General features: G+C 40.8%; 52 protein-coding genes (2 of these 52 running past the window's edge). 21 read left to right on the forward strand and 31 right to left on the reverse strand.

The window, feature by feature from the left end; translation table 11 throughout:
* Positions 1–209 carry the final stretch of an ABC transporter permease gene (locus K7X70_RS03585; RefSeq protein ID WP_222535760.1) on the forward strand. 850 nt of this gene lie to the left of the window's left edge, so 209 of the gene's 1,059 nt are visible here — the last part of the coding sequence; the start codon falls outside the window, past its left edge; the stop codon is at positions 207–209.
* Between the two features lie 2 nt (positions 210–211).
* Positions 212–718 (forward strand): shikimate kinase, encoded by a 507-nt coding sequence (locus tag K7X70_RS03590; protein ID WP_222535761.1) that lies wholly within the window; start codon positions 212–214, stop codon positions 716–718.
* 7 nt (positions 719–725) lie between these two features.
* Here the strand turns inward: K7X70_RS03590 and K7X70_RS03595 are convergent, their stop codons facing one another.
* Positions 726–1,124 (reverse strand): acyl-CoA thioesterase, encoded by a 399-nt coding sequence (locus K7X70_RS03595; RefSeq protein WP_222535762.1) that lies wholly within the window; start codon positions 1,122–1,124, stop codon positions 726–728.
* A 92-nt stretch (positions 1,125–1,216) separates the two neighbouring features.
* Positions 1,217–1,663, reverse strand: a complete 447-nt coding sequence (locus tag K7X70_RS03600; protein ID WP_222535763.1) for a DoxX family protein — start codon at positions 1,661–1,663, stop codon at positions 1,217–1,219.
* A gap of 814 nt (positions 1,664–2,477) precedes the next feature.
* On the opposite strand from K7X70_RS03600, the gene K7X70_RS03605 reads away from it, so the two are divergent.
* On the forward strand, positions 2,478–3,137 hold the full coding sequence (locus tag K7X70_RS03605; RefSeq protein ID WP_222535764.1) for a TetR/AcrR family transcriptional regulator: 660 nt from the start codon (positions 2,478–2,480) through the stop codon (positions 3,135–3,137).
* Here the strand turns inward: K7X70_RS03605 and K7X70_RS03610 are convergent.
* From K7X70_RS03610 to K7X70_RS03675, 14 genes are all read right to left on the reverse strand, one after another.
* Positions 3,130–3,930 carry a tRNA pseudouridine synthase A gene (locus tag K7X70_RS03610; protein WP_222535765.1) on the reverse strand — a complete coding sequence of 267 codons (801 nt, stop codon included), beginning with the start codon at positions 3,928–3,930 and terminating at the stop codon, positions 3,130–3,132. The two genes, K7X70_RS03605 and K7X70_RS03610, sit on opposite strands and share 8 nt — an antisense overlap.
* A gap of 4 nt (positions 3,931–3,934) precedes the next feature.
* A complete protein-coding gene (locus tag K7X70_RS03615) occupies positions 3,935–5,899 on the reverse strand; it encodes a beta-N-acetylhexosaminidase (protein WP_222535766.1) in 1,965 nt (654 codons plus the stop codon).
* Positions 5,900–5,978: 79 nt separating this feature from the next.
* Entirely contained in the window at positions 5,979–7,394 is a 1,416-nt protein-coding gene (dacB, locus tag K7X70_RS03620; protein ID WP_222535767.1) for a D-alanyl-D-alanine carboxypeptidase/D-alanyl-D-alanine endopeptidase, read from the reverse strand.
* A gap of 91 nt (positions 7,395–7,485) precedes the next feature.
* The gene (locus K7X70_RS03625) at positions 7,486–8,478 is read right to left on the reverse strand and encodes an aspartate-semialdehyde dehydrogenase (protein ID WP_222535768.1); all 993 of its coding nucleotides are present in this window, start codon (positions 8,476–8,478) and stop codon (positions 7,486–7,488) included.
* Positions 8,479–8,769: 291 nt separating this feature from the next.
* Positions 8,770–9,642, reverse strand: coding sequence for a sugar phosphate isomerase/epimerase family protein (locus tag K7X70_RS03630; protein WP_222535769.1), 873 nt, complete (start codon positions 9,640–9,642; stop codon positions 8,770–8,772).
* Between the two features lie 10 nt (positions 9,643–9,652).
* The gene (locus K7X70_RS03635) at positions 9,653–10,534 is read right to left on the reverse strand and encodes a hydroxypyruvate isomerase family protein (RefSeq protein ID WP_222535770.1); all 882 of its coding nucleotides are present in this window, start codon (positions 10,532–10,534) and stop codon (positions 9,653–9,655) included.
* Complete coding sequence (locus K7X70_RS03640; protein ID WP_222535771.1) at positions 10,534–11,772, reverse strand: nucleoside permease; 1,239 nt, start codon at positions 11,770–11,772, stop codon at positions 10,534–10,536. Before K7X70_RS03640 ends, K7X70_RS03635 begins: the two co-directional genes overlap by 1 nt.
* A gap of 56 nt (positions 11,773–11,828) precedes the next feature.
* Entirely contained in the window at positions 11,829–12,524 is a 696-nt protein-coding gene (locus K7X70_RS03645) for a 3-keto-disaccharide hydrolase (protein ID WP_222535772.1), read from the reverse strand.
* Positions 12,525–12,559: 35 nt separating this feature from the next.
* On the reverse strand, positions 12,560–14,005 hold the full coding sequence (locus K7X70_RS03650; RefSeq protein WP_222535773.1) for a Gfo/Idh/MocA family protein: 1,446 nt from the start codon (positions 14,003–14,005) through the stop codon (positions 12,560–12,562).
* Positions 14,006–14,032: 27 nt separating this feature from the next.
* Entirely contained in the window at positions 14,033–14,422 is a 390-nt protein-coding gene (locus K7X70_RS03655) for a c-type cytochrome (protein ID WP_222535774.1), read from the reverse strand.
* 20 nt (positions 14,423–14,442) lie between these two features.
* A complete protein-coding gene (locus tag K7X70_RS03660; protein WP_222535775.1) occupies positions 14,443–15,495 on the reverse strand; it encodes a sugar phosphate isomerase/epimerase family protein in 1,053 nt (350 codons plus the stop codon).
* A gap of 5 nt (positions 15,496–15,500) precedes the next feature.
* Positions 15,501–16,661, reverse strand: coding sequence for a Gfo/Idh/MocA family protein (locus K7X70_RS03665; protein ID WP_222535776.1), 1,161 nt, complete (start codon positions 16,659–16,661; stop codon positions 15,501–15,503).
* A gap of 102 nt (positions 16,662–16,763) precedes the next feature.
* Positions 16,764–18,467, reverse strand: a complete 1,704-nt coding sequence (locus tag K7X70_RS03670) for a GMC oxidoreductase (RefSeq protein WP_222535777.1) — start codon at positions 18,465–18,467, stop codon at positions 16,764–16,766.
* A 19-nt stretch (positions 18,468–18,486) separates the two neighbouring features.
* Positions 18,487–19,146 (reverse strand): gluconate 2-dehydrogenase subunit 3 family protein, encoded by a 660-nt coding sequence (locus K7X70_RS03675; protein ID WP_222535778.1) that lies wholly within the window; start codon positions 19,144–19,146, stop codon positions 18,487–18,489.
* Positions 19,147–19,562: 416 nt separating this feature from the next.
* Here K7X70_RS03675 and K7X70_RS03680 point away from each other — a divergent pair, with 416 nt between their 5' ends.
* Both K7X70_RS03680 and K7X70_RS03685 read left to right on the forward strand, forming a co-directional pair.
* Positions 19,563–20,513 carry an NAD-dependent epimerase/dehydratase family protein gene (locus K7X70_RS03680; RefSeq protein WP_222535779.1) on the forward strand — a complete coding sequence of 317 codons (951 nt, stop codon included), beginning with the start codon at positions 19,563–19,565 and terminating at the stop codon, positions 20,511–20,513.
* Positions 20,514–20,541: 28 nt separating this feature from the next.
* A complete protein-coding gene (locus tag K7X70_RS03685) occupies positions 20,542–21,267 on the forward strand; it encodes a YebC/PmpR family DNA-binding transcriptional regulator (protein ID WP_062546875.1) in 726 nt (241 codons plus the stop codon).
* A gap of 6 nt (positions 21,268–21,273) precedes the next feature.
* Here K7X70_RS03685 and K7X70_RS03690 read toward each other — a convergent pair whose 3' ends face one another.
* From K7X70_RS03690 to K7X70_RS03740, 11 genes are all read right to left on the reverse strand, one after another.
* A complete protein-coding gene (locus K7X70_RS03690) occupies positions 21,274–22,065 on the reverse strand; it encodes a carboxylesterase family protein (protein ID WP_222535780.1) in 792 nt (263 codons plus the stop codon).
* Positions 22,066–22,145: 80 nt separating this feature from the next.
* On the reverse strand, positions 22,146–24,443 hold the full coding sequence (gene bglX / locus K7X70_RS03695) for a beta-glucosidase BglX (RefSeq protein ID WP_222535781.1): 2,298 nt from the start codon (positions 24,441–24,443) through the stop codon (positions 22,146–22,148).
* A gap of 24 nt (positions 24,444–24,467) precedes the next feature.
* Entirely contained in the window at positions 24,468–25,127 is a 660-nt protein-coding gene (locus K7X70_RS03700; protein WP_222535782.1) for a GDSL-type esterase/lipase family protein, read from the reverse strand.
* Positions 25,128–25,237: 110 nt separating this feature from the next.
* The gene (locus K7X70_RS03705; protein WP_222535783.1) at positions 25,238–26,587 is read right to left on the reverse strand and encodes a glucoamylase family protein; all 1,350 of its coding nucleotides are present in this window, start codon (positions 26,585–26,587) and stop codon (positions 25,238–25,240) included.
* Between the two features lie 12 nt (positions 26,588–26,599).
* Positions 26,600–28,228, reverse strand: a complete 1,629-nt coding sequence (locus K7X70_RS03710) for a glucoamylase family protein (protein ID WP_222535784.1) — start codon at positions 28,226–28,228, stop codon at positions 26,600–26,602.
* Between the two features lie 76 nt (positions 28,229–28,304).
* The gene (locus K7X70_RS03715; protein WP_222535785.1) at positions 28,305–29,132 is read right to left on the reverse strand and encodes a LamG domain-containing protein; all 828 of its coding nucleotides are present in this window, start codon (positions 29,130–29,132) and stop codon (positions 28,305–28,307) included.
* Positions 29,133–29,151: 19 nt separating this feature from the next.
* Complete coding sequence (locus tag K7X70_RS03720) at positions 29,152–30,639, reverse strand: RagB/SusD family nutrient uptake outer membrane protein (protein ID WP_222535786.1); 1,488 nt, start codon at positions 30,637–30,639, stop codon at positions 29,152–29,154.
* Positions 30,640–30,650: 11 nt separating this feature from the next.
* Complete coding sequence (locus K7X70_RS03725; protein WP_222535787.1) at positions 30,651–33,683, reverse strand: SusC/RagA family TonB-linked outer membrane protein; 3,033 nt, start codon at positions 33,681–33,683, stop codon at positions 30,651–30,653.
* A 249-nt stretch (positions 33,684–33,932) separates the two neighbouring features.
* The gene (locus tag K7X70_RS03730; RefSeq protein WP_222535788.1) at positions 33,933–36,836 is read right to left on the reverse strand and encodes a ligand-binding sensor domain-containing protein; all 2,904 of its coding nucleotides are present in this window, start codon (positions 36,834–36,836) and stop codon (positions 33,933–33,935) included.
* A 15-nt stretch (positions 36,837–36,851) separates the two neighbouring features.
* The gene (gene trhO, locus K7X70_RS03735) at positions 36,852–37,790 is read right to left on the reverse strand and encodes an oxygen-dependent tRNA uridine(34) hydroxylase TrhO (protein WP_222535789.1); all 939 of its coding nucleotides are present in this window, start codon (positions 37,788–37,790) and stop codon (positions 36,852–36,854) included.
* Between the two features lie 73 nt (positions 37,791–37,863).
* Positions 37,864–38,649, reverse strand: a complete 786-nt coding sequence (locus tag K7X70_RS03740; RefSeq protein WP_222535790.1) for an SDR family oxidoreductase — start codon at positions 38,647–38,649, stop codon at positions 37,864–37,866.
* 149 nt (positions 38,650–38,798) lie between these two features.
* Between K7X70_RS03740 and K7X70_RS03745 the strand changes: the two genes are divergently transcribed.
* A complete protein-coding gene (locus K7X70_RS03745) occupies positions 38,799–39,995 on the forward strand; it encodes a C1 family peptidase (protein WP_255606887.1) in 1,197 nt (398 codons plus the stop codon).
* 107 nt (positions 39,996–40,102) lie between these two features.
* Positions 40,103–41,074: a 2-hydroxyacid dehydrogenase gene (locus K7X70_RS03750; protein ID WP_222535791.1), complete on the forward strand. Its 972-nt coding sequence runs from the start codon at positions 40,103–40,105 to the stop codon at positions 41,072–41,074.
* Here K7X70_RS03750 and K7X70_RS03755 read toward each other — a convergent pair.
* Positions 41,065–41,751: a S24 family peptidase gene (locus K7X70_RS03755; protein WP_222535792.1), complete on the reverse strand. Its 687-nt coding sequence runs from the start codon at positions 41,749–41,751 to the stop codon at positions 41,065–41,067. The genes K7X70_RS03750 and K7X70_RS03755 overlap by 10 nt on opposite strands.
* 123 nt (positions 41,752–41,874) lie before the next feature.
* Here K7X70_RS03755 and K7X70_RS03760 point away from each other — a divergent pair, with 123 nt between their 5' ends.
* Positions 41,875–42,609, forward strand: coding sequence for a hypothetical protein (locus K7X70_RS03760; protein ID WP_222535793.1), 735 nt, complete (start codon positions 41,875–41,877; stop codon positions 42,607–42,609).
* A gap of 59 nt (positions 42,610–42,668) precedes the next feature.
* On the opposite strand, the gene K7X70_RS03765 is transcribed toward K7X70_RS03760, so the two are convergent.
* Complete coding sequence (locus K7X70_RS03765) at positions 42,669–45,119, reverse strand: DUF5686 and carboxypeptidase regulatory-like domain-containing protein (RefSeq protein WP_222535794.1); 2,451 nt, start codon at positions 45,117–45,119, stop codon at positions 42,669–42,671.
* A gap of 141 nt (positions 45,120–45,260) precedes the next feature.
* Between K7X70_RS03765 and kbl the strand changes: the two genes are divergently transcribed.
* The 7 genes from kbl to K7X70_RS03800 all read left to right on the forward strand — a co-directional run bounded on the left by kbl (position 45,261) and on the right by K7X70_RS03800 (position 51,147).
* Positions 45,261–46,448, forward strand: coding sequence for a glycine C-acetyltransferase (kbl, locus tag K7X70_RS03770; RefSeq protein ID WP_222535795.1), 1,188 nt, complete (start codon positions 45,261–45,263; stop codon positions 46,446–46,448).
* Between the two features lie 104 nt (positions 46,449–46,552).
* Positions 46,553–47,590, forward strand: a complete 1,038-nt coding sequence (gene pheS, locus K7X70_RS03775; protein ID WP_222535796.1) for a phenylalanine--tRNA ligase subunit alpha — start codon at positions 46,553–46,555, stop codon at positions 47,588–47,590.
* 5 nt (positions 47,591–47,595) lie between these two features.
* Entirely contained in the window at positions 47,596–48,009 is a 414-nt protein-coding gene (locus K7X70_RS03780; protein ID WP_222535797.1) for a Rieske (2Fe-2S) protein, read from the forward strand.
* Positions 48,009–48,584 (forward strand): TetR/AcrR family transcriptional regulator, encoded by a 576-nt coding sequence (locus tag K7X70_RS03785; protein ID WP_062546894.1) that lies wholly within the window; start codon positions 48,009–48,011, stop codon positions 48,582–48,584. Before K7X70_RS03780 ends, K7X70_RS03785 begins: the two co-directional genes overlap by 1 nt.
* Positions 48,585–48,863: 279 nt before the next feature.
* Positions 48,864–49,046 (forward strand): hypothetical protein, encoded by a 183-nt coding sequence (locus K7X70_RS24370; RefSeq protein ID WP_255606889.1) that lies wholly within the window; start codon positions 48,864–48,866, stop codon positions 49,044–49,046.
* Between the two features lie 178 nt (positions 49,047–49,224).
* Entirely contained in the window at positions 49,225–50,733 is a 1,509-nt protein-coding gene (gene rlmD / locus K7X70_RS03795) for a 23S rRNA (uracil(1939)-C(5))-methyltransferase RlmD (RefSeq protein ID WP_222535798.1), read from the forward strand.
* Positions 50,734–50,739: 6 nt separating this feature from the next.
* Positions 50,740–51,147: a hypothetical protein gene (locus K7X70_RS03800; protein WP_062546896.1), complete on the forward strand. Its 408-nt coding sequence runs from the start codon at positions 50,740–50,742 to the stop codon at positions 51,145–51,147.
* Between the two features lie 66 nt (positions 51,148–51,213).
* Here the strand turns inward: K7X70_RS03800 and K7X70_RS03805 are convergent, their stop codons facing one another.
* Positions 51,214–51,930, reverse strand: a complete 717-nt coding sequence (locus tag K7X70_RS03805; protein ID WP_222535799.1) for a head GIN domain-containing protein — start codon at positions 51,928–51,930, stop codon at positions 51,214–51,216.
* Between the two features lie 134 nt (positions 51,931–52,064).
* Here K7X70_RS03805 and K7X70_RS03810 point away from each other — a divergent pair, with 134 nt between their 5' ends.
* The 5 genes from K7X70_RS03810 (at position 52,065) to hemH (ending at position 56,227) form a co-directional block, all read left to right on the forward strand.
* Positions 52,065–52,574, forward strand: coding sequence for a phosphoribosyltransferase family protein (locus K7X70_RS03810; protein ID WP_062546897.1), 510 nt, complete (start codon positions 52,065–52,067; stop codon positions 52,572–52,574).
* Positions 52,575–52,611: 37 nt separating this feature from the next.
* Entirely contained in the window at positions 52,612–53,235 is a 624-nt protein-coding gene (locus K7X70_RS03815; protein ID WP_222535800.1) for a 1-acyl-sn-glycerol-3-phosphate acyltransferase, read from the forward strand.
* On the forward strand, positions 53,232–54,191 hold the full coding sequence (locus K7X70_RS03820) for a glycosyltransferase family 2 protein (protein ID WP_222535801.1): 960 nt from the start codon (positions 53,232–53,234) through the stop codon (positions 54,189–54,191). Before K7X70_RS03815 ends, K7X70_RS03820 begins: the two co-directional genes overlap by 4 nt.
* An 80-nt stretch (positions 54,192–54,271) precedes the next feature.
* Positions 54,272–55,120: a 4-hydroxy-3-methylbut-2-enyl diphosphate reductase gene (locus K7X70_RS03825; RefSeq protein WP_222535802.1), complete on the forward strand. Its 849-nt coding sequence runs from the start codon at positions 54,272–54,274 to the stop codon at positions 55,118–55,120.
* A 90-nt stretch (positions 55,121–55,210) separates the two neighbouring features.
* Positions 55,211–56,227, forward strand: a complete 1,017-nt coding sequence (hemH, locus tag K7X70_RS03830) for a ferrochelatase (protein WP_222535803.1) — start codon at positions 55,211–55,213, stop codon at positions 56,225–56,227.
* A gap of 44 nt (positions 56,228–56,271) precedes the next feature.
* On the opposite strand, the gene K7X70_RS03835 is transcribed toward hemH, so the two are convergent.
* Positions 56,272–57,489 carry a 3-deoxy-D-manno-octulosonic acid transferase gene (locus K7X70_RS03835; RefSeq protein WP_222535804.1) on the reverse strand — a complete coding sequence of 406 codons (1,218 nt, stop codon included), beginning with the start codon at positions 57,487–57,489 and terminating at the stop codon, positions 56,272–56,274.
* Positions 57,490–57,552: 63 nt separating this feature from the next.
* Between K7X70_RS03835 and K7X70_RS03840 the strand changes: the two genes are divergently transcribed.
* On the forward strand, positions 57,553–57,671 hold the beginning of the coding sequence (locus K7X70_RS03840; RefSeq protein WP_222535805.1) for a UDP-glucose dehydrogenase family protein. 1,192 nt of this gene lie beyond the right edge of the window; 119 of the gene's 1,311 nt are visible here — the first part of the coding sequence; its start codon is at positions 57,553–57,555; its stop codon lies off the right edge, out of view.

Consider the following 57,671-nt stretch of genomic DNA (forward strand, 5'->3'; position numbering starts at 1 on the left):
TTGCAGGATTATTGGCGGGTTCTTTTTTTGTAGAATATATTTTTGGATACAATGGCTTGGGAAGAACCACCGTTACCGCCCTGGAAATGTCAGATTTTCCGGTAGTAATGGGCTCAATTCTTTTTATTGCTTTTATATTTGTGGTGATCAATATTCTGGTAGACTTATTGTATGCCGCTGTTGATCCCAGAGTTAAACTTGCTGAATAAAAATGAAGATATTCCTGATAGGATTTATGGGTTGTGGCAAAAGTACGCTAGGTAAAAAACTGGCAACTAAACTAGGATATGATTTTATTGATCTGGACCATCAGATTGAAAAACTCGTAGGGATGTCTATTGGCGCTTATTTTGCCGCAAATGGAGAATCTGCCTTCAGGATCTTTGAAAGTAAAACGCTAAAAGAATTAATTTACCCGGACAACTGTGTGGTGGCCACAGGTGGGGGAGCGCCTTGCTATTTTGACAATATGCAATGGATCAATGAAAATGGGCTTTCCATTTATATAGAAATGCCTCCTGCGGCATTAGCGAAAAGATTGGAAAGTGGAAAAGATAAGCGTCCTTTACTAAAAGACATGAATGAAGAAGAATTGATTGCTTTTATTGCCAGTAAACTGGAAGAACGTAATCCTTTCTATCAGCAAGCGAGTCAGATTGTAAACGGGATCAGCCTTACGCCCGATGCCTTAAGAGTATTGGTGCTATCGTATGTTTAAAGGCCTTCTAAAGGTCTTCTTTCTCAAATTGTTCTTCTATAAATTTAATGTGGGTTTTGCCATGCGGCGCAGGATTACCATCTTCGTCTACATTCACAAATACCATTTTATCAATGGTCAGGATGCTTTTTCTGGTGATCTTGTTTCTAACTTCGCAGCGCATCGTTAAAGAGGTGTTTCCGAAATCGGTTGCAGTGATGCCCATTTCTATGATGTCGCCCTGTTTTGCTGAGCTGACAAAATTGATTTCCGAGATGTATTTGGTAACTACCCTTGGATTGCTGAGCTGTACAATTGCATAAATCGCCGCTTCTTCATCGATCCAGCGGAGCAAGCTACCGCCAAACAGCGTCCCGTTAGGATTCAGATCTTCTGGTTTTACCCATTTTCTAGTGTGAAAATTCATAAGCCTTATTTTATTCAAAATTAATCATTTAAGGCTTTATGAATCTCAGATCGGTGTAAAGAATCAATTATCGTAAAGGAATGATTCTTTTACTACCTTGGCTTTTTCTTCATTTGATAGTCTACGGAATAAGGACCTGAACCTACCACCCAGAATAGAATCAGCAGCATCAATACGATGATGGAAAGCCATAATTCTGAATTTAGAAAGGAAAATCCCCTGGATAAGTTAACAAATAGTATTGCACAGACCAGAATTGGAATTTGAATCACCACAGCAAACCTGGTCAGCAGGCCAAGTACAATCAGTAAGCCACCTACCAGATGGACAAACCCAATCACATGTACCGCTACACTCGCCATCATCCCTGAAAAACTAAACACATTATTTTGCAGCAGTAAATCCTGTAAGGCTGCTGTGTTGCTCACGATCGCAATGCCCTTACCAAAAATGAGTAAACCTAAAACAATCCGTACCGCATCCAGCCATTTGGCATGGTGCAGGTCTCCCCAGTGTTCAATCCTTTGAATAACAGTCATGATATACCTCCTTGTTTTAAAAAATGCTACTTGAAGTTAAGGAGAATAAACAAGATTATCAAGGGCTTTTTAGTGGTTAATTTACTGCTGTTCAGTCGCTTATTTGGTCTTTGGATTGGGGATTCCAGGGGCTGAAGGACAAATGATAATTTCTGTTCAAAAATGGTTTTTTTACACAAATTCTGTTTTACTACTGCTTTGATATTGCTTAAAACCCTGTTTTTCAGCGGATAGCGATCCTTAAAATAATTTTCCATGTCACCACTTCGATAGGTTTTGTAGTTTATATTTGCCATGTATGAATTAAAATATAATCCCCTATTATCTTGAAATTCTAATACATTGATCAACGTTCTCATTTTTTTGTTGATTCCCCGCTTGCATTTAGGCGTTATTGCAAGACGGATTTATAAAACGCATTAATAATATTCAATATGTCCCCCCTATATTGAATTATCCCGCTTCATGGCATTCGGTAGGAATGCCATGAAGTTTGTTTTTTTTCAGTATTTTCTTATTTTGTATCTATATATGATCACTCAATAAATTATTTAAAAATAAATATACCCTAATGAAAATCAGCCAATTGATGCTTCAGACTGTGTTTTCGAGGAATTTTACTTCCAGTTTTAACTAAAAAAATAATTAATTATTGTTATTTTTCCAGGAAATTCAAAGTGATTTTAAATAAATTCCTTTTTATTGCATGGTTTTTGTAATTAAACCTAAAATTTATTTATTGTATTAAAATTTTCTTCCAAACCATTCGTTAGCACTATTGTCCAGTTGTCCTTTATAAGAATCCAGTATTGATATGGTTAAAAAAGAACCCACAGAAGCCATTAAAAGCCGTTTATTAACGGAACGTAAGTTGATAGATGCAGTAGGTACGATTATTAAGGCTAAAGGTTACCGTGCATTGGGCGTGAATGAAATCGCCCGGGAGGCTAAGGTCAGTAAGAAACTGATTTACCGGTATTTTGAAAATGTAGACCGCCTGATTGAGACCTATGTAATTGAAAAAGATTACTGGTTATCCCATAAAAAACACATTTCCAACGACATTGAAGGCATCAATAAAAAAAGCGCCTTAATAGATACGATTTCCTCACTTCTTGAAAAGCAGTTTGAGTATTTCTGGAATGAAGAAGAAATGCAGAAGATCATTCTTTGGGAAATCTCAGAAAGAACCATCTTGCTGGACAGCGTCTGTAAAGTAAGGGCAGAGCAGGGAGATGTACTGCTGGAGATGTCAGATCCTTATTTCAAGAATTCTCCGGTGAGTTTAAGGGGGGTATCAGCGCTGCTGGTTTCTGGAATTTATTATATGGTACTTCATGCCAAGAAAAACGACAGCACCATCTGCGGATTGGATATTAACTCAGAAGCGGGAAGAGCCGAAGTGAAGAAATCCATCAAACACATTATCGAATGGGCATTTCAGGCAGGGAAAATTAAAAACAAGACTACTTAAATGTATCGAACTGTGGTTGTAGAATGGCCGAAAAGGTTGTTCTTGGCGGCAGATTCAGATAAGGGTAAGTCACCTTAGATAAATACAGCCCTTGCGGATGTGCAGGGGTAATCAGTCTAGGCGTTTCTTTACTGATCAGATGATGCTCAAATTCATCCACAGTCAATTCCCCTTTACCAATTTTCAGCAATTGTCCCATGATGATCCGGATCATTTTCCCTAGAAAGCGATTAGAAGAGATTTGGAAGCGTAAACGGTCTCCACTACTATCTACGGTCAGTTCTGCTGATTTTACATAACAGAGCGTATGCTCGTATTTATCAGGGCTGGTGCAGAAAGGACGGTAATCCTGGTATTGAGGCAGCAATGCTGCGGCTTGTTTCATTTGATCAAATTTTAGATCAGGTAAAAGATAGTACGCGCTATGTCCGTTAAGAAAAGGGCTTTTATAAGTGTGCAAAAAGTAATCATAGCTGCGCTGTACGGCGTCAAAACGGGCATGAGGTAAGCCTTCCATTGGAATGATGTCAAAAACGGCAATACTGGCCGGCAAGAGCTTGTTTAAGCGAAACATCAGGTCGAAATCCCATGGCTGTTCTATATCCATGTGAAAAAAGAACTGACTCGCATGAACATGAGCATCAGTACGGCCGCAGCCATTGATAAATATTGGGGTTTTCAGGATCTGTGTCAGTGCATTTTCTATTACGCCCTGCACATTCATCACTCCGGGTTGTTTCTGCCATCCATTAAAATGAAGGCCATGGTAGCCTATATGTACAAAATACCTCAATGTCTTATCTTCTTGCTCTCTTATTTAACTCTTCTATTGGCATATTCATCATTCTTCCAATCGGCTGTTTACCTCTGTAAGTGATCACTCTTAACATCGTTGCATCTTTTGGCGGTGTTAGTTTTTCCGTATACTTCGGATAAAAACGATCCGGGAAGGAGTTGTCGAAACTGTAATAGATGTCCAGTCCCGTAATTTCGGTATTCAATTCAATGATCAGCTGCTTATCCGCAGAGCGGCTCACTTTAAAAATCGGGTCGTACACACTCGGTGCATATTTCGTTTCTGCAACATCCAGGCGCTGAAAGTGCTGTTCAACTCTTCCAAAAAAGTTTTCCCAGTTTTTCTTTTCTTTGGGCGACCATACAGATTCTGCAATGGCCATTCCTCTTGGCCAAGTCATGTATTCGGCCTGACGGATATTGGTAACTTGCTCTGTCCATAAATTGGCTTGCCCGCCTTTAATGTATTTCGGGTCCACACCTGCAGGAATGGGGTCAAATTCGTAGGCTTTACTCAAACGCAGGGAAGCATATACTCTTGGTTCTGTAATTTGATCGGCCTGCATATAATCCAGGTAAGCATAAGTACTGGGACTCATGACCACTTCATGTTTTTTCATTGCGGCATCCAGCCCGTTTTTTACACCTCTCCAGCTCATCACTGCAGCGCTTGGAGAAAGATCCCCATCCATGATCTCATCCCAGCCCATGAACTTTTTGCCTTTGGATTCTACAATTGCCTGTACTCGTTTTTCAAAATATCCCTGTACCTGATGCATATTCTTTAATCCTTCTTTCTGCATCAATGCTTTGATGGCATCGCTCTTTTGCCAGAAGTTAAAAGGGGCTTCATCACCTCCCATGTGAATGTATTCGAAAGGGAACAATGCGGCTACCTGGGTAATCACGCTATCTAAAAAGCTGTATACTTTTTCATTCGCCGGACAAAGGGTATTGTCTACCAAGGCGGTTGGCGGCGCTCCTCTGGACCAGTCCATGATTCTTTCGCCAGAGCGAACACGGTAATTTTCTGCACCAGGAGTACAGGAAAGCTCCGGGTAAGAAGCAATGGCTGCTAAACTATGACCTGGAACGTCGATCTCCGGCATGATGTTCACAAACCGATCCTGTGCGTATTGAATGAGTTCTTTTAAATCTTCCTGGGTATAGAAACCGCCATAAGTACGGGGCTCATCTGGTGTAGGAGGGATGAAATTCCCGAATTCTCCGGTCTTTTTCACATTCCATGCACCAACTTCAGTTAATTTTGGGAAACCTTTGATTTCTATTCTCCAGCCTTCATCATCGGTGAGGTGTAAATGAAGGATGTTGTATTTGTAGCGAACCATCGCGTTGATGTATTGTTTTACTTCTTCTTTTGTGAAGAAATGGCGGGCTACATCCAGCATTAGGCCTCTCCAGCCTACACGCGGATAATCGGTAATGTCTACGCAGGGCGCAGACCAGGTTTGTGTAGCTACTGGTTCTTTACTTTCTATTTCTTTAGGGAAGAGCTGTATCAGGCTTTGCGCGCCATAGTATAAGCCGGCTGCTTTATTGGCCCTGATCAGAATTTGATTGGTTTTAACGGTCAGCTGATAACCTTCATTTCCTAACTGTGGATTTTGTTTATCATTTAGGATTAGCCTGATTTGCGCATGATCTCCAGCATGGCCGCTCAGTATGGAAACATACCTGCCAGTAGGAATAGACAATCTTTCCTGTAGGAAAGCAGTCACTTGTTTCAATTCCGGATTTGCCGGGGCATGGATGGATACATTTTCAGGTAGGATGAAATGACCAGCCTGCTTAATTACAGAAACAGGTTCTGGAATGATGGCAATTTCGGTAGGAAGCAGGTTTGATATTGCCGGCTCAGTCATCGTTGTGGTAGTTGGTAGAGGCCCCTGGCTATAACCAGCAGCGCTGATCATACCAGTCAATACCAACAGAAATAATCTCTTCATAGCAAAGGTTAACCGTATTTCTTATGTTTAAAAACTGTCGCAATTTATCAATAAAAAGGCAGATAATGAGCCGATTCCTTTATTTTAAAACATCCAGTACCTTGAATAACTTCTTGTTAATGCCCGATCCGTTATAGTTATTGATGTTGATTACGATGACGTATTTGTTGCCTGTTTTATCGGTATAGTATCCGGCATAAGCGGAAACATCGGCAATGCTGCCACTTTTTAGCTTCATGCCGTTGTTGTCGGGGATTGATTTATAGAAGTCTGGAAACCAGGTTTCTTTTTGTGATTGAAAAAGGATTTCGGCCATGGCCAATGGGGTTACCCTGGTGGCTGGTGATAGTCCGCTGCCATCTACAATGTTCAAAGCACGTCTGTCCATCCCTTTTTGCGCCCAGAAATTGATTTCTGTTTGTGCGCCATTGGCGGTGGTTGGTTGTTTACCGGATTTCCAGGCCAATGTTTTTAGCAGGTGTTCTCCGTATAAATTGACACTTTTTTTATTGAACCAATACACCATTTCCGATAAGGTAGGAGAGGAGATTGTGATCAGCTTCTGTTGAACAGCAGGTACGGATTGCTGGTCTGCAGCCAGCAGCCTGGCGGTAGTGGGTTGTAATGGTGTGGCAATGCCGATGCGTTTCAGGGTATCCTGTAAGCGAAATGCTGCATCATAAGCAGGGTTAGGTACTGCAGTAGAAACTCCTGGTTTGGAAATCCCCAAGGCCCAGGTTCCGCGAAGGTAGGCGAGGTTGCCATCAGGAGGCAGGTAGGAATACGCATGGTCTCCGCTGCCTTCAGCACCAGCTTTCAGCTCATTTACGATTTTTAGGTAAGGCATTTCCGGAACCACTTTTAAAATAGATACCGGTTGATCTTTGGAGTTACTGGCTTTCAGGTGGATGTCGAACTGGTTCTCGCGCCAGCTGAGTGCGGATGGACCGGCACCGTAATAATTGCCAATGTCTTGCCAGATCCAACCATCAGGTGTGCTTTGCGTTCCCCAGATGCTGTCGTCACCAATGATTTTACCTTCAATTTTTTTAATTCCTGCGCGCTGTATGGCCATTACCCATTGCTGCAGGATGTAATTTTCTTTAGTGTTTTCGTAGCGCCAGGAGCCTAAGGTAGGGTCTCCGCCGCCAACGATGATGAGGTCTCCTTGTAAAGTGCCATCTGAAGTAATCTGGCCGCTATAAGCAAGGGTAGTTTGGTATTGAAAGTCTTTGCCGAGCATACTGAATGCTGTCGCAGCAGTAATGGTTTTCAAAGTGGAAGCTGTAGCAAGGCCCAATTCTTCGTTTTTGCCCAGCAGTAGCTTTCCGGTATTGGCATCCAATACGCAAAGGCCAATGATCGCATGTTTTGCCTGACCATCATCTTTTAATACCTGATAAGCTTGTTCCAGTTTTTCCAGTGGAGTTTGAGCCTGGGCAAGCTGCTGTAAAAGGATCAGGGATAAAAAGGCAATGTTTCTGACAATATTCATAATTGGAGTCAATGTAGCTATTAACGAAAAATTGAGGTACAGATTGCCTTTTAGAGCGTTCCGTACCTCAATCATTTTTTATAGGTAATAATTAAACTAGTTCTTTACTTACCAGGTATTCTGCAATTTGTACCGCATTGGTTGCTGCACCTTTACGAAGGTTATCTGCAACGATCCAAAGGTTTACGGTGTTTGGCATAGATTCATCACGTCTGATTCTTCCAACAAATACTTCATCTTTCTCATGAGCATCTTTTGGCATTGGGTATTTCAGGTTGGCAATATCATCCACCACTACGATTCCTGGAGTTTTAGCTAATAATTCTCTCAATTCAATTACGTCAAATTCGTTGTCAAACTGGATATTTACTGACTCAGAGTGGCCACCCATTACTGGAATACGAACTGTAGTAGCCGTTAAACGAATGCTGTCGTCTCCCATAATTTTATTGGTTTCCTTGATCATTTTCATCTCCTCTTTGGTGTATCCGTTTTCTTCGAAAACATCAATCTGAGGGATTACATTTAAATCGATAGGGTAAGCATACGCCATTGGGCCATCCATGATGCCTTTACGCTCATTCATCATTTGTTCTACTGCTTTAACGCCAGTTCCTGTTACAGACTGGTAAGTAGAAACTACCACACGTTTGATTTTATATTTATCATGTAATGGTTTTAAAGCCACTACCATTTGAATAGTTGAGCAATTTGGATTGGCAATAATCTTATCATCAATAGATAATTCATGAGCATTCACTTCTGGTACCACTAATTTCTTAGATGGGTCCATGCGCCATGCCGATGAGTTGTCGATTACTGTGGTTCCTGCTTCAGCGAAACGTGGAGCATGTTCTAATGAGGTGCTGCCACCCGCAGAGAATAAAGCAATATCAGGTTTCATTGAAATTGCAGTATCTATGTTTACAATTGCGTACTTCTTACCCTTAAAAGTGATTTCTTTACCAACACTTTTTTCAGATGCAACCGGGATTAATTCGGTCAACGGGAAGTTACGCTCTTCTAACACTTTTAACATTACGGTACCTACCAGACCGGTGGCGCCTACAACTGCAATTTTCATTTCTTTAATTGGTTTTTTATAGTTCTTATTAATTTATAGTATTCAGTTTTTTGTAATAAGTTCTTTTTGTCAGTGGCTGATTCCGGCCATATTTTTCAAATATGGTGAAATTTTTGTGCTTTTTGATGCTAAAGTACTCAAAACTTGCATTTTAATGCGCTTTAAAGATCATCGGAGTGGTTTGTCTCCAGACACTGGATCTTTAGGATTAAGTTAAAGAATGATGGTCATAAAAAAAGGGAAGTAGTTTTCGTAAACCACTTCCCTTGATATTTTAAGATTTTATTCTTCTTAAATCAATTCGCGACTTACGTAATCAAAGCTTTGCTTAATGCTAATAAATGGATCCTTGGAGAAATTCTCTTGTTCCACGATGGCATACTTCAATCCTGCCTGTTTGGCATGTTTAAAAAATGGTTTGAAATCAATCGCACCTGTTCCTACTTCTGTATTTTTACCATGGTTAGCTTTGTCCATATCCTTCACGTGCCACATGGGGAAACGTCCAGGGTATTTGTTAAAGAAAGCAATAGGGTCATTACCCGATCTTACCACCCAGTATAAGTCCATCTCAAACTTTACTAAATTCTTGTCGGTTTCAGCAAGCATGACCTCATATCCGGTTTTGCCATCATATTTCTTGAATTCAAAATCATGGTTATGGTAAGCCAGTTTCAATCCTGCTTTCTTACAGATTAGTGCAGCCTCGTTTAGGCGTTCCGCAACTTTTTTGTAATCGTCAAGGCTTGATCTTAAGCTTTCGCCCATCCATGGAATGGTTAGGAAGTCCATCTTAAGTGCGTTTGCGCCTTCGATAGCAATTTTCAGGTCGTCCTGGTTGCCGTCTTTTAAGAAAGAATCCAAACCGAAGTGTCCGCTAGGGGCGATGAGGCCGTTGTTATCCAACAGGCTTTTGAAAGCTTTAGGGGCCATACCGAAATAACCGTCTTTTGCAGAGTATCCGTAAGTTTCTACTTGCTTATAGCCTGCTTTAGCCACTTGTTCAATCACGCCTTTAGGGTCTTTACCGATCACTTCTCTCAAAGTGTACAGTTGAAGTCCAACAGGTTTTACCTTAGCAAAGGCATGCGCAAATGAAGGAAACAACAGGGCTCCTGCTGCAGCCATACCTGCGTTTTTTATAAATGTTCTTCTAGAGTTCATAAGTTTTGATTTATACGTCACAAATATTTACGGCGTCTCTCAGAGATTTGATTTTATCTTTATACTTCGGAATGAATTCCTGAGCCAGATAACCTTTAAATCCCGTTGCTAATATAGCTTTTATAATTGCAGGATAAAACAACTCTTGAGTATCGTCTATTTCATTTCTTCCCGGAACGCCGGCAGTATGGTAATGAGAGATGTACGGATGGTATTTTTTGATATTGCTGATCACGTTGCCTTCATCGATCTGCATGTGATAAATGTCGTACAGCAATTTGAAGTTTTCTGAGCCCAGTCTTTTGGCAAGTTCAGCACCCCATTTAGTGGTATCGCATTGATAATCAGTGTGATCAACTTTGCTGTTCAGCAATTCCATTACTAAGACTACATTGTGTTTTTCGGCAATGCCGATTACTTGTTTCAAGCCTTCCACACAATTGTTCAGACCGGTTTCGTCATCTTTTCCGCGTCGGTTTCCACTGAAACAGATCAGTTGTTTATAACCTGCTGCGGCAACTTTCGGAATCATTTCCGAGTAATTTTTAATTAATGTTGCATGAAATTTAGGGTCATTCCATCCATCCACAAGGTTAATTTCTGCGCCATTACACATGGAAGAGTCCAAACCATGCTTCTTTAAGGTAGGCCAGCCGGCGGGACCAACAAGGTCGATCGCCTTAATTCCGATCTTTTTGGCTTCGATACACAGGGCATCTAATTCCATATCACCGAAACACCATTGACATACCGAATGGTTCACATTCCCTTTTAATGCGGTAGATTGATAAGGCTCCATAGCAAAACTTGGCAATGTTGCCGAAACACCTAAAGCGGCGGTTCCGGCAACTATGTTTTTCAATGCAGATCTCCTGCTTAATTCTTCGGCCATTATAGGTTTACTTGAGTTTCTACTTTTTTCTTGTCATTGAAGAAAACAGCAAACAATAAGAATACCACTAAGGCAATACCTGAAGGAATGATCCATACCATTTTCCAATCGAATGAGCCATCGGCAAGTTTATAAGTATCTGTGATGTATCCAGCTACTTCGAAACCGATCAGCATCCCTACACCATAAGTCGCTAAAGTGATCAGTCCCTGCGCAGAACTTTTGTATTTATCACCCGCAATAGAGTTTGTATAGATCTGTCCTGATACAAAGAAGAAGTCATAGCAAATCCCGTGAAGGGCAATACCAATGATCAGCATAAAGCCTAAATCACCAGCATTTCCGTACGCAAAAAGCGCGTAACGTAAGCACCATGCCAGCATACCTACCAGAATCGTTTTCTTAAAACCGAATTTGGTAAAGAATACCGGAAGCAATAACAAGAACAATACTTCAGAAATTTGTCCGATCGTCATTTTTCCTGTTGGATCTTCCACGCCTACATTAGATAGGAAAGGGTGTGCATTCTGGTAATAGAAAGCAAGAGGGATACAAATCAGGATAGAAGAGATAAAGAAAATCGCGAAGTTTTTATCTTTTAGTAGTTTTAACGCATCTAAACCCAGGATGTCTGAGATTTTTACTTTCTCACCAGCAACAGCTTTTGGCGGTGTTTTTGGTAAGGCAAAGCTAAACAGACCCATCACTAGGGAAGCGATACCTGCCATTAGGAAGGTATTTTTAAGCAAACCTGCTTTTGCACCTTCTGCAGTATCCCAGTGGAAGTAGAAACTGATCAATAAACCAGCAACAATCCATCCGATCGTTCCAAATACCCTGATGGTAGAGAATTCTTTTTCAGGATCTTTCATTTGATTGAAGGAAACGGAGTTGACTAAGGCCAGGGTAGGCATAAACAGAATCATATAAGCCAATACATACGGGTAGAATACACTGATGTCTGTAGCATTATACATTTGATACATGAGTACGGCACCGATTAAGTGCAGCACACCCAGGATCTTTTCTGCGTTAAAATAACGGTCAGCAATCAGTCCAATGATGAAAGGAGCAATGATTGCGCCCCAGCTTTGGGTAGAGAATACTGAAGCCGACTGGCCACCTGTAGCATTGAGGTTGTTCCCCAGGAAGGTACCTAGTGTCACAAACCATGCGCCCCAGATGAAAAACTCCAGGAACATCATGAATGACAGTTTGATGCGGTTGTTAAGGTTCATTGTTTATTTCGTTTTTTTATTTGGTGTAATATTTTAGCGTTTCCTACGCCTTTCTGTTAAAGCTCTTTAATCAGGATGTTGCGGAACCATACCTCATCCCCATGATCTTGCAAAGCAATTTTTCCGGTCTTGAATGTAGCGAAACCTTCCCAATTTGCAAACTTACTGCCGGCAACTAATGCTTTAAACTGGTCGTCCCAAAGGGTAGTTTGTACTACTTTTACGCCATTTAGTTTTAGCTCCAGTTTACCGTTTTTGCTGATAATCTCTGCAGTATTCCATTCTCCGACAGGTTTAACTGGCTCTGAACTGCTCTTAATCAGGTCATAAAGATCTCCTGAACGGTGTTTTGTAATTTTTCCATCCGGGTGACCGTCATTGTCTAATACCTGCATTTCTAAACCTGTGCGATAGGTAGCACCATATTTTGGCTTGTCTTCATGAACATAAAAAATAATTCCACTATTTGCTTTTGGTGCTACTTTCCAGTCGATTTTCAAGTGGAAATTGCTATATTCTTTATCGGTCACTAAATCGCCACCACCTTTATTTCCAGCTTTAGGGTTAAAATGAAGGGTACCATCTGTCACTTGCCATTTTTCGCCTGCGGTATCCTGGCCATAGGTATGCCATCCTTTAGTGGTTTTACCATCAAAAAGTTTGGTAAATCCTTTGCTTTTGGATTGCGCATCACTATTGCTTGCAGCGAATACTGCGGTAAGTAGTATCGCTGAGAAGATATATGGTTTCATAATTTTTCTTTTTAGATTAAAAAAAGGAGGGTAATTTACCATCCTTTACGGTAGTCGCGTTTCACGAACTGGTTCACGGCATCAAAATTGGTCACTTTCATGTTGTTATTGTCCCAAAGTAATTTGATGTCTCTTCCAGGGAAGGTTGCTCTTCCTTTATCATTTTTCACTTGAACATCCGTTCCTCTGATGGCTAGATTTGCCATCAATAAAGCTTCTGTAAGCGGGCCGGCAATATCGAACGGAGAACTCAGTTCTTTCTTGCCATATCCAGCGATACAACCTTCAACCCACTGGGCATAATGGCCTTCTGCACCACCAGGTACACGCGCAAACTTCGCAGGAACTTTGATGTCTTTATTTTTACTCAAGGGCAATAAACGAGGGTCTGCACTATAAGTACTGGCCATCATTTTTCCTTTGGTACCGATAAATAGCGTACCATTTCCACCATCACCGAAAACTTCATTTGCTTCCAGTTCTTCTGGTCTTTCCGGCTGAATACCGCCGTCCATCCAGTGCACTACAATGTCACCTTTAGTTTTATTGGTTTTAGGGAATTTCAAGGTCACGTGACTTGAAGGAGGACAACTATCAGGGAAATATCCACGTTTAAATTCATCCACATAGACAGAGCCTACACTAGCTTGAACTTCCGTTGCATATTTTAGGTTCAGTACGCTGAAAGGAGCTTCCAATAGGTGACAACCCATGTCGCCCAATGCACCTGTTCCATAATCCCACCAGCCTCTCCAGTTAAATGGAACCAGTTTATTTACGTAATCCTTATAAGGAGCAGTACCTAACCATAAATCCCAATCCAGGTCTGCAGGCACTTCTTCTTTATTTGCCGACCATGGAATACCCTGCGGCCATACCGGACGGTCTGTCCAGGCATAAACCGTATGAACATCACCAATTAAACCTGCATCATACCATTCTTTCATTTGTCTAGGGCCATCATTTGAAGCACCCTGGTTTCCCATTTGGGTTACCACTTTGTACTTCTGTGCTGCTGCAGTTAATGCACGGGCTTCGTAAATGTCGTGAGCCAATGGCTTTTGAACATACACATGTTTACCCAGCTGCATGGCGCCTAAAGCAATGATCGCATGACTATGATCGGGGGTTGAAACAGACACTGCATCGAAGTTCTTATGCTCTTTATCGAACAATTCACGGTAATCCCTATAGTATTTTGCTTTCGGGAATGCCTTTACACTGGCCGCAGCCCTTGAATCGTGTACATCGCAAAGAAAACCGATATCGGCTTTTCCGCTTTTGTAAAAGTTGGCAATATCTGATTGTCCTTTACCTCCTGCACCGATACCGGCGATAATCAGACGGTCACTAGGCGCTATAAATCCTGGTCCGCCTAAAACATGACGGGGAACAATCATAAATGCTGAAGCAGCAATTGCAGTGGTTTTAAGGAAACTTCGTCGGGACGAAGTCTCCTGGTTTTTTTTTGTTTCTTCCATGGTTTATATTTGGTTCTGTGGTTCAGGTTATTTTTTCAGGGATAGAATGTAGCGTACCATTTCTTTGGCATCGTCTTTTGATAAGTTGGCATGTGGAGTCATTGGGACTTCACCCCAAACACCTTTACCACCTTCAATAATTTTTGCAGACAATTTCTCAATTGTTGCATCATCATTTGCATATTTAGCCGCAATCTCTTCGTAAGTCGGACCGATTACTTTGGTTACTTTATTGTGACAGCCGATACAGTCAGAAGTCGCAATTAACTTTTCTCCTGGGTGTTTTTCTGTGGATGAACTCGTTGCTGCAGGTGCACTTTCAGTGGTTGCTGTAGTACTGGTAGAACTTGATTCCGGACTTCCGCAGGAAGCTAGAACAGAAATAAAGCAGGCAAGGATAAATAGTGTGTTTTTCATCTTAATAGTGTGTTAATATATTATAGTCCTAAAATTTTATTGTTGAAATCGTCATTTCCACCGGAAGCAGCGAAGTCATCGAATGCCCTGTCTGTTACCGGAATGATCAGCTTGCTGATCAGTTCTGCACCTTCTCTGGCACCCACTTGTGCGTCTTTAATCACGCATTCCCATTCCATTACTGCCCAGCCGCTATAATCGTACTGCGCCAATTTACTGAAAATGGTTTTGAAATCTACCTGTCCATCACCTGGAGAACGGTACCTTCCGGCACGGTTTGCCCAGCTTTGGTAACCACCAAAAGTTCCTTGTTTTCCCGTTGGGTTAAACTCTGAATCTTTTACGTGGAAAGCCTTGATGCGCTCATGATAGAAATCGATGTATTGGATGTAATCCAGTTGCTGCAATACGAAATGTGAAGGATCATACAGCAGACAGGCACGTGGGTGGTTGTTTACTTTTTCCAGGAACATTTCGTAAGTGATGCCGTCAAAAAGATCTTCACCAGGGTGAATCTCATAGCATACATCTACACCACAATTGTCGAATTCATTCAAAATCGGCGTCCATCTTTTAGCCAGCTCGGTAAAAGCGGCATCTACCAATCCTTCCGGGCGCTGTGGCCAGGGGTGGAACATGTGCCATAACAGCGATCCGCTAAAGGTAGCATGCGCATTTAAGCCCAGGTTTTGTGAAGCTTTCGCGGCATATTTCAACTGCTGAACGGCCCATTTGGTTCTTTCAGCAGGGTTATTCTTTAAATAATCTGGAGCAAAGGCGTCAAAAGCAAGGTCGTAAGCTGGGTTTACAGCTACGAGCTGCCCTTGCAGGTGTGTAGATAGTTCTGTAATTTCCAATCCATAAGACGCTACTTTGCCTTTTAGTTCATCTGCATAAGTTTTGCTTTCTGCTGCTTTTTGTAAATCAATGAAGCGTGGATCAAGGGTCGGCATTTGAATACCTTTAAATCCTAATCCTGCTGCCCATTCACAAATGGCATCCAAAGAATTGAATGGAGCTTCATCACCGATAAACTGAGCCAGAAAAACTCCAGGGCCTTTAATTGTTGTCATGATGTTTATATTTTAAAATCAAACCACTTTTGATCAGAGGCAGAAGAAGCGACTGCATTATCAATAAATGCCATCCCTCTCACGCCATCTTCCACTTTAGGGAAATCCAGCATAGCTTCTGTAGGTTCCTGTCCCTGACTAATTGCACCGATAGTTAAGACAAAGTTTCTGTAAATGTTAGCAAAGGCTTCCAGATACCCTTCAGGGTGACCACCAGGAACACGGGTATTGTGTTTTGCAGCGTCAGAAAGGTAAGCTTGTCCAGCGCGGTAAATTTGTGCCGGTTCGTTTAACCATTTTACGATTAAGGTATTTGGTTCCATCTGGTGCCATTCCAGGCCTCCTTTTTCACCGTATATTTTGATTTTTAATGCATTTTCTTCACCTGCAGCAATCTGTGAAGCGATTAAAACACCATTCGCACCATTGTCGAATTTTAACAATACGTTTCCGTCATCGTCTAATCCACGTCCTGGTACTACAATGTTTAAATCTGCGCAAAGTTTGCTGATTTTTAAGCCGGAGATATACTCTGCCAATTGTGCAGCGTGTGTACCGATATCGCCCATACAGCCGCTTTTTCCACTTTTAGCAGGGTCGGTGCGCCATGCAGCACCAGCATTGCCTTCACGTTCTGTTAAGGTACTCAGCCATCCCTGAGGATATTCTACCATTATTTTTCTAATGGCACCCAGTTTACCTTCTTTTACCATTGCTTTGGCTTGTTTCACCATCGGGTAACCAGAATAAGTATGGGTAAGGCACAAGATCAATCCTGTTTCTTTAACTTTTTCCTGTAATTGCTTTGCTTCTTCAAGTGATAAGGCAATTGGTTTCTCAATCACCACGTTAAAACCATGGTCTAATGCCATCATTGCAGGTGCAAAGTGGGCAAAATTAGGCGTTACAATGGTCACGAAATCAATGCGTTTATCAGCAGGCAACTGACTCTCTTTTTCAATCATTTCCTGATAATTCGCATAAATGCGGTCATCATCCAGGAAAAGCTCCTGTCCGGATTGTCTACCAACTTCAGGGTTGACGCTCAAGGCGCCACAGCAAAATTCAACCTGACCATCCATGTTTGCCGCAATGCGGTGAACGGCTCCGATGAAGGCATCTTTGCCACCACCGATCATCCCCATTCTCATCTTTCTGTTGTTCATCAGAATATTTTGTTTTTTGTTGTTTTTAATGTATCTAAACCGACTTAGCAGGGTTTAAACATAAAACCTGCATACCGGCTTTTACCAGTATGCAGGTTAATATTAAAGGTTTCCTTTTTTAAGTTCACTAACTGCAAAATCACAAGCCCTTGCGGTCAGTGCCATATACGTTAATGAAGGGTTCTGACAAGCTGCAGAAGGCATACAAGAACCATCAGTTACGAACACGTTTTTCACTTCGTGCATTTGGTTCCATTTGTTCAATACTGATGTTTTAGGATCTAATCCCATACGTGCAGTACCCATTTCATGGATTGCCATACCTGGAGTAGAACCGTTATCATAAGTCTTTACATCTTTGATTCCTGCGGCTTCCAGCATTTCAGCAGCATCGTTCATCATATCTACGCGCATTTTCTGCTCGTTTTCTTTGAATTCACAGTCAATTGCCAAAACAGGCTGTCCCCATTTGTCTTTTTTACTTTTGTCGATATACACACGGTTTTCATGGTAAGGAAGCGACTCTCCGAAACCACCTAAGCCCATGTTCCAGGTGCCTGGAACCGTTTGCAGATCTTTGAACTCACCGCCAAATGCCATTTCTGCCACATCAGCATGCCAGTTTCCGCGACTTGCACCACCCTGGTAGCCAAAGCCCCTTACGTAGTCACGTTTGTCGCTGCCAACATTTCTATATCTAGGTACGTAAATACCATTGGCTCTTCTGCCATAAGTGTATTTGTCGTCAAAACCTTCTGCTCTTCCTGAAGCACCGCAACGGAAATGGTGATCCATTAAGTTGTGTCCCAGTTCACCACTCGCATTACCTAATCCATTTGGATGTTCAGGCGATGTAGAGTTTAACAACAGGAAAGTAGAACCTAAAGTCGAACCGTTTACGAATACAATTTTTGCATAGTATTCGATGTGCTCATTCGTTTCAGAATCGATCACGACTACACCTTTCGCTTTTTGCGTTTCTTTATCATAGATGATCGTGTTCACCAATGAATAAGGACGAAGAGTTAAGTTACCGGTAGCTACCGCAGCAGGAAGGGTAGACGATTGCGTGCTGAAATAAGCACCAAACGGGCATCCTCTGCTACAAAGGTCACGGTATTGACATTTACCTCTACCACCATGTTCTACGGTTAAGTTGGCCGTACGGCCGATGGTCATGATTCTTGACTTGTTGTATTTACTTTCAATTCTTTTCTTTACATCTTTCTCCACACAGTTCATATCCATTGGCGGAAGGAACTGTCCGTCTGGGAAGTGAGGATAGTTTTCTGCCTGGCCGCTGATTCCTGCAAATTTCTCTACATAATCATACCATGGAGCGATGTCTTTATATCGGATTGGCCAATCTACGCCATGACCATCTTTTGCATTTTCTTCAAAATTCAGGTCACTTAAGCGGTAACTCTGGCGGCCCCACATCAGTGATTTACCACCTACATGGAAGCCTCTGTACCAATCAAAACGTTTTACTTCAGTATATGGGCATTCCAGGTCATTCACCCAAAAGCTCTCATTGAATTCCTGATAAGGATAATCTCTTTTTTGTACCGGATGGGTTTCTTTCTGTGCTTCGGTTAATCTGCCGCGGTGTTCAAATTCCCATGGCTTTTTCATAGCCGTCGTATAGTCTTTGATGTGCTCCACGTTCCTGCCTCTTTCCAGCAATAGAACTTTCAATCCTTTTTCGGTTAATTCTTTTGCAGCCCAGCCGCCACTGATTCCTGATCCTACAACGATGGCATCATAAGTATTTTGCGCCGCTGCTTTAGTATTTAAATTGCTCATGTTTAATTTTTAAAAAGGTTTATGCCCAAACTTTTTGACCTGGTTTTAAATCCACACAACCGTCGTAACGACCAGGGATCTGCACATAGGCTTTCGCCTGTGTTGCACCAATTTCCGAAGTGAAATAACCCAGTAAGGTTAAATCTCTAGCGATCGCGAAGAATTGAGGTTTTGTTTTAGGTTTATCCTTTGGCGTCATTGCATTGCCTGGAGCCTCCTTTTCAGATTTTTTCTGAGTAATGTTTTCTTGTTGTTTCTCTAATTCGTCTTTTTCCTTTTTGCTTGCTGCAATGGTCGCTTCTCTAACTTTGCCCAATAGCTCATTGCGCTGTGGTACAGAGATTTCCAGGAATGACTTTTTGTACGTGTCCTGACACTGTTTTTCAAGATCTTCCAGACCTTTCACGAATGCTTGCTGCGCGTCTTCCGGGTAGCATTCCTTAACCATCATTACGATGAAAGGACCCACACCAGCTGCTTTCGCTCCTGGCGTACTTGTGGTAGGGATGATGATATCAGCAACTTCCGTGATGACCTTTTCCTGATCGGCAGAAAATAAGTTGGCGGCTGTTTTATTAGATGGTGAAGTGCAACTATCTAAAAATACTCCGATAGTAGTTGCAGACAATGCGCCTCCCATTAAAAAGGCAACACTTTTCACTGCTTCTCTTCTATTCATACTAGGCTGTTTAGGTGTTTTTATATGGTTAAAGTGTGTTTTGTTTTGTAATAATAAGCAAAAAAAAACGGTTAGTGTGCGAAATACACAATAAATCTAATATATCATGTTTTTGTTACTTAACCAAGTTTTTACTGAGTAGGAGCAGGAAATGAACAGAAATTGTACAGGGTTTTAATTTGGTTTTAACTTGGTTTTCAGGCTTTGCCGTATTCCTAAAACGTTATTTCTCCGAAATTAGTCTGCGCTATTTTTTTGAGCAAAATTCTATCTGTTTATCTCCGGGTTTTAGTTGGTTTTTACCCATAAATAGGGGGCTGAAACAGGGACAGAAATCACAAAAACAGATAAATCATAAACATTTTATAGAGGTTTGTTTCGTTTTTTTAACTTTGTCAAAATCCATACAAAAATTCATGATTGAGAAAATATTAGTATTAGGTTCTAACGGTCAGATCGGCACTGAATTAGTAACCGCCTTACGTAAGACTTACGGTGAAAGTAATGTTGTCGCTTGTGACATTCGCAGACCAGATTATGACATCAAAAATTCAGGGCCATTTGAGTTCGTAAACGTACTTGAGAAAGACATTCTGAATAACATTTTTCAAAAGTATAAACCGACTCAGGTTTACTTATTAGCGGCATTATTATCCGCTACAGGCGAGCAGAATCCTAAATTAGCCTGGGACCTGAACATGAATGGCTTGTTGAACATCTTAGACCTAGCCCTTGTTTATAAAACAGCCAAAGTTTACTGGCCGAGTTCTATCGCTGTATTCGGACCAAATTCTCCGAAAGATATGACGCCGCAATACTGTGTAATGGACCCGAATACGGTTTATGGAATCAGTAAATTAGCAGGTGAACGCTGGTGCGAATATTATCACCAGAAATTTGGTTTGGATGTACGCAGTATCCGTTACCCGGGATTGATCAGCTGGAAAGCTGCTCCAGGTGGTGGAACTACAGACTATGCGATCCATATTTTCCATGATGCGTTAACAAAAGGCAGCTATGCTTCTTTCTTAAATGCAGAAACTGAATTGCCAATGATGTATATGGATGATGCCATCCGTGGTACAATTGAATTGATGGATGCGGAAGCGAGTAAAATCTCTATCCGTTCCAGCTATAACTTCGGTGGTGTACACTTTACGCCGGAAGTGCTAGCTTCAGAAATCAGAAAACATATTCCAGATTTTACATTAACTTACAAAGATAATGATCCACGTCAGGACATTGCCAACAGCTGGCCACGTTCGATCGATGATAGCTTTGCTCAGAAAGACTGGGGATGGAAGCCGGAGTTTGATTTGTCGAAGATGACAGTGGATATGTTAAAGAACTTACAGAATAATCATTAATAAGGGAATTCCTTAAATAAAATATACAATGGGTAGAGCATTTGAGTTCAGAAAAGAAAGGAAATTTAAACGTTGGGCCAAGATGGCCGTACAATTTACCAGGATAGGTAAAGAGATTGTAATGGCGGTTAAAGATAACGGCCCTTCGCCGGAGACCAACTCCCGTTTGCGTACAGCGATCCAGAATGCAAAGGCAGTAAACATGCCAAAGCATACGGTGGAAGCGGCAATTAAAAGAGCCTCCAACAAAGACGAAAACGGTTACGAAGAGTTTGTATATGAAGGATACGCACAACATGGTGTGGCCATCCTGATTGAAACCGCAACTGATAATACGAACAGGACAGTAGCTAACATCCGTAGTTATTTCAATAAAACTGGTGGTACATTGGGTAAAACAGGTTCCCTGGACTTTATCTTCAACCGCAAGTCGATCTTCCGTTTCTTACCTGGGGAAAAAGACCTAGAAGAATTGGAGTTTGAATTGATTGACGCAGGTTTGGAAGAATTATATCTGGAAGCTGATGAAGAAGGAAATGAGATTGCAGTGGTACAAACTGCTTTTGAAGATTTCGGAAAAATGCAGAAAGCACTGGAAGAGATTGGCGTAGAAATGAAAAGTGCGAAATTAGAGCGCATCTCGTTATCTACGATTCCAGTAACAGAAGAGCAGGCAGCAGATGTATTCAAACTGATTGACAAACTGGAAGAGGACGATGATGTTCAAGCCGTTTATCACAATATGGCAGAATAATCGCCGCTACCTTTTCTTTTGATTAGAAAATAACCATGGCAATAGTTTGGGCTCTGCAAAGGCAGCGTCCCAACTGTTGTGGTGGGCATCCGGATACAAAGTGAGCTTAGGTTCTTTTCCCAATACTTTGAGCTGATCCGAAATCATGGTAGAAAAAACGACAGGAACTACCTCATCTTTCTCTCCATGGAAGATCCATAAAGGCACATTTTTATATTTCTGGACGTTCGCTATATTGTCGCCGCCACAAATAGCAATCGCTGCAGCGAAAAGTTTAGGCTTGCGTCTTAACAATTCATAAGTTCCCATTCCACCCATTGAAAGTCCACCTACATAGACCTGGTCATGGTTGATGTAGGGTTTGTCCATAAAGTTGTCAATCATACCCAGTAAAGCTTTCATCGATTTTGTAGGTTTCCCTCTTTTTTGAAAATTAAAGGCTCTATTCCCATTTGCATCCTTATCGAAGGTCACATTTGCCCAGAAGCTGTCTTCTGTACATTGCGGGAAAACGATGATGGCCGGGAATTGTTTCCGGATTTCTGGCTTAAGGAATAGCTTTCCACCATGTGTCAATTGTTTCTCATTGTCATTGCCACGCTCTCCGCTTCCATGTAAAAAGAATAGGATCGGGTATTTTTTATCCGCGCTAAAATTTTCGGGAAATAAGATGCGGTAAGCAATACTGTCTTTGCCTTTGATAAAGCTTCCTCTATCATATTTTTTAAAGTCCTGCGCTTTTGAACTTAGGCTAAAAACCAGGAGTAGGATGGAGAGTGTTGACTGGATGCGGCTCATGATTCAAACTTAAACATTTTAAGAATCATTTAAAAATAAAGAACCCCTGTTGGTGATTTGCCAGCAGGGGTGAGACGATCTTATTTTGTCAGTTGAAATGGTATTTCCAGGTTATCTCTGGAATTGGTCCCTATAAATAATTTGAAATCGCCAGGTTCTGCCGCAAACTTCAGGTCTTCATTAAAGAATTTCAATTCTTCTTCGGAGATTTTAAAACTTACTTCTTTGCTTTCTCCAGCTTTCAGGTCGATCTTTTCAAATCCTTTCAATTCTTTAACAGGGCGGGTAATGCTGCCTACTAAATCGCGGATGTACATTTGCACCGTTTCTTTTCCTGCATAAGCACCAGTGTTTTTTACTCTAACTGTAGCCGTAATGGTTTCTCCAGGTTTAAAGCTGTTTTTGCTCAGCTTAAGGTTGGAATAATCGAAAGTAGTATAGCTTAATCCGTAACCAAAAGGATATAAGGGTTCGTTGCTTACATCCAGGTAATTAGACCTGAATTTGCTGAACCATTTGCCTTCTTCTAGCGGTCTGCCGGTATTTTTGTGACTGTAATACAATGGAATCTGTCCTACGTTTTGTGGGAAAGTCGCCGTTAATTTTCCTGATGGATTTACTTTTCCAAATAGCACATCAGAGATCGCATTCGCTGCTTCAGTACCACCAAACCAAACATTTAAGATGGCAGGAACATTTTCATCTTCCCATTTCAAGGTCAATGGACGGCCGGTAAATAATACCAGTACCACCGGTTTTCCGGTTTTTAACAATGCTTTTAACAGACGCTGCTGATTCTCTGGGATGTCCAGGTTGGTACGGCTTGAGCTTTCGCCTGTCATCTCTGAACTTTCACCAAGCGCAGCGATCACTACATCTGCATTTTTAGCGGTAGCTACTGCCTCAGCGATCATTTCTTCTTCAGAGCGGGAATCTCTTGGCAGATCTCTGCCGAACATCGTTGCTCTTTTCTGGTATTCAGGATCGGTTAGCAAGTTAGAACCCTCACTGTGTAAAATCTTAAGACCAGGTGCCGCATTGGCTTTTAATCCTTGTAACAGAGAAATGGTGTTTGCTAAATCGCTGTTTACGCTCCAGGTTCCAGGCATATTTGTTCCTGTATTAGCCAATGGACCGATTAAAGCAACTGTTCCTGTTTTTTTCAATGGCAGCAATTGACCTTGATTTTTTAGCAGGACAAAACTTTGTGCTGCAGTTTCTCTGGCCACTTTCAGGTGCTCTGGTTTAAGAATTTCCTTTTTTGCACGTGCTTCATTACAGTAGCGGAAAGGATCTTCAAACAGACCTAATTTGTATTTTGCTTCTAATACCAGTCTGCAGGAATTGGTCACCTGCGCTTCTGTTACTTTTCCTTCTGCTACTGATTTTTTTAGGGTGCTCAGAAATCCTTCACCTACCATATCCATATCTACACCGGCATTTAAGGCCAGTGCAGAAACGGTTTGCAGGTCTCCCAATCCATGGTCGATTAACTCATTTACCGCCGTGTAATCCGTCACCACAAGACCAGTAAAGCCCCATTGTTTGCGTAATAAATCAGTCATCAGCCATTTATTAGCTGTAGCTGGAACTCCGTTAATGTCGTTAAAAGAAGTCATGATACTGCCTGCACCTGCATCTAGGGCAGCTTTATAGGGTGGCAGGTATTCATTGTACATTCTGTTCAGACTCATGTCTGTGGTATTGTAATCTCTGCCGGATTCAGCAGCACCATATAAAGCAAAGTGTTTTACGCAAGCCATCATGGTATTGTATTTAGAAAGATCATCGCCCTGGTATCCTCTAACCATCGCTTTACCGATTTCAGCACCCAGATAAGTATCTTCTCCTGATCCTTCAGAAATACGACCCCATCTTGGGTCTCTTGAAATGTCCACCATAGGCGAGAAAGTCCAGTTTAATCCATCAGCAGTAGCTTCAACAGCTGCAATTCTTGCAGTTTTTTCGATCAATGGTAAATCCCATGTAGAAGATAAAGCGAGAGGAATTGGGAAAGTAGTTTTATAACCATGGATCACATCCTGGCCGAAAATAATGGGAATCTTTAAGCGGGTCTGCGTCACTGCAATTTCCTGTGCCTTGCGGATTCTGGCTGGCGTAGTTAAGCTAAACATACCGCCTACCTGACCTTTTTTAATTTTGCTTTCTACATCTGTGCTAACCACAGAACCTGTAGTGGCTTCACCACCGGTTAATAGGTTTAACTGGCCAATCTTCTCCTCCAAAGTCATTTTGGACAGCAGGTCTTTTATGAATATATTCATCTGCTGATCAGTGTTTGCTTTTTTCTGCTGCGCGGAACTGCTGCTAAAGCTAAAAATTGCAGCCAGGAAAAATAAGTACTTCGCTTTTCTCATTATTGTTTTGTTAATGGTGTGTATTTAGGGTTTAACCAGGAATGGTTTGATTTCTTTAATCCAGATGGCATAACCATCAGCGTTCATGTGCAGCATATCTTCCAGAAAAAGTTCTGGACGCAAGGCTTTTTTATTTAACATTTTGCTATTTACATCCAGGAATTTTGTGTTTGGATAATGCTGCAGGTATTCTTGAATCAGCAGATTGGTATGCGCATTTGTAGCGGAATGTTTAGTTCTGGAAGGGCTGTCTTTAATGGAAATGTATAAAACAGGAACTGCCGGATATTTCAATCTGATGTTATTGAAAAAAGTGGCAAACCGGTTTAGCGTTTCGAGTGCGTTTTGGCCGTCTGTAGCAATATCATTTTCGCCGCTATAAATTACCACCTGGCGCGGTTGATAAGGATAAATCAGGTCTGCGATATAGTAATTGGCTTGTGCAAGTGTAGAACCGCCGAAACCTCGGTTGATCGCCTGGTAATCTTTGAACACTGTTTCCAGCGCTTTCCATTTTTCAAAGGAGGAACTGCCAACAAATAAAATACCGTTTTTTGGCGGCATGGAGATGCTGTCCTTATGCTTGAATTCTTGTATTTCTTTCCAGAATGCTGGTTTTTGCTGCGCCTTAACGAATGCGGTGCTAAGGACGAATACCAGAAGGAAGTAGTAAAATCTTTTCATTTTTTGCTGTATTTATTTAAATCTGTTTTTTGCGAGTATAAAGGTTCTTTTGCGCTTTATACTCGTAAAACGGGTAAAAATAAGGATACACCTTCATCAGGTGTGACCAACTATTTAATTGCCGGGCTGCTGAATCCTAATTTCGTCAGGCCATTTTGTACCGCGGGGCTGCTCATGAAAAGCTTCCACAATAAACCGGTACGGTGGTTTTCTATCATCACGATAATCGGTCCCTGATCGATAGCCAGGTGAGATTTTGCCACCCAATTGTGCTGCTCACTAAAAGCATCGGCAAATCCATATTCCGTCCATAGCTGATCACCTTTGTCTTCATAAAAATGTCTTAAGGCCTGCATGGAATATTCCGGCGTATAAGGGAAGGCAGATAAAGCCGCGGTAGGGGTAATGACACCCAGGTCTTCTGTTGGAGAATGTGCCGCATAACCTTGCCAGCTATCGCTTGCCGTTAAGCCCCAGCTGTTGGCGCCATAACCTTTATAATTTTTCGGGTTTTCTATGCAATGTGCCCTGTTGATCAGGGTGTGATTTTTGTTTTGTTCCCAGTAGTCTGCATAACGGTCTTTCAATCCACGTGGATCTAATCCTAAATAGGAATATTGAGAGAAGAATAAAGGGCCGCCACCATCAAAACCTAATGGCAAAGTGATGTCATTGAACTTTTTGCCGTTTAAAAATGTATTGCTCATTGCCCATCCTTCATGATAAACTCTCGGGTCTATTGAAAATTTTGGGGAAGATGCCGCGAGCACATAAGTGATCAGACATTCATTGTAACCTCTGATCTGATGGTCCATACTCCAGCCATTGTTTGGGCTCCAATGCCAGTAAAGGACTTTCTGACCTTGGGTAAACCAGTTCCATTCAATCCCTTCCCACATCCATTGGATTTTGTTCCTAATGTCTCTTTCTGTGGCGTTATTGGCAGTATAATATTGTGCTGCGGTCAATAATCCCTGAAAAAGTAAAGAAGTTTCTACGATGTCAGCGCCATCATCTTTCGGGCTGAAGCGGATCACTTTACCGGTTTCTCCATTTAACCAATGCGGGAAAGCGCCATGAAACATATCTGCTTTCCATAAAAAGTCTACAATTTTTTTTGTCCTTAGGGCGGCTTGTTCGCGACTGATGAATTTTCTTTCCGAAGCTACGATGGTGGCCATCACGCCAAATCCTGTACCACCTGTGGTGACTACTTCATTGCCATATTCGAAAGCAATATTGCTGCGTTCTCTTGCCATCCCGCTTACCGGATGGGCGAAATCCCAGAAATAACGGAAGGTCTGTTTCTGAACCAGGTCCAGCAGCTGATCGTCTGTTAGGTTTTTCTTTATTTTCAGGTCAGCTTTAATGCTTTCTGTATTTTTTTGCTGGGCATTCAGCTGATGAGCTGAGCAAATCAGGCATAACAGTAAAAAGGTATGTCTTAAGTTTCTCTTCATTTTAGGGTGTGTTTATAAGTTGGGGCTGGTAAAGCCTAATTTTTTCATTCCTGTTTTTACTTCCGGGCTGCTCATGAAAAGTTTCCATAACAGCTGACTGCGGTGATTTTCGATCATGATCAGGATCGGGCCCTGGTCTATCGCCAGTGTAGAATTGGCGAACCAGGCATCATGCAGGGAAAAGGCATCGGTAAAACCATATTCTCCCCAGATTTTATCACCTAGTTTATAGTAATAGTATTTTAAGGCCTGCATTGATTCTTTTGGGGTATAAGGGAAAGAACCGAGTGCTGCGGTAGGGGAAATCACGCCGTTATCGTTGGCAGGTTCATGGGCAAGGTAGCCGTTGATGTCGTCGCTTGCGCTGAGTCCCCAGCAGTTCTCGCCATAGCCATAGAAGCCTTTCAGATTTGCTTTAGCATAGTTATAATGATTCTGAGCATGGGTTTTAGTTTGATTTTCATAATTGCCGTAGACATCGGATAGTCCGTTCGGATTGATACCCAGGAAGGAATAATGGGAGAAAAACAAAGGACCATTCCTACTGTTTTTCATGGCGCCGTTACTGGCCCAGCCAGTGTCATAAACCGTTTTTTGAATCGGGTGACTTTCAGAAGAAGCGGCCAGTACGTAAGTGATCAGAGCCTCATTCCAACCTTTGATGGGCAGGTTCATTTCCCAGCCTACTGTCGGACTCCAATGCCAGTACAGGCTGTTGTCTTTCACAAACCAATCCCATTCTACTTCCATATAAATACGGGTAATGTCCGTTCTTAAGGCCGTTTCTGCAGGGTTCGCTGCATCAAAAAATTGTCGGGCGGTTAACATGCCCTGCATCAATAAGGAAGTCTCCACCAGGTCGGCACCATTGTCTTTCGGACTGAATGGGACCACTGCTCCGGTATTGCCATTCATCCAATGTGGATAGGCACCATGAAAGCGCTGAGCCTTGTTTTTCAGGAAGGCAACGATCTTTTGCATGCGTTCCAAACCTTGGTCCCGGCTAATGAAATTCCGATGGATACCTGTCACCAGGGCCATCATTCCAAAACCCGATCCTCCGGAAGTGACGATGTCAGCAGAGGTATTGCGCTCTCTAGCCAGGCCGCTTTCTGGATGTGCGAAATCCCAGAAATATTTAAACGTTTGTTTTTGCACTAAATCCAGTAAGGCATCTTCCGCAATCACAGGGAATTTGTCGGCTTCATCTACCGCGGTGATGAGGTTTACGGTAATAGGGATATTTAAATTCTTCCCTTTATCGGAAGTTAAATTCGTTTGTACGTCTAAAAAGTATTTTGTGATGGCCTGGAGCGGCACTGCAGGCTTTATAACTAGTGTTTTGTCCTGATCTTCATAACTCAGCTCCAGTTTAACAGGGACACCATTTTTGTCTTTAATGACTACTGCTTTTGCTGCAGAACTTTTATCAATGACTGCGGAAAAGGAAATCTTGAACACCGGACTGGTATTGATGCCATAATAACTGAACCCGGCAGACGCTTCATTTACTTTTATTTTGCTAAAGGTAAATGAATCAGTAATGGGGGCTATAGGCTCAATAGGCGTAGCGGTATCCTGCTTTGAGCAAGAAAACAACAGCAATGAAATGAGTACTAGAAGACCATGTCTTAACTGCATGTGAGATAGGGGGATTTTAGCTTAAAAAGCGTTGCAGAGCTGTGTCTGCAACGCTTTATGATGTAGGACTTTCGGATTATTTTCCTTTACTCTCTAATTTAGATATAGCACCGATTTCATCAGCTGTCAATGCTTTATTATAGATTCTGACTTCATCCAGCTTGCCTGTTAGGTTAGCTGCCCAGCTTTCCTTATTTCCTGCAGTAGTTAAACTTGGGGTAGTTTGAAATTGTAAGGTTCCAAAAACCATTTTCGTTGCATTCTGGAAAGTTAAGGGCCCGTTATTTGGAACGGTCAGTGCTTTTAATTTTCCGCCATTGATGTAAATGATGAAAGTTGAACTTACCTGATCATAACTCAAGGCAAGGTGTGTCCATTTTTTCCAGATGCCTGGAACCTTGAAGTTTTCTGATTGTGTAAGGACGCCATTGTTGTTCACGCGGAATTGAATAATACCATTGTCGGCATCACCACCATTTTCCAGGAAGATGACTAAATTACCCCATCCTGCTGCGGAATTTGCGATGTCAATCAGGCCTGTTGCACCAGTGTTCAGCTCAGAGTTGAACCATAAGGTGGTCGTAAAACTTTTTAGTTTCTGTACTTCTGTTGGTGTATCAGAAACCACATATCCTGCAGTGGATCCTTGTAAAGCATTGCCTTTAGTACCTGCTGCAAATGAAGTGCTGGTGGACACGCCACTCACTTTAGAAACACTGTCAATTAAACTGCCGTCGAAAGCCCAGTGTGCAACCAGACTAGCTGAAGCCACTTCTTTACTGCTGGTATAACCACCAATATTTAGTGCTGGTGCATAACTCGAAGGATCGAATTTTTTAGTACAGGAGCTAACCGCCAGAGAAAGGGCTGCTGCTGATAATATATAGAATAATCTTGTTTTCATTTCTTTTCGTTAAATAAGATTAATAACCTGGGTTTTGTGTAAGGACACCAACACTCAGTTCAATCTGAGTATTTGGAATTGGCCATACTTCATTTTTATTCGCTTTCCAGCCTTTAGGGCCAAATACTGCTGCAGCACGTCCTTGGCGGATCACATCAAAATAACGATCTGATTCCATCGCCAGTTCTACCTGTCTTTCATGGTATATGGCTGCACGTAGTGCGGTTTGGTCTGTAGTTGTTACTTTAGGTAAGATCGCTGGATTTCCCTGTCTTGCTCTTAATCTCACTTGTTCTAAAGAAGAAAGCGCCTGGCCAGAATTACCCAATTCATTCGCAGCTTCTGCATTCATTAACAATACATCTGCGTAACGGATTACCCTCACGTTCTGCTGTCCACCTCTTGGATTGTTATTATCGTAAGGTGTAGAAAATGGAACATAAGGTTTGTGGCTGTATCTTACTGGATCTCCGGGAGCAGAAGTGATTAAATCCCCCTGAGGAGTAGTACTGCCTACGAATAGAATGGTACCTTCTTTACGCGGATCACCATTTTCAAACGCTGTTACCAGTTCTGCAGATGGGGTGTTAAAACCCCAATAACCAGCTTGGTCTCTTACGCCTTGTACCTGTGCGTACTGACTGTTACTGGCATCTTTTGTACCAGGGTTATATTCGCACTGAATCTCAAATACAGATTCAGAGCTGTTCTCATGATTCAAACGGAATACGGATTGATAATCTGGCAGCAGGCTATATCCTAAGCCCATTACCGTATTGGTTAAGCTCAATACCAGTGGCCATTTCTGCTGATACATGGCTACTTTGGCATGCAGGGCCAATGCGGCTCCTTTTGTTGCACGGCCAACATCGGCAGTCGAATAACTTGCTGGTAGTACCGCTGCGGCGTCATCCAGGTCTTTTTCAATCGCTGCATAAACTTCCTCTCTTGAAGCTCTTGGCTTGTTAAATTGCTCAGGAGTACTAGGCACATTTAAGTGTAATCTTACGCCACCAAAAGCCCTTACCAATCTGAAGTAAGAATAAGCCCTTACAAATTTAGCTTCTGCCAGAAGGCGGCTTTTTAGATTCGCATCCATTTCTATGCCTGGGACATTATCCAATACCTGATTACAAAGATTGATATTTTGGTATTGACCTTCCCAGAATCCAAGCACCTGTCCATCTGTAGAGGTAACTCTGAAATTTTCAAAATCGTTCAGATAACTGGCATCATTTGTTGAACTTCCTTTGTCTGCTTCATCAGAGGCAATGCTTTCTACAGCCAATGCTGGAAATGCGGTATTAGACCAGCTGCGTAAATTTCCATAAACAGCATTTACGCTAGCTAATGCATCATCCTGAGATTTCCAGAATGTTTCTGCAGGTTGTTTGGCTTGTGGCGGAACATCCAAGAAACTTTTGGTACAAGAGGTGCTGAGTAAGATGGTTCCTGTGATGACTATTGCGCATGCTTTACGCAGCGCGGTATGGTTATATATTTTCATTTCCGGATCAATTAAAAGGTAACGTTTAGACCTAAGTTATAAGTGGCATACAGTGGGTATACATTTGCATCTATACCTGCACTCAGTGGGGTGTAATTACCCACGGTAGGTTTCCCGATTTCCGGGCTGAATCCTTTGTATCCAAAAAGGTTTACAGGATTTTGAGCATTTGCAAATATTCTTACTTTCTGCATTTTCCACTTGTTCAGTAAGTTGGAAGGCAAAGTATAGCCAATTTGTACATTTCTTAATCTGATGTAATCTCCTTTTTCGACAAAGAAGGAGTTTGGCGCTGAGTTTTTAGTAGTTCCTATGTTTGCAGAAGGGTAGGTGTTTGAAGTACCTTCACCATGCCATCTGTTTTTAAAGAAGTCTTCAGTGAAATTCTCATTACCATACCTTACACCAAGGTTTGCATTATAGATGCTAATTCCAGCCACACCCTGGATGTCCAGAGAAAGGTCAAAGTTTTTATAGGCGAAAGTAGTATTTAGAGCATAGTTGAATTTTGGGTTAGGGCTTCCAAGAGATACACGGTCTTTACCGTCAATCACGCCGTCACCATTTTGATCTATATATCTGAAATCACCTGCCTGTGCATCTTTCTGAGCAGAGGCTAAAACTTCGGCTGCATTTTGGAAGATGCCATCCACTTTATAGCCAAAGAACTCACCGATTGGCCTGCCAAGAACAGTGCGTGTTGCAAGAGAGCCATTTGCTAGTCCTTCACCACCACTATAAATAGGATTTTTACCCGTTACTACTTTAGTCACTTGGTTCTGGTTGTAACCAAAGTTTCCACTGATGGAATAAGTTAATCCGCCTTCTGTTTTATCTCTCCAGTTAGCAGTGAATTCAAATCCACGGTTCCTAAGGTCGGCTTGATTACCCACTTGTTTTGCTGCTGCTAATCCCAGGTCTGATGCTACTGGAATCTCAAAAATGGCGCGTTCCGTTATTTTGTTGTAATAATCGGCTTCAATACTTAACCTGTTGTCTAAGAATCCTGCTTCTAAACCAATATCAGTTCCTGAACTACGTTCCCAGTCGATAAATAGAGGCGTAAGCTGATCAACAGACTTACCAGTATAGGCAACGCCATTAAAATAAGCCACATAACCACCTTTTTGAGAAATGACGCGCTGAGTTGGATTTGTAGGAACCCCTGCATTTCCAACTTTACCCCAGCTACCACGTAGCTTTAAATTGCTGAAAATCTCCTGGCCTTGCATAAACGGTTCATTGCTGATCACCCAACCTGCACCGATAGAAGGGAAATAACCCCATGGGTTTCCATTCGAATAGAATTTTGAAGAGCCATCTGCACGCATCGAAGCATTTAACAGGTAGCGGTTCTTAAAGGCATAATTTACACGACCAAAGTAAGAGGCTGCAGTTTGTAGATTTCCGCCATCCAATATCGAACGTCCTGCTTCATTGCCCAAAGACAGGTAAAGGTCGCCTTCACTAGAATATGGCACGTTTAAAGATTTGCCATTGATGAAATAGTTCTTGTTACGTTGTGCCGTTTGTCCAGCTAGTACCGTTAAATTATGGTCTCCAAATGTGTTTTTATAAGTCAGCGTATTCTCAACAATCCAGTTCCTGTCTTCTGTTCTGTCGATACCCAGGATGCTGGTTTCATTACGCTGTGCATTTGTGGCTTTATAAACCGGAGTATAGCTTCTTACCTCAGCTTGTGAGAAATCACCACCAAAACTGGTTCTGAAAGTTAAACTTTTAAGAATTTCCAGTTCTGCATAAATGTTCCCAGTGAATTTATAGTTTTTAGACCTTCTATTAAAGTAATCAATAGTTGCTTGTGGGTTTGCACCTGCGCCACTACCCAGACCAAAATCATTAGGATCTCCGTAAGTACCGTCTGCATAATAAACAGGGACTACAGGTCCGGCAGTAAACATCTGACGAAATATAACATTGTCAATATCTTTTGAGTTACTAGCCGTTCCAGAAATGTTGTAACCTACTTTTAAAGGTTTCAATACCTGGAATTCGCTGGTTAATCTCGCAGTATAACGGGTGTAGTTATTGCCTTTTACAATACCATCCTGATCTAAATAACCAAGAGATAAGTTATAAGTGTTTTTCTCACCGCCGCCGCTGATGGATAACTGGTGGTTATTTACCTGTGCATTTCTAAGAATTTGACCGTACCAGTCAGTTCCTTTTCCGAAAGAAGCAGGATCTTTGAAAAGCAGGTCTTCATTTTTGGAAGCGTAGATTTCATTAATAATTGTTGCGTATTGAGTGGCATCTGCCATTTTCACAGGATTGGTGACACTTTGGAAACCAAATGTTCCATTGTAGTTTACAACTGCGTTGCCTTTTTTACCCCTGTTGGTCGTTACTAAAACTACCCCATTGGCGGCTCTGATACCGTAGATAGATAAACTTGACGCATCTTTCAGGATACTCATGTTAAAAATATCTGCAGGGTTTAAAAAGCTGATGTCATCATACCAAACACCATCTACTACGTAAAGCACACCTGTGTTACCATAGATCGTACCGGTACCACGAATCGTGATGAGTGGCGAAGCACCCGGAGCACCATTATTGGTGATAGAAACACCTGCAACTTTTCCCTGTAAAGCACTTACCGGGTTTACAGATGCTTGCTTGGAAATTTCTTCTCCCTTTACGCTGGCTACAGAGCCTGTCACATCGATTTTTCTTTGTGTACCGTAACCCACTACCACCACTTGTTCCAGTTCCTGTGAGGAAGAAGCCATGGCTATATTAATGGTTGTTCTATTGTTTACCGGTACCTCCTGCGTGACATAACCGATATAAGTAAATACTAATGTAGCAGTCGCCGGCGCAGTGATGGAATAGTTTCCATTGGCGTCTGTTTGTGTTCCTGTTGTTGTTCCTTTTACCTGTATACTTACAGCTGGAATACTGGTTTTATCACCGCCATCTGTTACCTTTCCTTTTACAGTAATCTGCTGTGCAAAGGCAGAATAATTAAAAAGAAAACAGAGAAATGCTAAAACAGAAAATTTTGTAAAGATTCTTTTCATGCTCGTTTAGGTTATGTTTTATTTGATGGTTAAATCTCTATTACTATTCGGGTTATTGCAAAATTTTGACCTATACATGAATACGTCAGCACTGGTGTGTAGTGCATAATGGCAATTTTCTAAGGCGGTTTTTAGTCTAAATACCGCCTTGATGAGATTAAAATGAGATGAATGGGTGTTTCAGCTCCATCTAAAAAAATGAAGGTTTGTGGGGTTAAATGAGCGGCTTTGTGTAGTAATGATGTAGTGTTATAGCTCCATTAAGAACTCTACAAGATTCTTATCATGGGGTATTTCAAGCTTTTTACGTAGCCTGTATCTCCGGATTTCTACTCCTCTCAGAGAAATGTTAAGTAAAGATGCCATTTCTTTACTGCTCATATTCATGTGTAAATAGGCACATAACTTCAGGTCATTTGGTACGAGATCCGGATGATTACCCTTTAGTTTTTTGAAAAAATTCTCATGAGCTTCATTGAAACTTCCCTCGAATAAATGCCAGTCGCGTTCGTCATTCATCCCTTCATCAATTACCTTTTGGATCTTCCTCGACTGATCTTCCGAAAGCGGTTTACCCTGGCCATCTTTTAGTTTGGCAATCTCCTGACTGAGCTTTTGCAGCAGCTCATTTTTATAGACCAGGCTCATGGCCGAATTTGCCAGTTCCCTGTTTTTACCTGCAAGTTCTACCTGCAGTTTTTCAGTTTGCAGTTTGATAATCTGGCGCTCATTGGCTTCCGCTTCTTTCTTTAAGAAAATCTCTTTTTCTGCCTGAATTTTCTTCTCAATTGCTTCCTGATCTCTCTTTAATTTGAGCTTATAAAGACGTTTTGCAGCAATAAACAAGGCAATAGCGCAAAGCCCATAAAATGCGATGGCCCAGTTGCTGGCATAGAATGGTGGTAACACCTGGAATTCAAAGGTAGTTTCCTCAGGTAACACCTGGTCATTGATTTGAGCACGTACTCGGAAGGTATAGTGTCCCTGACTAAGGTTAGTAAAATCTTTCTGTGAAGCAGTGCTCCATTCCGACCATTGGTTGGAATAGCCCTCCAAAAAATACTGAAACTTGATTATAGCTTGTCGGTAATAAGGAAGGGCATAGGATATGCGAATGTTATTTCTGGAATAAGGGATTTGCATTTTTGATGCAGCATTCCCAATTTCACTCAATACCTGATAAGTATCTGTGATGTCTTCTATCTTCCTGATCAGTACTGCAGGTAAATTTTGTTTATTCAGATTTGCAGGGTTGTTGTTCCCGTTGTAGATCACGAAGCCATCATCAACGCTAATCAGGTAGATGTTATCATTGATCTTGCTGATGTTTTCATAATACTGTACCATCCTGCCATCCAGGATATTGAACCTGTTGGAGTCAATGCTGAGCTTACCGGATTCTGTGAGGTTGACCAAAGCCATTTTGCCTCGATTAATGAACCAGTATTTAGCTTTGCCAGCATTAATAATTTTGTTGGCAGTAGCAAAGCCCTTTAATTCTTTATTGAGCTCACTGTAGTTTTTAAAGCGGTTGCTAATGTCGTCATAGATGTAAAAGCCTTTATCTGAAGAAAAAACCAGGTTGTTTTCAATCTTGAAAATATTGATGTTATAATCGTCTGGTAAACCATTTTTCTCATCATAAGTTCTGGTGGCGATTACCCTGCTCAAGTCAGGGCTCAGCGTTAGCTTATACAAACCTTTATAGGCATGGCTCACCCAAATGTCTCCTTTACTGTCTCGCTCTACATATCTGGATGGTGCATCAAAATTAGCTACCTTGTTGTGGAAGCGCCATAATCCCCTGGCATCTTTCTTATAAATCACCAGGCCGTTATAGGTACCCTGAATCAGACAATCCTGCCCGTCATCGAGCTTCTTGATGGTCCAGCCACCATTGGCATTGGATATTTTTTCCAGTTTATTACCGGTTACATTAAATGTACCATTGTTATGTCCGCAGATCAATTGTCCATCAATTACAGTCAGCTCCCATACCTGTCCCTGAGAATGTGGAATCAGTTTGAAATCAAAAGAATTAAAGGAGTTTTGTGCACCGGATTTCCAGGGACTATAGAATAAACCCTGATTGGTTCCTAAGTAAATGGTATTGTTGTAAATCAGACTAGAGTAAACGGTTCCAAACTGCCCGGTTTTGTCGAAGTAAAAATATAAGGGAGAATTTAATTCTATGCGGTCTATTCCATTATCGAGCCCTGCCCAGAGGTTCTGATCCTGATCGGCATAAAGACTCAACACGGTATTATTTTGTAGGCCGCTGGATTTGTTGATCTGCTGTACTACATTTCCCTGTTCATCAATAATGATTAAGCCGTTTAATATGGTGCCATAAGCATAATACTTATTTAAAACCTTTACCCCATTGTTGAGCTGGAAGGTTTTTAAAAAATTATTGGCAGGCGTATTAAATTGGCTGAAAGTTTGGCCATCATAGAGGAATAAACCATCCTTACTGGTTCCGATCAGCAGTTTGTCCTGCTGATAAGGTAAGATAGACAGTACATCGGTTGAATTTGCAGGGGTACTGCCTTTTAATGGAATCAGCTGATCGCCTTTTAATTCAAACAGGCCGCTGCTCAATACCTCAACAAAGAACCTTTTTCCTACTTGATGAAGGAAGAGGAATGGTTTTGTACTGGTAATCGCTTTTACCTTATTGTTCTCATAGATATATATGGTAGAGAACGACTGGAAGATCACTTTTTTTCCATCGGAACAGATTTTCCAGATTTCGTCTTTTACCGGGTTGCGCTGAGGAACAAGTTTCGTTAAAGAGCTATACGTTAATTTATCGTTTTTATAAGACCAATAACCTAATTCTCCAAAGCCACCAGTGTAGATGATTCCCGAGGGAGCTGCAAGTACAGACCTTACAATTTGACGGTTGGGTAATTTGTATTGCTGCCAGTATTTGCCATCGTAAGTCAGTAGACCCTGTGCATTTCCAAAATACAGGATGCCATTTTTACCTTTACTGATTGACCAGTTTTGATTGCCGGAAAGATAAAGTGACTTTGGATAATTCTGGACATAAGGCACCCCGATACTTTTAATATCATCTGCTTTAGCAGCAAGGGAAATGAGCGCAAATAAAATATATAATATAAGGTATTTCCCTTGATTGTTCTTCATGAATGCTGATAACTCCTATTTAGAAGCGGTATTTACAGGCTGAGGTACTTTAACGTAATAACCAGTTCCGTCGTATTGACGTTTTCTTGGGTGTGTAGTACAAGCTACAGAGCAGCAGCCCTCTAATTCTTCTCCGCAGGCATCACATTGTGTAATGTGCTCATTACATTCTGGATTTGCACAGTTGATCATTTTTGGCGTCACTACTCCACAAGAGTAACAGGTAGATACGATACTCGGATTCACCGAATTCACATCAACGGCGATCCTGTTGTCGAAAACATAACATTTACCGTCAAAGTCTTCTCCACCGGCTTCTTTACCATATTTAATGATTCCGCCATGTAATTGGTATACGTCATTGAAACCATGGTGCAGTAGGAGTGCCGATGCTTTTTCGCATTTGATACCACCTGTGCAGTAGGTCAAGACTTTTTTGTCTTTGTATTTGGCCAGTTCATTGATTTGTTCCGGGAAATCCCTGAAGTTCTCGATGTCTAGTGTAATGGCATTTTTGAATCTGCCTAAATTGTGTTCATAGTTAGAACGCACATCAAGGATGATCACATCTTCTTCTTTAATCATCTTCTGAAATTCTACCGGCTCCAGGTGTTTTCCTGTACGCTGATTGGGATTGATGATGTTCGGATCTTTTAATCCTGAATGCACAATTTCGTCTTTATAACGGCAGTGCATTTTAATGAAGGAGGGCTCATCGACTTCGTCGATCTTAAATTCTGTTTTGGCAAAGCGTTCATCCGCATGAATGGCCGCCATATAAGCTGCTACATTTTCTGTGGTTCCCGAAATAGTACCATTCAGGCCTTCATCAGCCACGATAATACGGCCAACAAGGTTTAAAGATTTACAAAAAGTAAGGTGAGTGGCAGCAAATTGTTCTGCGTTTGCTATAGGACTATAGCAATAATAAAGTATGGTCTGGAATTTTTTCATATCGTCATTGATACTGTTGCATACAGCGTTTAATGTGGCACAAAGTTAAGAAAGATAAACGAGATTGAAAAAGCTAAATCGCAGGGGTCCTGCCTCCATCTACTCTGATATTGGTTCCAGTCACATAAGAGGCTGCGGGAGAAGCGAGGAAGGCCACCACATTGGCGATTTCTTCCGCCTGTCCGAATCTAGCCATGGGGATGCTGGAAATCATACTTTTTTGAATCGTTTCCACGTTCGTTTCCTGACTTGCAGCCGTACTTTCAATTAAACTGCCCAGTCTGGCGGTATCTGTTAATCCTGGCAAAATGTTGTTGACCGTGATCTGGTAGACACCTACTTCATTAGACAAGGTTTTAGCCCAGGAAGCAACAGCCGCTCTGATGGTATTGGAAACACCAAGATTTGGCAATGGTGTTTTGATAGAAGTAGAAATGATATTGATGATCCTGCCGTAGCCTAATTTTTTCATTCCTGGCAGTACAGCCGTAGCCAGTAGATGATTGCCTACCAGGTGCTGCTGAAAGGCGGCTTCAAAGTCTTCAGGACTGGCTTTGGTAATCGGACCTGCTTTTGGACCTCCGGTATTGTTGATTAAAATAGCAATAGGGTGATTGCTGGTAAGGTGGTGAATGGCATCTGATAACTGCTGCTTTTGAGAGAAATCGGCGATAGCATAGCTGTGCTGCTGTTGTCCATTTTGAGCCAGCTGTTCCAATGCCGCCTTTAATCCATCTTCATTTCTGGCCATCAGGATACAATTGGCACCCAGACTTGCTAAAACTTTTGCCGTCGCCAATCCAATGCCCTGAGTACTACCGCAGATTAAAGCGTATTTTCCTTTTAATGAAATGTCCATGATGCTATTTTATATTTAAAATTATAGAAAATTTATGAGGTAACAATGTTTTTATGCTGTTGTTGAGTGATTGGAATATTGTTAAGTTTGCCTTCGTCATTATAAATCAGCGGGTGATTTGTGAGACGGAATAAATTTAAATACAAAAAATGACCAAAATTTCTATGAAACCAGTGCTATTGGCGGCAGGCCTTTTATTTAGCGCAGGTAGTGGATTTGCTCAGGATAACCTGGTAAATGCACTAAGCAATAACCACAGTACAGATAGTAAAAATAGCTTCACTTTTACCCCGGTAATCAATGCAGAAGCGACTTCTGTAAAGAACCAACAGTCTTCAGGAACATGCTGGAGCTATAGTACCAATTCTTTCTTAGAATCAGAAATGATTCGCGCAGGTAAAAAACCAGTAGATCTTGCTGATATTTTTACTGCACGTAATGTTTATGTTGAAAAAGGAATCAACTATGTACGTATGCATGGTGCCTTAACTTTAGGGGATGGCGGTGCTTGTCATGATGTGATCAATATGTTTGCTTTGTATGGTGCAATGCCGCAATCTGCTTATGACGGTAGAAACTACGGTACAGCAGCTAATAAATCTGACGACATGAACAAGTTGACTAAAGCGATTCTTGATAAAGCAGTAAATGCACCTTCAGGAAAGTTTGATCCAACCTGGAAAACTAAATATATCTCTACTATTGATTCTTGTCTAGGTGCTGTTCCAGAGAAATTCACATTTGAAGGAAAAGAATATACGCCTAAGACTTTCGCTAAAGAAGTAGTAGGTATTAACCCAGCTGATTATGTAGAACTTTCTTCTTTCACTACTGCTCCTTACTATACTAAAACGGTATTAATGGTGCCAGACAACTGGTCTTACGATCAGGTTTATAATGTACAGATGGACGACATTACAAAAGTGATCGACAATGCATTGAAAAAAGGATATACAGTTGCATGGGCTACAGACGTAAGTGAAAAAGGCTTTAGCTGGAAAAATGGTGTTGCCTTTGTTCCGGAAAAAGATTTTGAAGATATGTCTAAAGAAGAACGCGCTACGATGTTTAATGGTCCTAAACCAGAGAAAGAAATCACAGTAGAGATGCGTCAGGCAGCTTTCGATAACTACCAGACTACGGATGATCACGGTATGCAGATTACAGGTATCGCTAAAGATCAAAATGGTAAAGAATATTACATCGTGAAAAACTCATGGGGTGTAACGAACGATTATAAAGGGTACTTATACGTGAGCAAGAACTTTGTGAAATACAAAACCACTGCTTTCTTATTAAACAAAAAAGGTCTTCCTTCAGATATTCGTAAGAAATTAAGTCTTTAATTCCATAAAGATAGAAGAGAAAGGCGGCTCCATAATCTGGACCGCCTTTTTTATTTTCTGAACATTTACTGAGATTGGTTGTTGAATTTATATTTAAAGTGAGATTTATGAAGGTGTTTATAACTAGGATCATTCCTGAAGAAGGTCGGCAATTATTGGAAGAAGCAGGAATTGAAATCCAGGAGTGGAAGGAGAAAAGGGCATTGACCCGAGAGGAACTGATTGCCTATTGCAAGCAAAGTGATGCCTTGTTGAGTGTGAGTACAAAGCTGGATGCGTCATTTCTACAGGCTTGTTCCCATTTGAAAGTAATTGCTTTACACTCGGTAGGCTTTGACCACGTAGCCATAGATACTGCAACTTCCTTAAATATTCCTATCGGAAATACACCCGGTGTATTGAGTGCTGCAACAGCAGATACCGCCTTTTTATTGATGCTGGCCACTTCTAGAAAAGCATTTTACTTGCATAAAACCATCGAAAAGGGAGAATGGGGATTCTTTGATCCTACCGCTAATCTGGGTATAGAACTTAGGGGAAAGACACTTGGCGTTTTCGGACTGGGGAAAATTGGTTTAGAGATGGCCAGGTGCTGTAAAGCTGCATTCGGTATGAAAATCATCTACCACAACAGATCCCGAAATGAATCCGCAGAACAAGAACTAGGCGCAGAATGGGTATCCTTCGAAACCTTGCTGCAGCAAAGCGATGTCCTTACCGTGCATACCGCCTTAACCCAGGAAACAGCAGGGAAGTTTGACTGGGCTGCATTTAACGTGATGAAGCCCTCCGCGATCTTTATCAATACCGCAAGAGGGGCGATCCATCAGGAAGAGGATCTGCTAAAGGCGCTGATGGAAGGAAAGATCTGGGGCGCAGGATTGGACGTCACCAACCCTGAACCCATGAGACCCGACCATCCGCTATTGCAAATGCCCAATGTTGCTGTACTGCCGCATATTGGTTCCGCCACCGAAGAAACCCGTGCCGCCATGTCTGTTTTAGCAGCTAGAAATGTCATTGCAGGTTTAAAAGGAGAACGGATTCCTTTTCCGGTAAATCCAGAAGTCTATAAGTGATTTCTGGTCACCTTACCCTTGACCAGAAATATACGTTTGATGGCCTTTCGCTGAAGAACGGTATCTCCCATATAATCCGGATTTAAGGAACGCAGTATAATCTGATCGGGATCCTGATGCTCAAAAAGCAGCTTTACTGTGGTGATGTTGTTAGAAACTTCATCTGTGACCATCAGGTAAGCTTCTCCCCATTGAATGACCTCCCTGTTTTTAATCTCCTTGACAATAATGATTTCTCCATTGCTGAATTTAGGATACATACTATCCCCATAAACAGGGAGGTAAGCATCGCAGTCATTAAAAGGAAGGTAATTGACGTAGTATTCCGGAGGTTCCTGAAATACATTGAGGTCTCCTACCGTAATCTCCCCAAGGTTTACATTAAAATAAGGTACGCCTTCTTCTACCTGCGGTAGATGTTCATCTGAATCTGCCGACCTTAAAAACATCTCACCCATTCCTGTATTTAAATACCTTGGATTGATTTTATGGTAATCAATGAGGTCTTTCGACAATCTTTTCCCAATATTTCTTCTTCCGCTTTCTATAGAAGAACAATTCCCAATGTGTTTGGTAATCGGATGATAGAATTGTATCAGGGTCATTTGTTTCGCATAACGGATTTCTCTGAGCCTGGCGCCAGCCTGGTCGCTCTCTGAATAAATGTTTTTCCTCATAGCTTTAATTTTTATGCATATTAATTTTTGTTACGATTAATTATACGTAAGATTGTGTTAATTATTTAGCTAATATAATATTTTAAAGTTTACATTTTGTACTATAAATTAATTAAATGTATTATGAGAAGAAGATATGATATGTTGGCAGTACCTGGATTCAGGTATCTGGAAGACGAAGAATTAGAAAATCCACTATTAGTGGTCGAAGAATTTTTTGAAGCAACAGACCTGGAATTATTCAGACAGGAACTCAGGCTGTTTTTTGCACTGGCCTTTAGTAATAAGGTTTATAAAACTGGTAAATTATATGAACCTGCCAGGCAGGCTACCATTCATCAGCGCATCACGCGCTTTTTGGAAATGGCCTGGCTGATCCTGAGCAATGACCGGATTGATTTGTCCATGAAAGCGGGAGATCCCTTGTTCCAGGTTTCCGGAATGTGGAGAAGAAAAGGTTTTATAGAAGTTGGTAAAAGAATGAAAGATGACAAAATGAAGTATTGCCGGGTATTAGAAGACGAAGAGATCAACAATGTGAAACTGGTATTTGAACAACTCTTCCAATATCAATCCTTAGCCGCATGGCAGGATGAGCTGGATATGCTGCTGTTCTATAGCCTTGGAGATACTCCTATGTCTGATGAATGTGAAAATGGTCAGGTATCCTATCCGATGCACGAGCTTCTGGAGCGGTTATTGGAAACAGTTCATGTCATGTATGAACTTCGCATTAAAGGAGATGAGGGATGGAAAGTACTGCCTATAGATGTCGAATTTCAGAACAAGGATTATCGGTTTTTTCCACCCCATTTGATCATGAGTATTGTTCAGCAACATGGACTGATACCTGTTTAAGTTGATATGAATTGCCTAGGCTATCCTTATGGCCTCGGCAATTCTTACTTATAAGGTTTTTAGAATCCGTAAGACAATCGGAATCCATGGTTGACTCTTTTATTGCCGTCATAAGCAAAGCCGTAAGCGGCTCTAAAGATGAGGCGCTGCAGTCCGAAGTAAAACTCTGTATAGTTTCTTTTTAATGGCTGGCTCAGGTAACTTACCCCCACCAGTTCTTCCAGTTTTAACTTACGAAGGATCGGTATTTTACTACTGAACCTTCCGGAGAAGTTATGTTCAAAATGAGCCTCGAAATATTCGCGGTCGGTACTGAACAGATAAAAATCCAGAAATAGGAATTTTCTCATATTCGGTACGCTAAACAAAGAATTGTTACCGCTGAAATGTTTAAACTCCGGATAATACACCTGATTGTTATTTAGGAATTTACCAGCGCCAATCACAATGGAAGAGTAGCCCCATAGTCCGGAACTAATCCTGTTTTGAAAAATTTCAGCGGAGATGAGGTCAAAATCTACATCACTGCTCATGATACCCTTGATGCCTTTTTTATAGGATAAACTAAAGGTTGGGTATTTCGACTCCAGGTAGATTTTACGATCGGGCATCGTCATATAATTTTGCCCAAATGTATATTTTAAAGAGGCATCAACACTGAAAGATTCATAGGTAGGGAACAAGGGGGTCTCTGTTTCAGGGGTGAAAGGATTGTTGGACGTGAATTCCTCCGCTTTCAAATCTCTGATTTTAAAACTAGTGGTATTGACTAGGTTGTAGTTTTTGCTGTAATTTACTTTTAAACTACCCATTAAACCATTGGCCAGCTCTCTCTCTGTTCCGATGTTTACAAATTCTTTCTTGTAAAATTTCGAGAAGTTGGTTTCAAAAAGGAGGGAGTTGAAGGAGTTTCCTATCAAACTCATACTGCCAAGATTGTTCAAATCGAAGATTCCAGATCCGCCGCTGGCAGTAATGCTGGCACGTTTAACCGCATCATAGTAATATGTTCCACTAATTGATGCAGTGAGTTCTTTGTTGGATAAGCCATAACGTACCTCTGGTCTGATTTGGTAATACTCACCATATTCCAGACGTTTCGTATATGTAATACCATATCGCATCCCAAAACCTTCTACCGTATTGTAAAATAAAGCCGGTAAGATCGGGTCAAACCTTAAACTCTTTCTGTCGTAACGGTTGTTTAGGGTGTAACCACCAATCAATAGCTTAAACGGCCCCGGTTTATTATTCGCTTTTTCTACAGAATCCAGGTAATGTTTGGAAGTTTTTAAGGCAGCAAGGCTGTCTTTTCTGACGTAATCGCGACTTTCATCCTGGGTAAGAGGAATAGGCCTGTTATTTAACCAAAACAAAGAGTCTTTCTTGTTGACTGCCTTGGTGACTTTTAAAATCTCCCCGTTAAAGAAATTTTTAGGGAATTTAGGGTGGATATCATAGTTGCTGTACACCCCCACATAATAACCTTCAAATTTAAAGCCCAATACATTCCCATTAAATTGGAAGTTGATATTGGAAGGCATGTAGGCCTGCTCGACTTTCAGGAATTGCTGGGAGATTTTTAGGGTGTCTATTAAATTGATGCCTGAACTTTTGGTCAGGTATACATCCGCATTGACTAAATGCCAATTGTCATCAATAATATAAATGGTACCATGGAAAACAGGATCATGGTCTCTTTTAGGGATAACTTCGATCTTGTTCACGGTTTTTCCGTTTTCAATCACCACACCCAATAATTTATATTTATAAAAAGAAAGGGCATTATCGGCGATAGGAGATACAAAACCACGTGTGCTAAGTGTATTTTCAAGTAAAATGTTTTGATAGAAATTAATGATTAGATCTGAAGCTTTATTGAAACTGAAGGCATTGTTTCTGCCGGCTACCTTGGAAGAAATCATTTCTTCATGTATTTTATCTGGCAGTTCGAAAGAGAACAAAGAAGTAGATTCTGACAAATAAAGGATTCCTTTTCTATTGGTATCCAGGTTCAGTGTTTTTTGAATGTCTCTGCCGAAGAATTTCTTTGGTGCACCTACAAGCTTTTGAACACCTTTAATGTAAACATCAGCGGTATAAGCCGGGACTTCCCTGAGGTGCTGTTTTCTTTTTTTGATGGCCTGACGGATAATTTCGTAAGCAGGATCCTCTGCATTTCCATCAATGGTGACACCGGATAAGCTATAGGATTCCTGGGTTAAAATCACGTTTTCCAGGGTTTCTTCGCTAATGGTGATGTTTTTCTCTACCGCCTTATAACCAATCGCTTTGTAGACAATCGTAAAGCTGCCTTTATTTAAAGCAAGCGCATAAATACCATCTACATTTGCAGAAGTACCTTTTGTTGTGTTTTTGACATATACAGAAGCAAAAGGAACGACATCCCCATTTGTATCTTTAATATTCCCTTTTAATTTGAATTCCTGAGCAAACAGGGCGCTGGCTGCGACAAGTATCAGTAAAAGCGTAAGTTGGATTCTCTTCATAAATGGATTAATGCCTAAATATCGGATATGTATTCCTAGTTAACAGCAAATTTTTGTTAAAGTTTGTTAATGGGTATTGCACAAGGTTGTTCAGGTAAGACGATATTTTTATAACTTTGGTTGCAACAAGCAAATAATAGTATGTATAAAACATTACAACCTGTTCTTCAACAAGAATTGGAGCAAATAGAAAAAGACGGTTTATTTAAACGTGAACGTGTGATTGTTACCCCACAAGGTGCAGATATCAAAATTAGTACTGGCCAAGAAGTAATCAACTTCTGTGCTAATAACTACTTAGGTTTATCTTCTGATCCACGTGTAACGGAGGCAGCTAAGAAAGCCATCGATAAATATGGCTACGGAATGTCTTCAGTACGTTTCATCTGTGGTACTCAGGATGTACATAAAGAGCTGGAAGAGAAATTATCTAAATTCTTAGGTACACAAGATACCATTTTATATGCTGCGGCTTTTGATGCAAATGGTGGTGTTTTTGAACCTTTGCTAAATGATCAGGATGCCATCATCTCTGATGAATTGAACCACGCTTCTATTATTGACGGGGTACGTTTATGTAAAGCAAAACGTTTCAGGTATAAAAATGCGGATATGGCTGATCTGGAAGCACAATTAATTGCTGCTAAAGATGCAAGACACCGTATCATCGTGACTGATGGTGCTTTTTCTATGGACGGAGTGATCGCTCCATTGGATAAAATCTGTGATTTAGCAGATAAATATGAAGCATTGGTGATGATTGATGAATCACACTGTACAGGTTTTATCGGAAAAACTGGTCGTGGAACACACGAGCATTTTAACGTGATGGACAGAGTAGACATCATTACAGGTACCTTAGGTAAGGCTTTGGGTGGTGCATCCGGAGGATTTACTGCTGGTAAAAAAGAAATTATTGACATGTTACGTCAGCGTTCACGTCCATATTTATTCTCTAACACTTTGGCTCCGGCAATTGCTGGTGCTTCTGTTGCAGTATTAGATATGTTAAGTGAAACCACTGATTTAAGAGATAAATTAGAAAGCAACACGGTTTATTTCCGTAAGAAAATGACTGAAGCTGGTTTCGATATCAAAGAAGGTGTTCACCCAATTGTTCCGGTGATGCTTTATGATGCAAAATTAGCACAGGAATTTGCTGCTAAAATGCTCGAAGAAGGCATTTATGTAGTTGGTTTTTACTATCCGGTAGTAGCGCAGGGCAAGGCGAGAATCCGCGTACAGCTTTCTGCTGCTCATGAGCAACACCATTTAGATAAAGCAATTGCAGCATTTACCAAAGTAGGTAAAGCACTTGGTGTGATCTAAAACATTAACGCTGAGTCCAATTTCTACTCGGACATCACGTTCAAGTTGATTTTTGGACTCAGCGATTATAAAAATATTATATAAATAGCTGTATATTTGGCCTCATGTTACAAGAGAAGATAACACAATATACAGCTGAAATAAATGCGTTTTCTACGGATAACGCGGATGAATTAGAGCAATTCCGAATCAAGTTCCTTGGTACAAAAGGAATCATCAAAGATATTTTCGATGAGTTTAAGGCGGTTTCACCTGAGGAAAAAAGAGTCCTGGGTAAAGTTTTAAATGAGTTTAAGCAATTAGCGGAAGCTAAATATCAAATGCTTAAAGATCAAACTGAAGTAGCCGATACGACTAAGGATCTGGGTTTAGATCTGACCTTACCTGGTGAAGGTTTTGAAATTGGTGCCCGTCATCCACTGGCATTGGTGAGAAGAGAGATCGTCGAAATTTTTAACAAATTAGGTTTTATTGTAGCTGAAGGTCCCGAGATTGAGGACGATTGGCATAACTTCTCTGCACTAAATTTTCCTGAAGAGCATCCAGCACGTGATATGCAGGATACTTTCTTTATTAAGAAAGGTGGAGAAAAGGGAGATATCGCTTTGCGTACCCATACCTCTTCCGTTCAGGTGAGAATGATGGAAGAAGGAAAACCACCGTTCAGAGCGATTATGCCAGGCCGTGTATATCGTAATGAAGCAATTTCGGCAAGAGCACACTGTTTCTTCCACCAGATAGAAGGTTTGTATGTGGATGAAAATGTTTCCTTCGCAGATTTAAAACAAACGTTATTCTATTTTGTACAGGAATTGTATGGTGAAGGTACAAAAGTTCGTTTCCGTCCTTCTTATTTCCCTTTTACAGAGCCTTCTGCTGAGATGGATATTTCTTGTACCATTTGTAAAGGTGCCGGATGTCAGCTGTGTAAGCAAAGTGGTTGGGTAGAGATTCTCGGCTGCGGTATGGTAGATCCGAATGTATTGGAAAACTGTGGCATCGATTCAAAGAAATTTAGCGGTTTCGCTTTCGGAATGGGAATTGAACGTGTAGCTAACCTGAAATTTGAAATCAAAGATTTGAGGTTGTTCTCTGAGAATGACGCTCGCTTTTTGAAACAATATAAAACATCGTTGATATAACTTAAATGATTAAAAAGATAACCTGCGCATTTGTAGTTTTACTGCTCTTTATAGGTTGTGGGAAGGATGAAGGAATGTACATTCCTAATGTCCTTGTCAACTTCCAGATCACAGAAGCAGAGTTTAGCATCAAAGCAACGGACAATATCTTATTAGTCGACAATCAGGGAGTTGCAGGTTTGATGATCATTAAACTTGCTCCTAGCAGCTATGTGGCCTTTGATCGCTGTAGTTCAGTAAATCCTGAACAGCGCTGTAAAGTAGTTCCGGATGATAATTTGATTACGGCAACTGATCCATGCAGCGGTGCTAAATTTTTACTGCTTGACGGCAGTCCGCAGAAAGCGCCGGCTGTACGTTATTTAAAGGTATATCGCACCTCTGTTGGAAGCGGTGGAAGGATAAATGTATCTAATTGATGGAACCAGAGAAAATAAAAGAAAGCATAATCAGGGCTGCAAAGGAGTTATTCAGAAAATATGGTTATCACAAAACAAGTGTTAACGAAATTGCGAAAAAAGCCAGAATTGCTAAAGCTACCATATATAAGTATTTCGAGAGTAAAGAACAGGTTTTAGATGCAATCTTAATGGATTATCTGGATTTAAACCTCCATGAAATCCTAAAGAATAAAGCACAGTTTTCTAATGAAGAAGAGCATTTGACGGCATTGGTGATGAAAACCTGCAGGCTAACCTATACTGTTTGTAATGAATTTATTGGCTGGGACTTTGTAAGGGAGAACGCGAATTCTCAAGAGTTTTTAAAACACTTGTCGGATCAATTAGAATCTCTATTGCTGTCTGCTTACCTGGAACTGGATCATTTCAAAAATAATCCTTCACGTAAAGAAGGGCTGGCTTTCTTATTGAAAGCAAGTAAAAGCATCGTGTTTTCATTTGCCTTTACTTCAGTAAGTGATTCTGATGTGAGAAAGAACTTTGTCAGTTTCCAAAAAGAACTGCTGCCTTTTCTGGTAAAAGCAGCACTGTAAACTATTGGGAATTTTCCATGATATTGAAAACCTCCTGAAAGCTCAGGAGGTTTTTTTTGCAGTAAAATTGTAAATTCTACTTGAATTCGAGCATCATTTTGCTAAAAGGGGAGGAGGAATACTACAATAAGTCCGATCTCTTCCCGACCAGTACCCGACCACTATCCCATTTGTTAATTCAATTGCTGAATATTAGTATTCAGCAATTGCAGGATGATCCTAAATCTTAAAATAAATTGCTTTAATCCATACACCAAACCTTAAAACAATCTTTACAAATTGATAACGTATACCGTATTGGTATTCGGTACAGAAATGCTTAACTTAGCGAAGTTATCAACTTGTAAGACAATGAGTAAAGAGGTTTTAGAGATTTCTGTTTTGGTTGATGAGAAGTTTGATATGAGCTTTGACCTGGTTGAAGGCATCTTTGGTTTTATCCTTCGTGTTTTTGATAAGTAAAAGATAATATTGAGTTTTCTTGTTGAATAGGCTTTAAAAGCCTCATAGAAATCCCTATGTCCTGAAATTCCGTTTTTGCTTCCTGACCATTCCCGCTGCTTAATTAAGAACAGATCTACCTGATCATCATTGAAAAACATTTACAACGCAATGAAAAAAAACTTAAATTTGCGGCATAATGAGTAGAAATAGAAAATCCGGAACGGTAACCATTATCCCCAATTTAAGTATTATTGATATTGCCGAAGAAGGCAAGGGAGTAGGTAAAGCAGATGAGTTAGTGATATTTGTGGATAAAGCCGTACCTGGCGATGTCGTTGATGTTCGTATCGTAAAAAAGAAAAAGAATTTCGCTGAGGCCGTAATTGAGGCTATACATGTAAAATCTGAGTTGAGAACAGAGGCATTTTGCCAGCATTTTGGTACTTGTGGTGGCTGTAAATGGCAGCACATGGACTATAGTGCCCAATTGACATTTAAACAGAAAAATGTAGAAGCCGCTTTGCAAAGACTGGCTAAAATTGATATCTCCGCTATGGAGCCGATTTTAGGATCAGCAGAGAACAAATACTATAGAAACAAATTAGAATATACCTTTTCAAATAAACGCTGGTTAAATAAGGCAGATATGCCGGTAATTGCAGATGTTGAAGTTCCAGTTGATGAAAATGCTGCAGTTGAAGAAATAGCTGCTCCTGAAAAGGCAGAAATGGAAATGAATGCTTTAGGTTTCCACGTTCCCCTGCGTTTTGACAAAATATTAGACATTGAGCATTGCTATTTACAGGCAGAACCTTCTAATACTTTAAGAAATAAAGTGAGAAGTTATGCTTTGGAAAATGGAATTAGCTTCTATGATCTGCGTAACCATGAAGGTGCTTTAAGAAACCTGATCATCCGTACTTCCTCTACAGGTGAGGTGATGGTAGTGGTGGTGTTCGCTTATGTGGAACAAGTACAGGTGGATGGTATGATGGAATACCTGAAAGTTAACTTCCCGGAGGTGACTTCTCTTTTATACATCATCAACCAAAAGAAAAATGATACCATTTTCGATCAGGAAGTCATTACTTACGCAGGTAGAGATCACATATTTGAAGAAATGAACGGACTGAAATTTAAAATCGGTGCAAAGTCATTCTATCAGACAAACTCTATGCAAGCCCTGGAATTGTATAAGATTACTAAAGAATTTGCTGGTTTCAGTGGAGATGAATTGGTTTACGATTTATATACAGGTGCAGGAACGATTGCCAACTTTGTTGCAGGTAGCGTAAAGCAGGTCATTGGTGTTGAATATGTGCCTACTGCAATTGAAGATGCTAAATTCAACTCGAATTTAAATGGAATCAACAATACCACCTTTTACGCTGGTGATATGAAAGATATTTTAACAACTGATTTTATTGCAGCACATGGTAAACCTGATGTGGTGATCACAGATCCACCAAGAGCAGGGATGCATGCAGATGTAGTGGCTCGATTGTTAGAGATGGAAGCAGAAAAAATCGTGTATGTGAGCTGTAATGCGGCTACCCAGGCAAGAGATTTAGCGCTGTTAAAAGAGAAATATGAGGTAATACGCATCAAGCCTGTAGATATGTTCCCACATACACAGCATGTTGAAAACGTTGTATTATTAAAATTTACCGGTCTGACTACTGTGGAAGTAGCGGATGCTAATTAGATAAAAATGGATATTGAAGAGTTGTTGCCTCTGCAGGACCCTGAAGAAGGTAAAAAAGAGGATAAAAAGAAAGTAAGTCCATTGGTGAGTTTAGAAAAGGACCTGGAATTGTATTCAGATTCGATCAAAGAGGTGTCCATTGCGATCCTTAATGAGGGGATTTCTACACATCCAATCTTTGTTGCGCACCAGCATACCGTATCAATAGGAGAGATGATCCTGGACAGAACGGAGTTAAATACCGACTGGACCATTCAGGCTTCCACTTTAGATGAGTTCGTGCAAAAAGGGATTATCAACCCTGAGAAGAAAGCACTATTCTTGAAAAGCTATAAAAAACCACAAGAATTTATGTGTGTATTTGTGATTGTTCCGGAAGGAGCAAACTTCATTTATTACCCATATAAGAAATAAAAGACCATAAAAAATCCCTACCAGGTATTACCTGTGTAGGGATAAACTAAAAACTAATGGTCTAAATTATTTTACATGAATAACATCTCCGCTTTTTGAGCTAGAGGTCTTATTCAACGCTGCATTTCCTTTATAATGGATATCACTGCCGCCACTCGCACTTGCTTCTAATCCTTTGTTTACATATACATTCGCATCTGAACCACCACTGGAAGTTACTTTTGCGTAGTCACTGATCAGCTGGTAAGCGTGTACATCACTGCCGCCACTGCTCACTATAATCATATTTTTTACTGTTCCTTTAAGTTTGGCATCTGACCCGCCACTTGTAGTTACTTCCAGATCATCAGCCTGGATGTCTAAAGAAAGGTCGGCGCCACCGGAAGCACGCAGGCTTAATTTTGGTGTTTTAATGGTATTCTGACTATAAACATCACTGCCGCCGCTAGCGGTAATGGCTTTTAATGTTTTATAGTTCACATAAACTTTGACGCTTTGTCCTTTGAACTTCCTTCCCCAGCCCTGGTTGTCTTTATATTTGATGTTTAACCCTGAGCCATTCTTCTCAACTACCACATTTTTTAAAATCTCTTCATGGCCAGTCAGTTTAATGTTCTCAGAATTACTCTGGGTAAGATAAAGGTCTATTCCGCTGGAAACAGTAATTTCATTGTAATTCGTTAATGGGATATTTTTGTCTTGCTGCGCTTTCGCAGGGATAGTAAATAGGGAAAAAGCAAAAAGTACAGGTAATGCTGATTTAAATAGTAAGGTGCTTTTCATGGGATTTCTGATTTGGTTACATTGATTAGACACCATTCCTGCCTAAACGTTGCAGGATTTGGAATTTATTTTTTAAATATTTGAATATACCCCTTAAAATCGTTCTTTTTGTAGTATAAACTAGTAAATAACAAATGGCAGAATCTCAATTGCTTATTCTTGACAAGAAGCAGATACAACAAAAGATTAATAGGATTGCTTACCAGATACTGGAAGATAACCTGAATGAGAAGGAAATTGTATTGGCTGGAATATGGGATCGAGGGTATAAAGTGGCCCTGCGACTAAAGAAAGTATTGGCTAAGATTTCAGACCTGAAAATTACCATGTTGAAAATTGAGCTGGATCGCTTAAATAGCAAACTGGTTGCCAATACGGATCTTGATGAGAGCCATTGGAAAAATAAAGTGATCATCTTAGTTGATGATGTACTCAATAGTGGTAAAACATTGGCTTATGGCTTAGGTGTTTTCCTGAATACCCCGCATAAAAAGATCAGAACCGTTGTATTGGTAGATAGAAGCCATAAAATATTTCCTATTGCAACGGATTTTGTTGGTTTACAGATGGCTACCGTTTTAAAGGAGCATGTAGATGTAGTGATTGATGTAGCAGGAGAAGAGGATCGCGTTTATTTAAGTTAATCTTGGATTTAAGGCATATTTTTCTCATTTTAGAGAGATGTACCCGTCCCGCAAAAGCAAGTTAATTTTTCAATTCTTTTCCTGGTATAGCGCTTATATCATAAAAAAGGATTTTTCAAGCTATACTTACGACCGGCTGGAGGTGAAGGAGGACGAGGCGATATTGCTCCTCGCCAATCATTTTAGCTGGTGGGATGGTTTCCTGATGTTTCAATTGAATAAGGTAGTTTTTAAGAAAGAATTCCATGTGCTGGTCAGCGAAGAAGATTATCAGCGGCGATGGTATTTAAAATACCTCGGTGCTTTTGCTTCCAAAGTGAAGGGGAAAGATGTGGTAAAAACACTGGCTTATGCCGGACAGCTATTAGATGATCCTCAAAACTTAGTGCTTTTATTTCCGCAGGGTAAGCTTTACACCAGTTATGTGAGCAATATCTCTTTTGAAAAAGGAGTGATGCAATTGATCAATGCTTCAAAGAAAAAGTTTCAAGTAGTATTTTCTGCCACATTTACCGATTATTTTGACAAAAGAAAGCCAATGGCCAAAAGTTACCTCTGTACCTGGGTGGCGGAAGAATATATCAGCTTGCAGCTGCTGAAAAGAGAATACAACAAACATTACAATGGGGCCATTCATAGACAAAGCAAAAAGTCTGCATGATTTTTTTTCTTTATATCGTACTCGTCTTTTTAGTCCTTCGTTTTTCAGTTACGCTGTTTAATTTTCTTTCCAACCCTAAAATTGGGAATTATGGCAGGTCTTTTACAGACAAAGTGCTGATCATCATAAAAGTCAAGCAGTCTGAAGAAGAAGCAGCGCAATTGATCGCTAGTATCTCCGCACAGGATTATAAAAATTATGAGATTCTCATTCAGCGGATCCATCGCCCGGATGTGATAGCTGCCGTTAATGGTGCTTACTTTCTATTTCTAGATGCCAATACTTTAATTCAAAGAGGATTTATTAACAGTCTGATTTATCGGACTACTGTATTCAAACTCGCTATGCTGAGTGTCATTCCTACGCCTCGAATTTCTGGATTTATCGCCAACTGTATTTATCCGCTGACTGATTTTGTGTTGTTGAATTTATTCCCTTTAAGGTTAGTCCGACTGCTGAAACATCCTTCATTTTCAATGGTAAATGGCGCCTGTTTATTCTTTGATGCGGATGTTTATCGCCAATACGAATGGGATGATACCCTTAAATATTCCAATCAGGGTGCCCTGGAAATGATGAAAATGGTAAAGCAGGAAAAGTTAAATGCAGAACTGCTGCTGGGAAACAAGTTGATTGATCTGGAAGAAAGCAAGGCAGATATGACTGATCTTTCCAGACGCCTGATGCTTAATTTTAATCAGCAGCCCATTGTTGCTTTAGCTTATCTGATACTGGTGGTCGGCGGTCCAATTGCGATGGCGCTAACTTTAGCCCCGGTATTTCTGCTGCTGCCCTATGGCCTGATCTTTTTATCAAGAATGATGATTGCTTATTTGACGGCCCAAAAACCTATTCCTTCTGTCTTGTACCATCCATTACAAATGATCAGTTTAACCTGGCTGGTGATGAACCAATGCTGGAACAGCTTTCTTGCTGTATTTAAGTCTAAGAATTAGCATATCAGACCCCAGAAATAGCATATCAAACTCTTTTTATGTAATTTTGTAACTGTATGTGGTTACTTATTAAATAATTTATGGGATACGATTTAGCCGTCACAATAGATAAAGCATCAGGATTTTGTTTCGGGGTAGTATATGCAATCGATATGGCTGAGGATATTTTAGACCATGAGGATTATTTGTATTGCCTCGGCGACATTGTGCATAACGATGAAGAGGTGAAGCGATTAACCGCTAAAGGACTTCGTATCATTGATCATGAGCAGCTGCAAACCTTGAAAAATGAAAAGGTTTTGATCAGAGCACATGGAGAAGCACCTTCGACTTATCAGCTGGCAATGGAAAATAACCTGATCCTCATTGATGCTTCTTGTCCGGTAGTATTAAAACTGCAGAACAGGATTAAAAATTCGCATGATGACGACGAGCAGATTCTGATTTTCGGAAAACATGGCCATGCGGAGGTAATTGGTTTGCAAGGACAAACAGATGGGAAAGCCATCGTATTCCAGGATCTTGCAGAATTGGATGATGTAGATTTACCTTCAAAATTCACTTTGTACAGTCAGACAACCAAAAGCACAGATAAATTCTACCACATCAAAGATCAGCTGCTCAGCAGGGGATATGAAGTGAAAGCAAATGATACGATTTGTCGCCAGGTCTCTAATCGTTATGGAGATTTAGAAAAATTCGTGGTTGATTTTGATAAGATCATCTTTGTATCCGGAAAAAAATCTTCCAATGGAAAGGTTCTGTACGATGTCTGTAAAAAATACAATCCCAATGCCTACTTTATTTCAAATGTGGAAGAACTCGACCAAAGTTGGTTTGCCGCAAATGATAAGGTCGGGATTTGTGGAGCCACCTCTACGCCAATGTGGCTAATGGAGCAAGTAAAATCAACTTTAGAATCTTATTAATACAATATTACATCATAAAAAAGTAATTATTGGTTTTACCAGTAGAGATACCGGGTTATAATCATTTGATTAATTATTTTTGCTAAAATTATGGGAAAAAAGGGCATACTGCTAGTTAATTTAGGAACTCCGGATAGTCCGGAAGTAAGTGATGTACGGACATATCTTGATGAGTTTTTGATGGATGAGCGCGTGATTGATATCAACGCTTTTCAGAGAACATTATTGGTGAAAGGAATTATCGTTCCTTTCCGCAGCCCTAAAACTTCTAAATTATATAAGGAGATCTGGGATGAAAATGGATCGCCTTTATTGTATTACAGCAAAATCCAGGCAGCGATGCTTCAGGAGAAACTTGGCGATGGATATCAGGTTGAATTGGCCATGCGTTACCAAAATCCTTCTATTGCTTCAGGTCTGGACAGACTAAAAGCGGGATTGGTAGAAAGCATTCAAGTGATTCCTTTGTTCCCGCAATATGCCTCTGCAAGTACAGGTTCGGTGATCCAAAAGGTGATGGAACTAGTGAGCAAATGGCAAACGGTTCCACCAATCAGCTTTATCAACTCTTTCCATGATAATGAATTGATGATTGATACTTTCGCTGAAAACGCGCAAAAGTATCAACCGGAAAGTTATGATCAGATCTTATTTAGTTTCCATGGCTTGCCAGAAAGACAATTAAAGAAATGTGACCATACCGGTCAGCATTGCCTAAAAAAAGACGATTGCTGCAGTACCTTAACCGATGTGAACAAGTTTTGCTATTCTGCACAGTGTCATGATACTGCCAGACTGATCGCTAAAAGATTGAACATTCCTGCTGAAAAATATTCAGTATGTTTCCAATCGAGATTAGGAAAGGAGCCTTGGGTGCAGCCTTATACCAGCGATGTTTTAAAAGAACTTGCGGAAAAAGGGAAGAAGAGGCTGTTGGTATTCTGTCCGGCCTTTGTGGCAGATTGCTTAGAAACACTTTACGAAGTAAGTGTAGAATACCATGAGGAATTCAGAGCCCTTGGCGGTGAAGAAGTTCAGTTGGTGGCTAGCTTAAATGACGATCCTAAATTTATTGAAGCACTGGTTGAAATGGTGAAACCATCCTAAGCATTGCTTCATAACTGATAAAAACAATAGTTTCTGATAAAGAATTAGAAATTACGAGCAATATAATCCAGGATCTGGCGGGTAGAACCGGTTTTATCCTGTACATATTTCTGAGCGATCTTTCCCGCAACTGCATTCTTTTGGAATTGTAGAAAAGCGGCAGAAAGATCGCTTTCTGTTTCAATACTAATGGCTGCTCCAATTTCAATCAAGTCTTTTGCCTCTTGAAATTTAGCATACTTAGGACCAAAAATCACGGGGATTCCATAAGCCGCAGCTTCCAGGGTATTGTGGATACCCGCCCCGAATCCTCCTCCGATATAGGCAATATTGCCGTATTGGTAAAGTGAGGAGAGCATGCCGATGTTGTCTATGATGAGGGTTTGAGCAGTTTTCTCCTTTCCTTTTAATAATCCGGAATGAGTAATTGCTGCGGGAATAAGTTTTTTTAGCGCTTCAATATGTGAATCATCCGTTTCATGCGGTGCAATGATGAATTTCCAGTCTTGATGCTGGTCAATAAGTCCGGCAATCAACTGTTCATCGGCTGGCCAGCTACTGCCCGCAATAAATACCGGATTTGACCCGCAGAAATCCGCGACTTCTTGAATGGTCTTTGGCGATTGTGCATTCTCGGCTACACGATCGAAACGCGTATCTCCACTTAGACTTACATTTTCCAAATGAATGGTTTTTAATAAGTCAACGCTCTCCTGGTTTTGAACAAAGAAATGGGTGACGAAACTTAGGATTTCGCGGTTAAAGGCACCGTACCATTTGAAAAATATCTGATCTGGCCGGAAAATCCCGGAAATTACATATAAAGGGATGTTTTGCTGATGTAAGACTTTGAAATAATGGTACCAATATTCATACTTGGTGAAGATGGCAATTTCGGGTTTGATCGCTGCAACAAACCTTTTGGCATTTTTAGCAGTATCTAAAGGCAGATAAAAAACACCAGCTGCCACAGCATAGTTTTTTCTGACCTCATATCCCGAAGGGGAGAAGAAGGTAACCACGATATTTTTATTGGGATGAAGTGTTTTTATTTTTTCCAAAACAGGTCTTCCCTGCTCGAATTCGCCCAGTGAGGCAAAATGAAACCATATATTGGCTTTCGAAGCATCCAATGTTTTTTCTATATGCTCAAAAAGTTGAGTTCTACCTTCGATAAACAGTTTGGCTTTTGTATTGAATAAGGAAAATACGCGCAGCACTAATCCATAAAAAGAGATTCCTATATTATAAAGCCAAAGCATTTTGTGTGTTTATTTATTATCTTAGCCGAAGATACTTCATTAAAATTAAAACGTAATTAATATATGAAAATAGCTGTTATTGGAACAGGATATGTGGGTTTGGTAACTGGTACCTGCTTAGCAGAAACAGGAAACAAAGTAATTTGTGTAGATATAGATGCTGCTAAAGTTAAGAAGATGCA

The organism is Pedobacter polysacchareus (genome assembly GCF_019802255.1).
In the GTDB taxonomy this organism is placed as follows: Bacteria; Bacteroidota; Bacteroidia; order Sphingobacteriales; family Sphingobacteriaceae; genus Pedobacter; species Pedobacter polysacchareus.

Coding starts and splice junctions, on each gene's coding strand:
- K7X70_RS03590 (WP_222535761.1), top strand. CDS start 212: ATGAAGATATTCCTGATAGGATTTATGGGTTGTGGCAAAAGTACGCTA.
- K7X70_RS03595 (WP_222535762.1), bottom strand. CDS start 1,124: ATGAATTTTCACACTAGAAAATGGGTAAAACCAGAAGATCTGAATCCT.
- K7X70_RS03600 (WP_222535763.1), bottom strand. CDS start 1,663: ATGACTGTTATTCAAAGGATTGAACACTGGGGAGACCTGCACCATGCC.
- K7X70_RS03605 (WP_222535764.1), top strand. CDS start 2,478: ATGGTTAAAAAAGAACCCACAGAAGCCATTAAAAGCCGTTTATTAACG.
- K7X70_RS03615 (WP_222535766.1), bottom strand. CDS start 5,899: ATGAAGAGATTATTTCTGTTGGTATTGACTGGTATGATCAGCGCTGCT.
- dacB (WP_222535767.1), bottom strand. CDS start 7,394: ATGAATATTGTCAGAAACATTGCCTTTTTATCCCTGATCCTTTTACAG.
- K7X70_RS03625 (WP_222535768.1), bottom strand. CDS start 8,478: ATGAAAATTGCAGTTGTAGGCGCCACCGGTCTGGTAGGTACCGTAATG.
- K7X70_RS03630 (WP_222535769.1), bottom strand. CDS start 9,642: ATGAACTCTAGAAGAACATTTATAAAAAACGCAGGTATGGCTGCAGCA.
- K7X70_RS03635 (WP_222535770.1), bottom strand. CDS start 10,534: ATGGCCGAAGAATTAAGCAGGAGATCTGCATTGAAAAACATAGTTGCC.
- K7X70_RS03640 (WP_222535771.1), bottom strand. CDS start 11,772: ATGAACCTTAACAACCGCATCAAACTGTCATTCATGATGTTCCTGGAG.
- K7X70_RS03645 (WP_222535772.1), bottom strand. CDS start 12,524: ATGAAACCATATATCTTCTCAGCGATACTACTTACCGCAGTATTCGCT.
- K7X70_RS03650 (WP_222535773.1), bottom strand. CDS start 14,005: ATGGAAGAAACAAAAAAAAACCAGGAGACTTCGTCCCGACGAAGTTTC.
- K7X70_RS03655 (WP_222535774.1), bottom strand. CDS start 14,422: ATGAAAAACACACTATTTATCCTTGCCTGCTTTATTTCTGTTCTAGCT.
- K7X70_RS03660 (WP_222535775.1), bottom strand. CDS start 15,495: ATGACAACAATTAAAGGCCCTGGAGTTTTTCTGGCTCAGTTTATCGGT.
- K7X70_RS03665 (WP_222535776.1), bottom strand. CDS start 16,661: ATGAACAACAGAAAGATGAGAATGGGGATGATCGGTGGTGGCAAAGAT.
- K7X70_RS03670 (WP_222535777.1), bottom strand. CDS start 18,467: ATGAGCAATTTAAATACTAAAGCAGCGGCGCAAAATACTTATGATGCC.
- K7X70_RS03675 (WP_222535778.1), bottom strand. CDS start 19,146: ATGAATAGAAGAGAAGCAGTGAAAAGTGTTGCCTTTTTAATGGGAGGC.
- K7X70_RS03680 (WP_222535779.1), top strand. CDS start 19,563: ATGATTGAGAAAATATTAGTATTAGGTTCTAACGGTCAGATCGGCACT.
- K7X70_RS03685 (WP_062546875.1), top strand. CDS start 20,542: ATGGGTAGAGCATTTGAGTTCAGAAAAGAAAGGAAATTTAAACGTTGG.
- K7X70_RS03690 (WP_222535780.1), bottom strand. CDS start 22,065: ATGAGCCGCATCCAGTCAACACTCTCCATCCTACTCCTGGTTTTTAGC.
- bglX (WP_222535781.1), bottom strand. CDS start 24,443: ATGAGAAAAGCGAAGTACTTATTTTTCCTGGCTGCAATTTTTAGCTTT.
- K7X70_RS03700 (WP_222535782.1), bottom strand. CDS start 25,127: ATGAAAAGATTTTACTACTTCCTTCTGGTATTCGTCCTTAGCACCGCA.
- K7X70_RS03705 (WP_222535783.1), bottom strand. CDS start 26,587: ATGAAGAGAAACTTAAGACATACCTTTTTACTGTTATGCCTGATTTGC.
- K7X70_RS03710 (WP_222535784.1), bottom strand. CDS start 28,228: ATGCAGTTAAGACATGGTCTTCTAGTACTCATTTCATTGCTGTTGTTT.
- K7X70_RS03715 (WP_222535785.1), bottom strand. CDS start 29,132: ATGAAAACAAGATTATTCTATATATTATCAGCAGCAGCCCTTTCTCTG.
- K7X70_RS03720 (WP_222535786.1), bottom strand. CDS start 30,639: ATGAAAATATATAACCATACCGCGCTGCGTAAAGCATGCGCAATAGTC.
- K7X70_RS03725 (WP_222535787.1), bottom strand. CDS start 33,683: ATGAAAAGAATCTTTACAAAATTTTCTGTTTTAGCATTTCTCTGTTTT.
- K7X70_RS03730 (WP_222535788.1), bottom strand. CDS start 36,836: ATGAAGAACAATCAAGGGAAATACCTTATATTATATATTTTATTTGCG.
- trhO (WP_222535789.1), bottom strand. CDS start 37,790: ATGAAAAAATTCCAGACCATACTTTATTATTGCTATAGTCCTATAGCA.
- K7X70_RS03740 (WP_222535790.1), bottom strand. CDS start 38,649: ATGGACATTTCATTAAAAGGAAAATACGCTTTAATCTGCGGTAGTACT.
- K7X70_RS03745 (WP_255606887.1), top strand. CDS start 38,799: ATGACCAAAATTTCTATGAAACCAGTGCTATTGGCGGCAGGCCTTTTA.
- K7X70_RS03750 (WP_222535791.1), top strand. CDS start 40,103: ATGAAGGTGTTTATAACTAGGATCATTCCTGAAGAAGGTCGGCAATTA.
- K7X70_RS03755 (WP_222535792.1), bottom strand. CDS start 41,751: ATGAGGAAAAACATTTATTCAGAGAGCGACCAGGCTGGCGCCAGGCTC.
- K7X70_RS03760 (WP_222535793.1), top strand. CDS start 41,875: ATGAGAAGAAGATATGATATGTTGGCAGTACCTGGATTCAGGTATCTG.
- K7X70_RS03765 (WP_222535794.1), bottom strand. CDS start 45,119: ATGAAGAGAATCCAACTTACGCTTTTACTGATACTTGTCGCAGCCAGC.
- kbl (WP_222535795.1), top strand. CDS start 45,261: ATGTATAAAACATTACAACCTGTTCTTCAACAAGAATTGGAGCAAATA.
- pheS (WP_222535796.1), top strand. CDS start 46,553: ATGTTACAAGAGAAGATAACACAATATACAGCTGAAATAAATGCGTTT.
- K7X70_RS03780 (WP_222535797.1), top strand. CDS start 47,596: ATGATTAAAAAGATAACCTGCGCATTTGTAGTTTTACTGCTCTTTATA.
- K7X70_RS03785 (WP_062546894.1), top strand. CDS start 48,009: ATGGAACCAGAGAAAATAAAAGAAAGCATAATCAGGGCTGCAAAGGAG.
- rlmD (WP_222535798.1), top strand. CDS start 49,225: ATGAGTAGAAATAGAAAATCCGGAACGGTAACCATTATCCCCAATTTA.
- K7X70_RS03800 (WP_062546896.1), top strand. CDS start 50,740: ATGGATATTGAAGAGTTGTTGCCTCTGCAGGACCCTGAAGAAGGTAAA.
- K7X70_RS03805 (WP_222535799.1), bottom strand. CDS start 51,930: ATGAAAAGCACCTTACTATTTAAATCAGCATTACCTGTACTTTTTGCT.
- K7X70_RS03810 (WP_062546897.1), top strand. CDS start 52,065: ATGGCAGAATCTCAATTGCTTATTCTTGACAAGAAGCAGATACAACAA.
- K7X70_RS03815 (WP_222535800.1), top strand. CDS start 52,612: ATGTACCCGTCCCGCAAAAGCAAGTTAATTTTTCAATTCTTTTCCTGG.
- K7X70_RS03820 (WP_222535801.1), top strand. CDS start 53,232: ATGATTTTTTTTCTTTATATCGTACTCGTCTTTTTAGTCCTTCGTTTT.
- K7X70_RS03825 (WP_222535802.1), top strand. CDS start 54,272: ATGGGATACGATTTAGCCGTCACAATAGATAAAGCATCAGGATTTTGT.
- hemH (WP_222535803.1), top strand. CDS start 55,211: ATGGGAAAAAAGGGCATACTGCTAGTTAATTTAGGAACTCCGGATAGT.
- K7X70_RS03835 (WP_222535804.1), bottom strand. CDS start 57,489: ATGCTTTGGCTTTATAATATAGGAATCTCTTTTTATGGATTAGTGCTG.